We start from the raw sequence: 56,485 nt of genomic DNA on the forward strand, positions 1-56,485 counted from the left end.
GTCCACCGTCAGGTCATCGGCGAAATGCCGGTCACCGGTGGCGTCGGGCACGTACTTCACACAGACAACGATCCTCAAGCTCACGCCGGCTCTCCTACTGCATCGTCATTTCCGGGCTGCCTTGTTGCACGCAGCATAGGCGCCTGATGGGGCGGTTTCCGGTCGGGGCGACCGACGCCTCGACCGGAAATATTACTAGCCAGTACACCCAGCGGCTCACCCATGAGCAAGCGCTTGGAACTGTGATATGCCCAACGTACGACACCCCATGTGCCGCCCGGGCCGGATCAGTCCCTCAGCGCGTTGAAACGGCCCTGGTGATAGAGGAGCGGACGGCCGGCTCCGGCCGGATCGCCGGCCACGGCCTGCGCGATCACGATCCGGTGGTCCCCCGCCGGGACGCGGGCGACCACGCGGCAGACCAGCCACGCCAGTACGCCGCCGAGCACCGGCACTCCTTCGGGCCCACTGCGCCAATAGGTGGACGGGCCGAACCGGTCGGCGCCGCTGCGGGCGAAGGTGGCGGCCAGCTCCTGCTGGTGCTCGCCGAGTATGTGGACGCCGACGTGCTCGGCCTCGGCCAGGACCGGCCAGCTGGAGGACGATGTGCCGACCCCGAAGGAGATCAGCGGCGGTTCGGCGGCGACGGAGTTGAGGGAGGTGGCGGTGAAGCCGACCGGCCGGTCACCGGCGGCGGTGATCACCGCCACACCGGCGGCGTGCTGCCGGAAGACCGAGCGGAGCAGCTCGGGGGAAGCCTGGCGGGGGGCGTCGAGCTCGGGCGATGCCGTCATGGACATGTCCTTCTGCGGAAGTGGCGTACGGGGCCGTGGTTGCTCAGGCACCCGGACAGCGCGCACTCGCGTTGCGGGCGAGATCGACGTGGACCCGGCCGTAGAGAAGGACTTCCGGCGGCATAGCGTCAGACTGACGATGCATGGTGGGTGCAGTCAAGAGCGTTCCGCGATGTGGGAGATGCGTCACGGTCCGTCACATCGCCTGTCCCAGCGCGGCGACCACGTCGACGGTGCGCGGCTGGCCGACGGCCCGGCGGACGATCCGGCCGGCCGCGTCCAGGACCAGCACGGTGGGCGTCCGGCTGATCTCCAGCTCCCGCACCAGGGTGAGATGCGCCTCGGCGTCGATCTCGACATGGGCCACACCGTCCACCATGCGGGCCACCTCCGCGAGGGTGCGGCGGGTGGCCCGGCAGGGCTGACAGAACGCGCTGGAGAACTGCACCAGAGTGGCCCGCTCGCCCAGTTCGGCGCCGATCCGGGCCGCGTCCAGCGGCCCTCCACGCGTCTGCCCGTCCACCTTCGGCCTCCCGTCAGAGCTCATCGCAAGAGGTCAGCACCGTCGGCCCGCGAGACATTCCCGGAGGTTCCACGTGACGAGAATCTCGCGCCCCGAGCCCTCGGAGACTGGCCACCGCGTCGCGCATGGGGCACGATCGGCGCAATGCCGCAAACCTACGGCTGCGTAACTTCCGCCGGGAGAACCCTCCTCAGGCGCTGAAGAAGGGTCTTCCCCAGATGGCAGAACTCGTCTATCGGCCGGTCATCGGCGCCGCTCGCACGTTTTTCAAGGCGCTTGACCTGAAGATCGACACTCAGGGTTCCGAGCACATCCCGAAGACCGGTGGCGCGGTACTGGTGAGCAATCACATCAGCTATCTGGACTTCATCTTCACCGGGCTCGCGGCCCTGCCGCAGAAGCGGCTGGTCCGCTTCATGGCGAAGGAGTCGGTTTTCCGGCACAAGGTCTCGGGGCCGCTGATGCGCGGGATGAAGCACATCCCCGTCGACCGCAAGCAGGGCGAGGACGCGTATGCGCACGCGCTCGCCTCGCTGCGCTCCGGCGAGATCGTCGGCGTGTTCCCCGAGGCCACCATCTCGGAGTCGTTCACGCTGAAGAGCTTCAAGTCGGGCGCCGCCCGGCTGGCCCAGGAGGCCGGAGTACCGCTGATCCCGATGGCGCTGTGGGGCACGCAGCGGCTGTGGACCAAGGGACGGCCGCGCAATTTCAAGCGCAATCACATCCCGGTGACGATCCGGGTCGGCGAGCCGGTGGAGGCTCCCACCGACCAGTACGCGGGTGCGATCACCCGGCGGCTGCGGGAGCGGGTCCAGGAGCTTCTGGAGGCGGCTCAGCGCGCCTATCCCGTGCGCCCGAAGGACGCGAGCGACACCTGGTGGGTGCCCGCCCACCTCGGCGGTACGGCGCCGACCCCCGCCGAGGTGCGGGAGAAGAGCTGACGGCCGAAACGTCACTCCGGGGGGCGGGCGGTGCTCCGCGCCCCGGAGAGAGGCCGTTGCGGCGATCGGGTGAATCCGGCGGGCCGCTGGCTCGGGGCTGCCCACCCGCGTGGCCTCAGAGCGCCGTGGGCAGCGTGCGCCACAGCTGCCGGCGGTCCTCGGCGGACCTCAGCGCGCGCAGCACCGCCGGATGCGCAGTCGCGTACAGGAGCGGGTAGTCCACGTCGCCGGCTTCGGGGTGGACGGGCCAGGCCAGCTGCTCCTCGTCGAGCGAGAACCGCGCGTCGACGCCCGGCTTGTTGCCCCGGGGGTCCTGGCGGTCCCAGCGGCCCCGGCCGGGCAGCCGGACCGCGATCAGCCCGTGCACCGGGCCGGGCTGCCCGTCGTCGTCGCGGAGCCCCTGGTAGCAGAGGGCGGCCGGGATGCCCGCCGCGCGCAGAAGGGCGGCCAGGGCGTGGGACTTGGAATGGCAGATGCCGTTGCGCGTCGCAAGGACGTCGGAGGCGCGCCAGGTGACGCGCGGGTCGCCCGAATCGGCGGAGTGCACGACGGTGTCGCGGACGAAGGCATAAGCGGCGGCTGCGTATGCATATGCGTCGGTGCTGTCGCCGCGGAGTTCGGCGGCCGTCTCCCTCACCAGCGGATGCTCGTGGTCGATGGCCTCGTCGGCAGCGAGATAGGCGGAAAGTTCCGGGACCTGCTGGATCAGCTCCATGGCCGCCGAGCGTAGATGTGCGGCCGGCCGCAGGTCAATGACTTTCCGGCCGGCCGCATATCTATTCAACCCTGACTACTTCGCCATCTCTTCCTTCAGGGCGAGGACGAACGCGTCCACGTCGTCCTCCCGGGTGTCGAAGGCGCACATCCAGCGGACATCGCCGGCCGCCTCGTCCCAGAAGTAGAAGCGGAAGCGCTTCTGCAGCCGCTCGCTGACCTCGTGCGGCAGCCGGGCGAAGACGGCGTTGGCCTGGACGGGGTGGAGGATCTCCACGCCGTCCACCGTGCGCACGCCCTCGGCGAGGCGCTGGGCCATCGCGTTGGCGTGCCGGGCGTTGCGCAGCCAGAGATCCCCGGCGAGCAGCGCCTCCAGCTGTACGGAGACGAAGCGCATCTTCGACGCGAGCTGCATCGACAGCTTGCGCAGGTGCTTCATGGCACGGACGGCGTCCGGGTTCAGGACGACCACGGCCTCGCCGAAGATCGCCCCGTTCTTCGTACCGCCGAAGGACAGCACGTCGACGCCGACGGTGTTGGTGAACGTACGCATCGGCACGTCCAGCGACGCCGCGGCGTTGGCTATCCGGGCCCCGTCCAGATGGACCTTCATGCCGTGCCCGTGGGCGTGGTCGCAGATGGCACGGATCTCGTCGGGTGTGTAGACCGTGCCCAGCTCGGTGTTCTGGGTGATCGAGACGACCTGTGGCATGGCGCGGTGCTCGTCGTCCCACCCGTATGCCTGCCGGTCGATGAGCTCGGGGGTGAGCTTGCCGTCCGGGGTGGGCACGGTGAGCAGCTTGAGGCCGCCCACCCGCTCCGGGGCGCCGCCCTCGTCCACGTTGATGTGGGCGGACTCGGCGCAGATCACCGCGCCCCAGCGGTCGGTCATCGCCTGGAGGGAGACGACGTTGGCACCGGTGCCGTTGAAGACCGGGAAGGCTTCGGCGGTGGGGCCGAAGTGGCTGTGCATGACGCGCTGGAGGTGCTCGGTGTACTCGTCCTCCCCGTAGGCGATCTGGTGACCGCCGTTGGCGAGGGCGAGGGCAGCGAGGATCTCCGGGTGGGTGCCCGCGTAGTTGTCGCTGGCGAAGCCGCGGACCTGCGGGTCGTGGTGGCGCCGCGCGTCGGTCCTTACGGTTGTGGGGTCAGCCACAGGCGCTTTCCGTTCACTTCCGGGGCGGGCCGGTCCCAGACGCCGGCGATGGCATCGGCCAGCTCCTTGACGTCGGTGAAGCCCGCGAATTTCGCATTGGGGCGCTCGGCGCGCATCGCGTCGTGCACCAGTGCCTTGATGATCAGGATCGCAGCCGCGGTCCTGGGCCCTTCGTCGCCCCCCGCCTTGCGGAACGCGTCCGCGAGCGCGAGCGTCCAGGCCTCGGCCGCCGCCTTCGACGCGGCGTAGGCCGCGTTTCCCGCGGTCGGCTTGCTCGCCCCTGCCGCGCTGATCAGCACATAGCGACCCCGGTCGCTGCGCTGGAGACCCTCCTGGAAGGCCAGCGAGGTGTGCTGGACCGTACGGATCAGCAGCTTCTCCAGCAGGTTCCAGTCGGCGAGGTCGGTCTCGGCGAAGCTCGGGCTGCCGCGCCAGCCGCCGACGAGGTGGACCAGGCCGTCGATCCGGCCGAATTCCTTCTCGGTCTTGTCCGCCCATTCGCGGGCGGCGCCGAGGTCCAGCAGATCGACCGTGTCGCCGGTGACGGTGGCGCCGCCGTGGGCGTAGCGCGCGGCGTCGACCGCCTCGGCCAGCCGGGTGGCGTCCGCGTCGGAGGCGACGACGGTCGCGCCGGCCTCGGCGAGCCGCAGCAGGGCGGCCCGTCCGGCCGGGCCGGCGGCCCCGGCGACCGCTACGACGGCACCTTCGAGAGCGCCGCTCCCGTTGCCCTTGCCGTTTCCGTTCATGGCCACCGCCTCCTCAGACCCGGCGCTCACGCGGCTGCCCGCTCGGCATCCGCGGCGGTGATCCCCTTGGTCGAGGCGATCACGTTCTTCAGCTTCTTGGAGAGCGCCTCATAGAACATGCTCAGGGGAAACTCGTCCGGAAGCACATCGTCGACGAGCTTACGCGGCGGCTGCGACAGGTCCAGCGCGTCCGGTCCCTTGGCCCAGCGGGAACCCGGGTGCGGGGCGAGGTAGGTCGAGACCAGGTCGTACGCGGCGAACCAGTGGACCAGCTTGGGGCGGTCGATGCCGTCGCGGTAGAGCTTCTCGATCTCGGCGCAGAGCTGGTTGGTGATCTGCGGGGCGCGGTCCCAGTCGATCTTCAGCGTGTTGTCGGTCCAGCGGACCACGTCGTGCTTGTGCAGGTACGCGAAGAGCAGCTGGCCGCCGAGGCCGTCGTAGTTGCGGACGCGCTCGCCGGTGACGGGGAAGCGGAACATCCGGTCGAAGAGGACGGCGTACTGGACGTCGCGGCCGTGCGCGTTGCCCTCGGCCTCCAGTTTCACGGCCTCCTTGAAGGCGGTGAGGTCGCAGCGCAGCTCCTCCAGGCCGTACATCCAGAACGGCTGGCGCTGCTTGATCATGAAGGGGTCGAAGGGCAGGTCGCCGTGGCTGTGGGTGCGGTCGTGGACCATGTCCCAGAGCACGAAGGCCTGCTCGCAGCGCTGCTGGTCGGCGACCATCTCCCGGATGTCCTCGGGCAGTTCGACGCCGAGCAGCTCGACGGAGGCCTCGGTGACCCGGCGGAAGCGGGCGGCCTCGCGGTCGCAGAAGATGCCGCCCCAGCTGAAGCGCTCGGGAGCCTCGCGCACGGCGATGGTCTCCGGGAAGAGCACCGCGGAGTTGGTGTCGTAACCCGAGGTGAAGTCCTCGAAGGTGATGCCGCAGAACAGCGGGTTGTCGTAGCGGGTGGCTTCGAGATCGGCCAGCCACTCGGGCCAGACCATCCGCAGCACGACCGCTTCGAGGTTTCGGTCCGGGTTGCCGTTCTGCGTGTACATCGCGAAGACGACCAGGTGCTGCAGCCCGTCGGCGCGGTCCTTGGCCGGCTGGAAGGCGAGCAGCGAGTCCAGGAAGTCCGGCACGCCGAAGCCGTCCGCGGCCCAGCGGCGCAGGTCTGCGACGAGGGCGCGGTGGTACGCGGCGTCGTGCGGCAGCAGCGGGGAGAGCTCCTCGACCGCGCCGATCACACGGTCCAGCGTCGACCGTGCGGCCTCCGGGGACGGCGCTCCCTCGGCCTCGAAGTCGATGGCACCGTCCTTCGACTGCCAGGGCCGGATCTCCTCCACGGCATTCTTGAGCACGGGCCAGGCGGGATGATCGACCACCCGCCGGTCCGTAGCTATGCCGCCTTCGGCGGCGTCGTGCACAAGAATTTCCGTCATAACACTTCCTCCACGGGAGAACCTCGCGTTAAGCAACCGTATCCATGTGCGGTTCCTTGAGACAAGTGGGGTCCAGAAAATTATCCTGCCCACCCCCATGGTCACCGCGATTCTTCCTGTGCGGAACGTTTGAGGCGGCCACTTCCGTCGGCCGGACACGCGCCACGGGCGTCCGTCCTTCCCATCCGCCGCGAGGCCGTCAGGCTGCCGAATCGCCGTAATGCCGTAGTGCTTCTTGGGTAGGAGCCGCACGCGGGAGAAGCCGTCGACGGAAGCGGGTTGCCTTGTCTTTTCTCACCATCGGACATCGCGGAGTGATGGGTGTCGAGCCGGAGAACACCCTGCGCTCGTTCGTCCACGCGGAACGGGCCGGAATGGACGCGATCGAGCTGGACCTTCATCTGAGCAAGGACGGCGCACTCGCCGTGATGCACGACGCCGATGTGGACCGCACGACGGACGGCAAGGGGCCGATCAATGGGAAGACCCTGTCCGAGCTGCGGGAACTCGATGCCGGGCTGGGCGAGCGGGTGCCGGTCTTCGAGGAGGTGCTCGACGCCGTACGGTCCCCCGTGCAGGCCGAGATCAAGGACGCGGCCGCGGCCCGCGCGCTGGCCGAGGTGATGCTGCGGCGCGATCTCGTCGACCGGGTCGAGGTGTCCTCGTTCCATGACGAGGCGGTGGCCGAGATCGCCCGGCTGGTGCCGGGCGTACGGACCGTGCTCATCGCGAGCCGCTGGCAGGGCGACGTGGTGGACCGGGGGAAGGCGGTGGGGGCGGCGACGCTGGCGCTGAACATCCGCCGGCTCACCCTGGAGGTGGCCGAGCAGGCGCACGCCGAGGGGCTGAAGGTCATCGGCTGGGTGGTGAACACCCAGGACCATCTGCGGCTGGCACGCGCCCTGCGGCTGGACGGCGCGACCACCGACTACCCGGAGATCCGCCGCGCAGGCCGCTTCACCGCCTGATCGCGGGCCCGGTCAGACGAGGTCCTTGACCAGCAGCTCGAAGACGAGGTCGTCACGCTGCGGAATGCCGAAGCGCTCGTCGCCGTACGGGAACGGGCTGAGCTCTCCCGTACGGCGGTAGCCGCGCCGCTCGTACCAGGCGATCAGTTCCTCGCGCACCGAGATCACGGTCATGTGCATCTCGCGCACGCCCCAGCTCTCCCGGACGGTGCGCTCGGCCTCGGCGATGATCACCTTGCCGAGTCCGGCGCCCTGGAGTCCGGGGCGGACCGCGAACATTCCGAAGTAGGCGGCCTCGCCGCGGTGTTCGAGCTGGCAGCAGGCGACGAGCTCGCCGTCGCGCTCCACCACGAGCAGTCGGCTGCCGGGCCCTTCGAGGACCTTTCGCACACCGTCCGGGTCCGTCCGCCGGCCCTGGAGGATGTCCGCCTCGGTGGTCCAGCCGGTCCGGCTGGAGTCCCCGCGGTACGCCGACTCGATGAGCGCCACCAGGGCCGGTACATCGGCGTCGGCCGCGTCGCGGAAGGTCAGCTGTCCCGGGTCCTGGGCGGGGGCGATGTCCATTGCGGTGGCTCTCCGTTTCTGTGCTGTGGCCGTGCCGGAGCAGCGTAACGCGCGTGCCGCGGATCTAGAGTCGGCGCATGATTCATGTGCTGAGCAGCCGGATCCTGTTGCGTCCGGTGGATCCCGAGCGGTCACGGATCTTCTACGGGCAATCCCTCGGGCTGCCCGTCTACCGGGAGTTCGGTACCGGCCCCGAGCGGGGCACGGTCTACTTCCTGGGCGGGGGCTTCCTGGAGGTGTCGGGGCGCGCCGCCGAGCCGCCGGTGCCCGGTCTCGAACTGTGGATGCAGGTCGCGGACGTACGGGCGGCGTACGAGGAGTTGTCGGCCGCCGGCGTCGAGGTGCTGCGGGAGCCGGTGCGCGAGCCGTGGGGGCTGGTCGAGATGTGGATCCGCGATCCGGACGGGCACCGGATCGTCATGGTGGAGGTCCCCGCGGACCATCCGCTGCGCTACCGCCCCTGACGGCCCTGGATGCCGTCAGTGTGCGGTGCGGCTTCGTTCCGCGCAGTCGACGAGCACGGGCAGGGCCTTCGCCAGGCTGCCGTCGTCATCGGCGAACGGGAGCCGCACATGGTGGCGGAAGCCGTCCACGGCGGAGAAGGCCGGGCCCGGGACGATCAGTACGCCCGCGCGGCGGGCCAGCTGGGCGGTGGCCTCGGCGTCGGCGCCCGGGATCTCCACCCAGAGGGCGGAGCCGCCGTCGGGGCGCTCCCACCGCCAGCCGGTCCGCTGCTCGCGCAGGAGCCGTTCGGTCTCCGTCAGACGTTCGCGCAGCCGGGAGCGGCGGCGGGCCCGCGCTTCGGGCAGTTGCCGCAGCAGCTTCACGGCCAGCATCTGGTCCACCACCGGGCAGGAAAGGTCGACGGACTTCTTGATGTCGGCCAGCCGCCGGATCACGGTGGTGGAGGCCCGGATCCAGCCCAGCCTGAGTCCGCCCCAGAAGAGCTTGGACAGGGTGCCCACGGTGGCCGTGGCGGCGGGCGGCAGCAGGCCGGCGAGGGAGCGGGGCGCGGCGTCGTCGAGCAGGGACAGTTCGGCGTAGGCGTTGTCCTCGACCACGTACAGGCCCTGTTCGGCCAGGGCGGCGGCCCAGGCGAGGCGGGTGGGCTCGTCCATGCCGCGTCCGGTGGGGTTGTGGACGGACGGCTGGAGGTAGACGAGGCGGGGCCGGACGTGACCGGCCAGCCGCGCCAGCGCGCGGGCGCCGTGGGCCCCGTCCGCGGGCAGTGGTACGAGCCGGGCGCCGCGGCCGCGCAGCGCTTCGAGCGCGCCCCGGTAGGTCGGGTCCTCCACGATCACCGTGTCACCGGGTTCGACCAGGCCCTGGGTGATGAGCCAGACGGCCTGCTGGGATCCGGCGGTCACCAGGATCTGGTCCGGGGAGGTCGGCAGGCCCGCCGACCGGTGGTACTCGGCGATCCCCTCGCGGAGCTCGGGCAGCCCGTACGGGAGGTATCCGTCGCCGGCCAGCGCGGAGGTGAGGTCGTCGGCGGACAGCTCACCGACCGCCGCCGCGACCGCGGGCAGGCCGTCCAGCGCGCCGCTGGACAGGTCGATGCCGCCGTCCCTGGTCCCGAAGCTGGCCAGCCGGCCCTCGGTCGCCGGCTCGCCCACCGCGCCGGAGCCCCGCAGCCGGGAGCCGCTGCCCTGCCGGCTCTCCAGCCACCCCTCGGCCTCCAGCAGTCCGTACGCGGCCGTCACCGTGGAACGGCTGACGCCCAGCGCTGTCGCCAGGGCGCGCTGGGAGGGCAGCACAGTGCCCGGTGCCACGTCTCCGCGCTGCGCCAGCTCGCGCAGCGCCTCGGCCAGCAGCTGCGGCATCGCGCCCGTGCCGTCCTTGGACCACCCGGTCAGCAGCCGGGACAGCCGGGTGGGAGGAATCCGGTCCATGCACTCATCATCGCCCGCCGCAGGCCAATTGCCCTCAAGTGGTCTTTGCCACCCTCCGGTGGCTCGCACATGATCGGGTGAACGCCGTTGCAAAGGAGCAGAAACATGGCGACCGTGGTGCTCGTCGGAACACTGGACACCAAAGGGCCGGAGTACGAGTGGCTCTCGGCACGGCTTCGCGAATCGGGCTGCGACGTGGTTCTCGTCGATGCCGGGGTGATGCCGTCGCCCGTGGGCACGGTCACGGGCGACATCGACGCGGCGGCCGTCGCTCGGCGCGCCGGGCACGGTCTGGAGGCGCTGCGCGCCAACGGGGACCGCGGCGCGGCGGTGTCCGCCATGGCCGACGGGGTCGAGCAGATCGTCGGTGATCTCTACCGCGAGGGGCAGCTGCACGCGGTGCTGGCGGTGGCCGGGAGCGGAGGGTCGTTCATCGCCGCGCGTGCCATGCAGGCGCTGCCCATCGGCGTCCCGAAGGTACTGGTGTCCACCATGGCCAGCGGCGACGTGTCGCCGTACGTGGGCAGCAGCGACATCACCATGATGTACAGCGTGGTCGACGTGGCGGGCATCAATTCCGTGTCGACGCAGATCATGGGCAACGCGGTGGCCGCGGCGGCGGGCATGGCCATCCACCACGAGCGACGGCTGAACGAGCCTGCGCCCCAGGGGCGTCCGCTGATCGGCGCCAGCATGTTCGGCGTCACCACCCAGGCGGTGGACGCCGCCCGGCAGCGGCTGGACGAGCTGGGCTACGAGGTGCTGGTCTTCCACGCCACCGGCGCGGGCGGCCGGGCGCTGGAGAAGCTGGCCGCGGGCGGGTTCCTGGCCGGCGTCCTCGACCTGACCACCACCGAACTCGCGGACGATCTGGTCGGCGGCGTGCTGAGCGCCGGCCCGGACCGGCTCACCGCTGCTGGCCGGGCGGGGCTGCCGCAGGTGGTGGCGCCCGGCGCACTGGACATGGTCAACTTCGGCGCCGCCGGGACCGTCCCGGAGCGCTTCGCCGGACGCCAGTTCCTGGAGCACAACCCGACCGTCACCCTGATGCGCACCACGCCCGAGGAGATGGCCGAACTCGGCGCCTCCATGGGGCGGAAGCTGGCCTCGGCGCACGGCCCGACAGCGGTCCTCTGGCCGCTGGGCGGCGTCTCCGCGGTGGACGCCCCGGGCGGGCCGTTCCACGATCCGGAGGCCGACGCGGCCGGGCTGGCGTCCCTGCGCACCGCGCTGCGGGGCAGCGCCGTCGATCTGCGCGAGATCGGCGCCCATCTCAACGACGCGTCGTTCGCCGTCGCCGCCGCCGACCACCTGCACCAGCTGATCAGCACCCAGGAACGTTCCCACCCGAACGTCTGAGCCTCGCGTCCGCGCGCCCGAGCGGCGAGAAACCCACCAATGGAAACAGGAGTCCCATCCGTGAACCGCAATCAAGCCCTGTCGCGCCTCACCGAGCAGGTCGCAGCAGGCAAGGCCGTCATAGGCGCGGGCGCAGGCACGGGCCTGTCCGCCAAGTGCGCGGAGGCCGGCGGCGTCGATCTGCTGATCATCTACAACTCCGGCCGGTACCGGATGGCCGGCCGGGGCTCGCTGGCGGGTCTGCTGCCGTACGGCGACGCCAACGCCATCGTGCTCGACATGGCGGGCGAGGTGCTGCCCGTGGTGCGGGACGTCCCCGTGCTCGCCGGGGTGTGCGGCACCGACCCGTTCCGGATCATGGGCAACTTCCTCGACCAGCTGAAGGCCATCGGCTTCACCGGCGTACAGAACTTCCCCACCGTCGGGCTGTACGACGGCAGGTTCCGCGAGAACCTCGAAGAGACCGGCATGGGCTTCGGTCTGGAGATCGACATGATCCGCCAGGCCCATGAGCGCGATCTGCTCACCGCGCCCTATGTGTTCGACCCCGAGCAGGCCGCCGAAATGGCGCGGGCGGGTGCCGATGTCCTCGTACCGCACGTCGGGCTGACCACCAAGGGCTCCATCGGTGCCTCGACCGCGCTCACCCTCGATCAGGCCGCCACCGCCGTGCAGGAGATGCACGACGCCGCGAAGCGCGTCAATCCCGACATCATCGTGCTCTGTCACGGCGGCCCGATCGCCGAGCCGGAGGACGCCCGCTACGTCCTGGAGCACACCTCCGGGATCGCCGGCTTCTTCGGCGCCTCGTCCATGGAACGGCTGCCCACGGAGCGTGCCATCACCGAGCAGGCACGCGCGTTCAAGTCCCTGACGCTCGGCTGACAGGGACGCGGAAGCACAGCGCGCGGCGGGAACACTCCCTCCGCGCGCTCCCCTTGTACTTCAGTGCGCCGCGTACGACGGTCCTCCCCCGGGCATCCACCAAGGGGACTGCGTGGTGCGGCGAGGGGGAGGTGCGCTGTGCACGGATCGGCGATGTCGGGCTGGCTGCTGATGGCGTTGTGCGCGATGACGGGTGCGTACTGTCTGCTGCGCACCCGCAGCGAGACCGGGGAGGGGCGCAGGACGGCACGTGCGGAGGCGCTGATGGGCTTCGGCATGGCCGCCATGGCGGTGCCGGCGGCCGTGGTGACACCCCCCGCCTGGGGATGGGCGGTGTACGCGGCTCTGTTCGGGGTGGCCTCGTTGCGCGCGCTGTGGTTCTCCCGGCGCGGCAGTCACCATCTGCACCATCTGGTCGGGTCCTCGGCGATGGTCTACATGGCCCTGACGATGGCACCGGGTGGCGGGGCGGGGCACGGCGGGCACCTGGGTCACGGGGTCGCGGCGACGGCCGGGGGCGTCCCCCTGCTGACCGGACTGCTCCTGGCCTACTACGCGGTGTACGTGCTGCGGTCGGGGGCCCGGTTGATACCGGTGGCCGCCGCTCCCGCCCCGGCGGGCGGTGGTGACGGCCTTGCCGGCCCCACCTGGGGTACGCGCCCCGAGCTGGCGCTCGCCTGTCGGCTGACGATGGGGATGGCCATGTTCGCGATGCTGCTCGCCCTGTGAGCCGGCCGGTCAAACCGTGGTCTGCGTCACTTGCCGTGCACAGCCATACCCGTGGGTGCCGCGCCCCTCATAGGCTGATGTCATGTTGGTCTCCCTCGCACTGCTGCTGCTCGGTGCACTGGCCGCCGTCCTGACCCCGCGGCTGATGGCCAGGGCCCGGTGGCCGGAGCGCGAGCCCGTCGTGGCGCTGTGGGTGTGGCAGTGCGTGGTGGCCGGGGTGCTGCTCTCCTTCGCGCTCTCCATGACGTTCAGCGCGGCCGCCGCCTGGCAGGCGGTGCGCGGGCATGTGTTCGCCCCGGCGCCGCATGCGGTGGTGGAGGCGTACGCGCTGGGCGGGCACGGCCGGTGGTCCGCCGCCATGGCCGTGCTGCTGGCGTTCGGCGGGGTGTGGTCGGCGGTGATGCTGACCCGGGAGGTCCACCGGGCCCAGATGCGTCGCAGGCAGCGGCGCGCCGAACTGCTGGTACGGGCCCCGCTGCTGCCCGGCGAGAAGCCCGGCAGCGGCCGTCTCGTCGTGCTGGAGGGAGAGCGCCCGGATGCCTGGTGGCTGCCGGGCGCCGCGCCTCAACTGGTCATCACCACCACGGCGCTCAGGCGCCTGAAAGGCCGTCAGCTCGATGCGGTCCTGGCCCATGAGCAGGGGCACGCGAACGCGCGGCACGACTGGCTGTTGCACTGTTCCGACGCCCTGGCGACCGGCTTTCCGCAGGTGCCGGTGTTCGCGGCGTTCCGCGACGAGATGCACCGGCTGGTCGAACTGGCCGCGGACGATGTGGCGTCGAAGCGTTTCGGACGGCTGACGATCGCCCTGGCCCTGGTGGAACTCAACGAGGACCGGGGCGTGTTCGGACCCTGCCCGGCGCCGGACGCGCAGCTGCCGCTTCGGGTGAACCGGCTGCTGACCCCGGCGGACCGGCTCACCGCGGGCCGTCGGCTCCGGCTGACCGCGGCGGCCGCGATGGTGCCGGTGGTGCCGCTTCTGGTGGCCTTCATTCCGGGGCTCAGCGCGCTGCGATAGCCAGGGCCACCGGACTTCCGCGAAGATCGCCCCATGCCGTCCACGCAGCTCCCCCCGCCGGTCCGTACGCGTCCCCGTGTCACCCCCTTCGGAGCGGGTGCCCTCTGCGCGCTCCTCGCGCTGGTCGTGCTGATCCTCGTCGCCGTGCGCTGGTCACCGCTGATGACGCTGGACCGCACCGTCGCGGATGCCCTGCACCGCAGGGCGGTGACCGAACCCGGTCCGGTCCACGCCAACCGGATCCTGACCGACTGGGCCTGGGATCCCTGGACCATGCGCGCCCTGATCATGGTGGCGGTGGTGGCGCTGTGGTGGCGCGGGGAGCGGCTGCTGGCGGTGTGGGTGGCGGCGACGAGCGCGCTGGGCACCGTGGTGCAGCAGGGGCTGAAGTCCGCGGTGGGCCGGGAACGGCCGCAGTGGCCCGACCCGGTGGACTCCGCCCATTACGCGGCGTTCCCGTCCGGTCACGCGATGACGGCGACGGTGACCTGCGGCCTGCTGCTCTGGCTGCTGCGCCGGCACGGGGCCGGGCCCCGGTCGTGGCGGGCTGCGCTGGTGGTGGCGTGCGTCTCGGTCGTCGGGGTGGGTGTGACCCGCCTCTACCTGGGTGTGCACTGGCTGAGCGACGTACTGGGCGGCTGGCTGCTGGGGGCGGCCCTGGTCGGCTTCGCGATCGCCGGATTCACCCGGTACGAGCGGCGCGGCGGGCTGCGCGCGCCCGGTCCTTCCTGAGCCGGCCGCGTCCGGCCGTCCCCCGGCCAGGGGCGGCCGGCCTTGTCGCACCGCCCCGGGCCGGGGAGGATCGCAGCCATGCAGATCAAGGGTGTGCTCTTCGACTTCTCCGGGACTCTCTTCCGCATCGAGTCCGTCCGGTCCTGGCTGCGCGCGGTCCTCGCCGAGCGGGGGGTGACGGTGGGCGGGGCCGACTTCGAGCGGTACGCGGACGAGCTGGAGGCCGCCGGGGCTCTGCCGGGCGGCCCGCTCCCCCGGCATGTCCCCGCCCGGCTCTCCGCCGCGTGGGCCACCCGTGACGAGAGCGCGGAACTGCACCGGGAGGCGTACACGGGGCTGGCCCGGCAGGTGGCGCTGCCGGATCCCGGGCTGTACGACGCGCTGTACGAGCGGCATCGCACACCGGCCGCCTGGCAGCCGTACCCGGACGCGGCGGAGGTGCTCGGCGCGCTGCGTGACAGCGGCCTCCGGATCGGTGTGGTCAGCAACATCGGCTGGGATCTGCGGCCGGTCTTCCGGGCGCACGGCCTGGACCCCCTGATCGATGACTATGTGCTGTCCTACGAGCACGGCGTCCAGAAGCCGGATGCACGGATATTTCACACGGCCTGCACAGGTCTGGGGCTGGATCCGACGGATGTGGTGATGGTCGGCGACGACCGGGACGCGGACGGCGGGGCCGCCGCACTGGGCTGTGACGTGCGGTTCGTCCGCCATCTGCCGGTGTCGGAGCGGCCGGACGGACTGCGGACGCTCGGACTGGTGCCGGGCGTTGCCTGACAGACATGTGAGAGATGTCCCTGACGCCCAATGGGTCTGATTGTCACATCGGGGCCTTAGCCTGTATGTATGTCCCGTTCACCGTGCTCCTCCGATTCCACGCGCACCGCCGCCGTGGTGAACAAAGAGATCCGTGACCTGTGGCAGCGCTCGGGCGGCTGCCTGTCCCCGGAGGACGAGGAGCAGTACCAGCGTCTGCTGGTGGAGTGGGCCGCGGCGACGAGCGGCGGCGCCAGGTCCGCCGCCTGACGCGCAAAACCCTGCCCTGCCGGGCTCGCGTACGTCCCGCAGGGCTGGGGATCCGCCCTGCGGGACGCCTTGCGTTCATGGTGGATCCGGCCGGGCGGAGGTTCCGGCCGGCCGGAGGTTCCGCCGGTCAGCGGCCGAAGTAATCCGGCTGGGTCTGGACATTGAGCTCGTCCAGCCGTACCCGCTCGGCCGGGTCGGTGCGCCGGTCGTCGAGCTTCAGGACGTCGAAGCCCTTGGCGATGTCGTTGGAGTAGATGTAGCCGTTGTAGTAGTACGCCGACCAGGGGCCGGCCGTGGTGACGGTGTCGGTGGTGACCGGGCCGCGCTCGAAGTAGCCGATCTCCTTCGGCTTCGACGAGTCGGTGAAGTCCCACACCGACACTCCGCCCTGGTACCAGGCCTGGACCATCAGGTCGCGGCCCTTGACCGGGATGATCGAGCCGTTGTGGGCGACACAGACCTCGGTGTCGGCCTGCGGGCGGTCGATCTTGAAGTAGCTGCGGAAGACCAGCTTGCGGTGGTCGCCCCTGCCGACGATGTCGTAGATGCCGTTGGCGCCGCGCTTCGGACCGATCTCCTCGTTGCAGGTGGCCGCGCCACCGCCGCCGAGCTCATCGGTGAAGACGACCTTGTCCGTGGTCTGGTTGAACGTCGCCGAGTGCCAGAACGCGAAGTTCACGTTGTCCTGCACCCGGTCGATGATCTTCGGGTTCTCCGGGTCCTTGATGGAGAACAGCAGACCGTCGCCCATGCAGGCACCGGCGGCCAGGTCCTTCGAGGGCAGCACGGTGATGTCGTGGCAGCCGGTGGTCCTGGAGACGCCCGGGTTGTCCGGAGCACCGGGATTGCCGCCGTCCGGGAAGAGCACCGGGAAGTTCACGACCGCGGCCTTCTCGGGCGCGTTGCGCGGCACCTTGATGACGGAGATCCCGTCGTGCGGCGGCTGACAGTCGGGGAACGTCGCGCTCGGCGAGTACGAGGAGACGTACACGTACACGTTCTTGCGCTCGGGGACCAGTGTGTGGGTGTGCGATCCGCACGCGGTCTCGACGGCGGCGACGTACTTCGGGTTGCGCTTGTCGCTGATGTCGAAGACCTTCATGCCCTCCCAGGAGGACTTCTCCGTGGCGGGCTGGGTGGTGCTGGTGCAGGAGTTGTCGCTGCGCGAGGAGTCGGTGGACAGGAAGAGCAGATCTCCCGAGACCGAGATGTCGTTCTGCGAGCCGGGGCACAGGACCTGCGAGACCGTTCTCGGGGACCTGGGGTTGCTGATGTCGAAGATCCGGAAGCCGTCGTAGTTTCCGGCGAAGGCGTACTTGCCCTGGAAGGCCAGGTCCGTGTTGAGGCCCTTGAGCGCGTCCTTCGGAACGTTGGCCAGATGAGTGATGTTGGAGCTGTGGACGATCTCGTCCACGCCGGGTATCTCGCCGCTCCTGATGGCGGCCGCGGCTTCGGCCTCCTGCGCGGCGGAGACTCCCGTCCGGGCCGCTCCCCGGTCACCGGGGTCGGGCGTCGCGGCCGCGGGTCCGGCCATCAGCAACGTGGCCAGCAGGCCGGCGGCTGCCGTCGCCACGCCCAGGCGTCTGCGCCGCACCGGGCTCGTGTGCAACGAAATCACTGCGTCCTCCCATGCATCCGAACGTAGTTGAACGGTTCACGGACCTCGGCAGTATCGTCCCTGTCATGGTGATCCCAACAGATGGCAACAGAGACGTAACGAAAGTTTCTGATCGCTGCCGTGCAAAAGCGTGTTAGGACGGTCGGCAGCCAACCCATATGGCCATGGAGGTCCACTTGTTGATCCGCCGTCAGACCATGTGTGTACGCAGATCCCTTCTCGTCGCGATGGCCGTCTCGGCCGTTCTCGCCCTCGCCTCGTGCGATGCGGGGGACGGTGGAAGCCGTACGAAGGCCCAGCCGGGCGGGGGGCCTTCGGTGGTGGCTCCCGGAAAGCCGGGCGAGCCCGCACGGACCCTCTCCGCCGAGGAGGCCGCGAAGGCCGCCGGGGACGACACCCCCAACTCCGCCGACTACCGCTATGCGCAGATGATGATCCAACACCACGCCCAGGCACTGGAGTTGACCGGGCTCGTGCCGTCGCGTTCCGGCTCCTCCCCGGTCAAACGGCTCGCCGAGCGCATCACCGCAAGCCAGAAGCCGGAGATCGGCGCCATGGAGGGGTGGCTCACACACAACGGCGGAGCGAAGCGCCGAACCGCACACGACCACTCGGCGATGCCCGGGATGGCGACCGAGGCACAGCTGAAGCAGTTGCGCGAGGCGGACGACGCGGCCTTCGACAAGCTCTTCCTGAAATTGATGATCACCCACCACCAGGGGGCGATCACCATGGCGACGGAGGTGCTCGCGGAGGGGAACAACGTGCAGATCGAGGAGATGGCCGGGGACGTCGTCGCGCAGCAGACGGTGGAGATCAACCGGATGCGCACCATGTCGTCCTGACGGCGGCGCACGGCGCGCCTCTCCCCCGCTCCGCCCGCCGGTGCCATGCTGGAGGCATCCTCCGGGAAGGGGTGCGCCGTGCTCCGTGTCGCCGTCATCGGCTCCGGTCCCAGCGGTGTCTACACCGCCCAGGCCCTGGTCGCGCAGGACCGGGTGCCCGATGTCCGGGTCCATGTGCTGGACCGGCTCCCCTGCCCGTACGGCCTGGTTCGTTACGGCGTCGCCCCGGACCACGAGAAGATCAAGTCCCTGCAGAACAGTCTGCGGACCGTGCTGGAACACGAACGGATCACCTTCCTCGGGAACGTCGAGGTGGGTGGCGACGGGATTCCGCCCGCACGGCTCGGCGAGCTCTACGACGCGGTGGTCTACTGCGTCGGAGCCGCGACCGACCGGCCGCTCGCCATCCCCGGCGAGGAGCTGCCCGGCAGCTTCTCCGCCACCGAGTTCGTCTCCTGGTACAGCGCGCATCCCGACGCGGCGGCCGGCGGCTTCGCGCTGCGGGCCCGTTCGGTCGTGGTGATCGGGGTCGGCAACGTGGCGGTGGACGTGGCGCGGATCCTCGCACGGAGCGCCCAGGAGCTGCGCCCCACCGATGTGCCGCACGGTGCGCTCGGCACACTGAGCGGCAGCCTGGTGCGCGAGATCCACATGACGGGCAGACGCGGACCGTCACAGGCCAGGTTCACCACCAAGGAACTGCGCGAGCTGGGCGGTCTGCCGCGGGCCCGGGTCATGGTGGACGAGGCGGAGCTCGCCCTCGACCCGGCGTACGCCGATCCGTCCGCCCAGCGGGGCCCCGCGCTGTCCTCACCGCCGAACGCGCCGCTCCCGACGGCGGCGGCGCGGCGCAATGTCGAGGTCCTGCGCGGATGGGCCGCGGCCGGCAGCGGGGGCGCGGACCCCGGCGGGCATCCGGTGCGCACCATCCACCTGCGGTTCTTCCTGCGCCCCGTGGAACTGCTGGAACGGGACGGCCGGGTGGCCGGGGTGCGGTTCGCCCGGACCGTGCCGGACGGCAGCGGGGGTGTGCGGGACGCCGGCAGGTACGAGGACATCGGCGCCCAGCTCGTGCTGCGGGCGGTCGGCTACCGGGGGATCCCGCTGCCCGGTCTGCCCTTCGACCCGGTGCGCGGGACGGTGCCGCACTCGGCGGGGCGGGTGCTGCGGGACGGGGTGCCGTCGCCCGGGGAGTACGTGGCCGGGTGGATCAAGCGGGGGCCGACCGGGGTGATCGGCTCGAACCGGTCGTGCGCGAAGGAGACAGTGGCTTCGCTGCTCGACGACGCCCCGCTGCTCGCCGGGCACCGGTCGGCATCCGACCCGGTGGCCGCGCTGCGGGCGTACGGGCTGCGTCCGGTGGAATGGGACGGCTGGCTGTCCATCGAGCGGGCGGAGGCGGCGCTCGGCCGGTCGCTGGGCCGGGAGCGGGTGAAGATCCCGGACTGGGCGGGGCTGCTGAGCGCCGCCCGGGGTGGCGGCCACGACGAGGGGTGAGGCTACCGGTCCTCGCCGACGCGCCGGACCTGCCGGTTCGCCGCGCCGAGGACGCTGTCGAGGAGCCCGGGGAACAGCGCCTCCAGGTCGTCCCGCCGCAGCCCGTTCATCTTGGCCGTGCCCCGGTAGATCTGCTGGATGATCCCGCTCTCGCGCAGCACCCGGAAGTGGTGCGTGGAGGTGGATTTGGAGACCGGCAGTTCGAAGCGGGAGCAGGTGAGTTCGCCTTCGGCGGCGGCCAGCTCACGGACGATGCGCAGCCGCATCGGGTCGGAGAGTGCGTGAAGCACCCCTTCGATGCGGATCTCGTCCAGCGCGGGGTGGTCGAGGACGCGGCCGCCCGCCTCGGCGGTGCTCGCGGCAGGGGCGCTGGCGGGGGTCACGTCGGCTCCAGTTCCTGGGGTTGCTCGGATCCTCCATAATACGAGACTCATCGAAGTTCCACACGCACCGGACAGGACCGGCCGCAGTCGCGGCCGCCGCCCGTCACCCCTTGAGCAGCTCCGGATTGTCGGCGAGCGCCGCGAGATGTCCGGCCGGGTCGGCGATCAGCCTGCGGGCCGACAGGTCGAGCATGCCCGCCACGCCCGTGACCTCCGCCGCGACGGTGCCGTCCTCCCTGAGGATCTGCTGCGCGATCGTGAACGTCTTCCCCTCGCCGTACACGAACCGGCAGGTCACCCGCACCCGGTCGCCGCCCCGGAGCTCCCGCAGGAACTTCACCGTCACCTCCAGCGCGACCGGCCCGACGCCACTGGCCAGCAGTTTGTCCTGCGGCAGACCGGCGGCGCGCAGGAGTTCCCAGCGGGCGTGCTCGGCGTACTGGAGATAGACGGCCTGGTTCAGGTGTCCCTGGGTGTCGAGCTCATAGCCCCGGACGGTCACGTCGACGGAAAAGGTCATGAACGTCCCAACCCCGGGGCGGATTCCGCCATTCCCGCGCATCCGCACCACCACCCACACGCGTAACGCCGCCCGCGCCGCACCCCTTTACGTGCCTGTGCCGCACCCCTTTACGTGCCTGTCATGCCCAGGTAACTTCCTCATTGCAAAAGATTGCAGCAAAATTCCGGCAGATATTGCTTTCCGGAGCGGTCGGAATGAACTGCTCGCCCGAACCCCGAGGCGCGTCCGGGTTCTCCGGCGGGACCTCGCAGGTGGTCGTCGATCGCCTGCGCTGTCGGCTGCCGCGGTCTGTCGGCCGTGGCCCTCCCCTGGAGACACGAATGAGACGCACCGCACGCTCCGTGCTGAGACGCCCGTCGGTGGCAGCCCTGGCGGCCGCCGGGCTTCTGGGACTCCTCACCGCCGTACCGGAGACCACCGCTCCGTCCCCCTCCCCCGCCGCGGCTGCGGAGAACACCGCGACGGTCTTCTACTACACGAAGACCAGGAACTGGTCGGCGTACGACCTGCATTACGCGCCCGACGGCGGTTCATGGACGACCGTGCCCGGAGTACGGATGGAGGCCGCCTGCACCGACTGGGTGAAGAAGACCGTGAGCCTGGGCAGTGCGTCCGGGCTGGCCGCGACCTTCAACAACGGCTCGGGGACCTGGGACAGCAACGCCGGGAAGAACTACGCGCTGGGCACCGGCGACATCACCGTCAAGGACGGGGTCGTGGCCCACAGCGACCCGTGCGCCGGCAGCGGCCCCGGCCCTTCGCCCTCCCCCACCGACACCAGAACCAACACCGCTTCGGTCTACTACTCGACGACCACCGTCGGCTGGTCCACCGTCAACATCCACTACCAGCCGGCCGGCGGATCGTGGACCGCCGTGCCGGGCGTGGGCATGATGGCGGCGTGCACGGGTTGGATGAAGTGGTCCGTCGACCTCGGCGGCGCCACCTCCCTGCGGGCCGCGTTCAACAACGGAAACGGGGTCTGGGACAACAACAACGGCAGCGACTACACGATCCGGGCCGGTGTTTCCACGGTCGACGACAAGGTCGTCACCTCCGGCGCCGATGACCCCTGCGCCGCCGAACCGGCCGACACCCGGGCGCCGACCGCACCGGCGAAGGTGAAGGCCGACGCCGACGGGGTGTCGATCGTGCTGGCCTGGGAGCAGTCCACCGACGACCGCGGGGTCACCGGGTACCAGGTGACCCGGACCGGCGGCACCAAGGGCACGGTGGTCACCGACGTCTCCTCCACGGTCCTCTCCGACGCGAACCTGGAGGAGCGGACCGCCTACAGCTACACGGTGAAGGCCGTGGACGCGGCAGGCAACGTGTCCACGGCGTCGGCCGCCGCCACCGCCACCACCGGGGAGATGCCCGCCACCCCGGCCGCCGGGAAACCACTGGGCACCGACCCGCGCAAGGATCCGATCTACTTCGTGCTCACCGCCCGGTTCGAGGACGGCGACAGCTCCAACAACCGGGGCGGCAGCCAGCACGTCAAGTCCGGCAACGCGGCCAATGACGACCCCATGTTCCGCGGCGACTTCAAGGGCCTGGTGAACAAGCTCGACTACATCAAGGGCCTGGGCTTCTCCGCCATCTGGATCACTCCGGTCGTGCTGAACCGGTCCGATTACGACTACCACGGCTATCACGGCTACGACTTCTACAAGGTCGACGGCCGGCTGGAGTCCACGGGTGCCTCGTACCAGGACCTGATCAACGCGGCCCACGCCAAGGGCATGAAGATCTACCAGGACGTCGTCTACAACCACTCCTCGCGCTGGGGCGCCAAGGGCCTGTTCACACCGACGGTGTACGGGGTCCGGGACGACCAGTGGAGCTGGTACTACGACGAGAAGAACGAGGGCTTCGAGTACGACGGTGTCAGCATCGAGCCCAAGTCCGGGAAGTCGTACTACAACGGCGATCTCTGGTCCACCGCCGAGCCGTCCGGCAACACCTGTCTGGACTGGGGCAAGCCCACCGGGAAGACCTCGCCCGAGGGCTACAGGCTGTACAACTGCCAGTGGCCCAGCCCGACTTCGGGTATGTTCCCCAAGGCGTACTACCACAACTGCTGGCTCGGGAACTGGGAGGGCGAGGACTCCCGCAGCTGCTGGCTGCACGAGGACCTGGCCGACTTCAACACCGAGAGCGCGCCCGTGCAGAACTACCTGATCGGCGCCTACGACAAGTACATCGACATGGGCGTCGACGGCTTCCGGATCGACACCGCCGTCCACATTCCGCGCACCACCTGGAACCGCCGCTTCCTGCCGGCCATCCAGGAACGTGTCACCTCGCGGTTCGGCGCCGCGGCGGCGAAGAACTTCTTCGTCTTCGGTGAGGTCGGAGCCTTCGTGAACGACAAGTGGAACCGCGGCTCGGTCAATCACTCCGCGCAGTTCTTCACCTGGAAGGAACGCAAGGAGTACGCCGCCGACGACGCCGCGGCCGCGCTGGAGATGTACGACTACGAGGAGCAGCTGGGCACCGGTTCCCAGCCGGTCTCCACCAACGCCTTCCTGGACGGGAACACGTACCACACACCGGACCACAGCCGGTTCTCCGGCATGAACGTCATCGACATGCGGATGCACATGAACTTCGGTGACGCCGGCAACGCCTTCCACAACGGCAAGGACTCCGACGACAGTTACAACGACGCCACCTACAACGTGGTGTACGTCGACAGTCACGACTACGGGCCCAACAAGAGCGGTGAGCGCTACGCGGGCGGGACCGACGCGTGGGCCGAGAACATGTCGCTGATGTGGACCTTCCGCGGCATCCCGACGCTGTACTACGGCTCCGAGATCGAGTTCCGGGCGGGCAGGAAGATCGACTGCGGGCCCGGCTGCCCGCTGGCGACCACCGGCCGCGCCTACTACGGCGACCATCTCGCCGGCACGGTCGAGGCGTCCGACTTCGGCAAGGTCTCCTCGGCCACCGGTGAGGTCGCCCGCACGCTCGCCGAGCCACTGGTGAAGCATCTGCAACGGCTCAACGAGATCCGGCGGGCCGTGCCGGCGCTCCAGATGGGCCAGTACTCCACCGAGGGCGTCACCGGCTCGATGGCGTACAAGCGCCGCTACACCGACGCCGCGAGCGGGACCGACAGCTTCGCGCTGGTGACCGTCACCGGCGCCGCCGACTACACCGGGATCCCCAACGGCACCTACAAGGACGCAGTCTCCGGGGACACCCGGGTCGTGTCGGACGGCAAGCTCTCGGTCGGCGCCCCCGGCAAGGGCAATCTGCGCGTCTACGTCCTCGACCTGGGCGGGAGGAACGCGGCACCCGGCAGGATCGGCGCGCCGGGTCCGTACCTCAACTAGGCGGGTCCGTACCTCGGTCGGGGCCGGTGGATTCGCGGACGACGAGCCGGTAGCCGGGCCGGGGCCGTCGGGGTTCGGGCACCGGGCTGCCGGAAAGCCGTTCGACGAGGCTGTCGACGGCGAGCCGTGCGATGGCCTCCTTGTCCGGGGCGACCGTGGTGAGCGTGGTCGCCCCGTACACGCTCTCCTCGATGTTGTCGAAGCCGACCACGGCGACGTCCTCGGGGATGCGGAGCCCGCGCGAGGTGAGGGTGCGCATGGCGCCGATGGCGATGAGGTCGTTGTACGCGAACACCGCGTCGGGCCGCTCTCCCCGGTCCAGGAGAGCGGCCATGGCCCTCGCTCCGTCCTCGCGTCCGTAGCCGTCGGTGACCACGATCAGCGACTCGTCGGGCTCGATGCCGGACGTGGCGATTTCCTCGCGCCAGCCGCGCAGCCGCAGATGGGCGGGCTGGCGTTCGCGTCCGGTGCGGGAGCCGAGGAAGGCGATCCGCCGGTGACCGCGGTCGATGAGATGGCGTACGGCGTCACGGGAGGCGGCCACGTTGTCGATGGCGATGTGGTCGTAGGGGGCTTCGTACTCCCGCTCGCCGAGCAGGACGAGCGGCGCGGTCTCGGTGCGCGCCATCAGGTCCTCGGTCTCCAGATGGATCGGGCTGAGGATGAGTCCGTCGATCACATGGGACCGGAAGCCCTGGCTGACCAGGAGTTCCTTCTCGCGGAGGCCGCCGGTGTGGTCGACCAGGACGGTGTAGTCGTGCCGGGCGGCCGCGTCGACGACCGCGCCCGCGAGCTCCGCGAAGTACGGGTTGCCGAACTCGGGCACGGCGAGGGCGATGATGCCGGTGCGGCCCTTGCGCAGATGGCGTGCGGTGAGGTTCGGCCGGTAGCCGAGTTCGTCGATGGCCTGCTGCACCTTGGCGCGCATCTGCGGTGTGACGTGCTGATAGTTGTTCACCACGTTCGACACGGTCTTGATGGACACGCCCGCCCGTTGCGCAACGTCCTTGAGGCTGACGCCCACGGCACTCCCTGACTCTGCTCGATGCGCACTCGGGCGCGGTGGGTCGGCTCGGCTCAGCCGGCTCTGCGGCCGCGCGCCAGATAGCGCTGGGCCACGACGACAACGATAAGGAACCCGCCGCTGACCACTGACTGGTAGGAGGAGTTCAGCGAGCCGATCTGGTTGATGAGGTTCTGGATGACGGCCAGCAGCAGGACGCCCCAGAGGGTGCCGCTGACCGATCCGGCGCCCCCGACGAGGAGGGTGCCGCCGATGACGACGGCGGAGATCGCGTCGAGTTCCATGCCCACGCCGACGATGGTGACGCCGGAGGAGAGCCTGGCCGCGTTCAGTGCACCGGCGAGTCCGGCGAGCAGCCCGCTGAGCGTGTATACGAGGAGTTTCGTACGGGCGACGGGCAGGCCCATCAGGGTGGCCGCGTCGCCGCTGCCGCCGACGGCGAAGAGGGTCTGCCCGAACGAGGTGCGCTGCAGCAGCAGTCCGCCGGCGCCGAACAGCACCAGCGCGATCAGGACCGGATGGCCGAACCCCCATACGCTGCCCTGTCCGAGCTCGGCGAAGGCGGAACCCTTGGGGACCAGGTAGGTGGTGGCGCCCTCGTCGGTAACGGCGAGCAGCAGACCGCGTGCCGCGAGCAGGGTCGCGAGGGTGACGATGAAGGGGGCCATTGCGGCACGGGCGATCAGGAACCCGTTGAGCAGACCGATCGCACCACCGACCAGCAGCGGTACGAGCAGCGCCGGCAGGATGCCCCATTGCGAGGCCCAGGCGGCGAGCACACCGCCGAGGGCGAAAACGGAGCCTACTGACAGGTCGATCCCGCCGCTGATGATGACCAGGGTCATGCCGAGGGCGACCACGGCGAGGAACGACGCCTGCACGGTCACACCGCGGGCGTTGTCCAGGGTGGCGAACGTCGGGTAGACGAACGACGCGGTGATCACGACGGCCAGCAGGACGGCCAGGACGCCCTGGCTCCGGAGGAGTTCGACGAGCCGCCGTGCGGGCGCCGGCCGGGCTCCGCCTCCTCGCCGGGGTGCGCCGTCTCCGTCCGCTGCGGGGCGTTTGCGGGGCGGCGGGACCTGGGCCACCGCCACGGGTGTGGTTTCGTTCATCGGGACCGACGCTCCCGGGCGACGTAGACGGCGGCGATGATGATGGCCGCCTGGGCGATCTGTGCGGTGGAGTCGGGCAGGTCGTGCTTGACGAGCGTCGCGCGCAGCAGTTGCATCAGCAGGGCGCCCGCGACGGTGCCGAGCACTCGGACGGAACCGCCGTCGAGGGGTGTGCCGCCGACCACGACCGCCGTGATGGCGGAGAGTTCCATGAGGGTGCCGAGCGAGGAGGGGTCGCTGGCGGTGAGTCTGGCGGTGGCGAGGATGCCGGCCAGGGCGGCCAGTACGCCGCAGAGCACGTACACGCCGATGAGCACGCGCCGTACCGGCAGTCCGGCGAGGGCGGCGGCGGAACGGTTGCCGCCGACGGCGACGATCCGGCGGCCGAAGGTGGTGCGCCGGACGAGGAGGGCGACGGCCGCGGCGAGGATCGCGGCGATCAGTACGACCGTCGGGATGCCGAGGTAGGAGCCGGTGCCGAGGGCGAGCAGGTCCGGGTTGACGATCTGCTTGAGCTGTCCGTCGGCCATGACGAGGGCGAGGCCGCGTCCGCCGACGAACAGGGCGAGGGTCGCGACGATCGGCTGGAGCCCGACGATCGAGACCAGGGTTCCGTTGACCGCCCCCACGACCGCGCCGGCGAGCAGCGCGACGAGGAGTGCGGGCACCAGCCCGTATCCGAGGTAGAGCGGGAGAAGTGCGGTGGCGAGCGCCATCGTCGAGCCCACGGACAGATCGATGCCCTCGGTGCCGATGACCAGAGCCATGCCCAGGGCGACGATGACGACGGGGGCGACCTGGACGAGCTGGGTGCGCAGATTGTCGGCGGTCATGAAGTGCTCGGTGAACAGGGCGTTGAAGGCCAGCACCGCTGCCACGGCGACGTACACCCCGTACTCCTGGTACCAGGCGGGGTCGCGCAGCCGGGCCAGGGGGCCGGTGGGTGCGGGGAGGGCGGCCTGGGCGGTCATCGGGGGTCCTCCTGGGCGGCCGGGGCCCGTCCGGTGGGGGCCGGTGAGTGGTCGGCGAGCACTTCGAGCAGATGGCTCTCGGTCACCGCGTCGCCCTCCAGTTCGCCCGCCACCGAGCCGCCGCGCAGGACGACGATGCGGTCGGCGCCCTCGATGAGTTCCTCGATGTCGGAGGAGATGAGCAGGATGGCGATGCCCTCTCGGGCGAGGTCGTCGATGAGGCTCTGGACCTCGGCCTTGGCGCCGACGTCGATGCCCCGGGTCGGCTCGTCCAGCAGCAGCACTCTGGGTTCCAGGCAGAGCCAGCGGGCGAGGAGGACCTTCTGCTGGTTGCCCCCGGAGAGTTCGCCGACCGGCTGCTCGGGGCTCGATGCCTTGATCCGCAGCCGCCGCATGAAGATGTCGACGACGCGGTCCTGCTTGCGGCGGGAGACCACACCGAAGCGGGAGAGCCGGTCCATGGCGGCCAGCACGATGTTCTCGCGCACGGAGAGGCCGGGCACGATGCCTTCGGCCTTGCGGTCCTCGGGCAGCAGACTGATCCCGGCGCGGATGGCACCGGCCGAGCTCAGTCTGCGCAATGTCCGTCCCCCGACGGCGAGTTCACCGGAGTCCAGGCTCAGCGCACCGGCAAGGGCCTTCGCCGTCTCGCTGCGGCCGGAGCCCAGGAGGCCGCCGAGGCCGAGCACCTCTCCGCCGTACAACGACAGGGATATGCCGTGGAGCTGGTGACGCCGGTCGAGACCGGTCGCGGTGAGTGCCGGGGCGCGTTCCTGCGCGTGTGCCGCGTCGTGTCCTTCGCCGTCGAAGCGGGTGAGACCGGTACGGCGGACCTCGGACAGGTCGCGGCCGAGCATCATCGAGACGAGCCGCATGCGGTCGAGGCCGGCAAGGTCACCGGTGTGGATGTGGCGGCCGTCGCGGAGCACGGTGACGCGGTCGCAGATCCGGTAGAGCTCGTCCATGCGGTGGCTCACGTAGAGGACCGCGATGCCCTGGCCGCGCAGGCTGCCGATGACCCGGAAGAGGGTCTCGACCTCGCGCGGCTCCAGCGAGGAGGTGGGTTCGTCCATGATGACGACCTGGGCGTCGACCGAGACGGCGCGGGCCAGGGCGACCATCTGCTGGGTGCCGATGCCGAGTGTGTGCAGGGGCTTTCGGGGGTCCACGCGGATGCCGAAGCCGTCGAGGAGTTCGGTGGTCTCGCGGTGCATCCGGGCGAAGTCGATGAGGCCGATGCGGTTCTTGGGCTCACGGCCGAGGAAGATGTTGCGCGCCACGCTCATCAGCGGGACGAGGTTCACCTCCTGGTAGATCGTGGAGATTCCGGCCTGCTGCGCCTCGAACGGCCGGGCGAACCGGACGGGTTGTCCGCCCAGCCGTAGTTCGCCCCCGTCCGGCCGGTGCACTCCGGTGAGGACCTTGATCAAGGTGGATTTCCCGGCGCCGTTCTCCCCCACCAGCGCGTGGGCCTCCCCGGCGCGCAGGGAGAACGAGACGTCGTCGAGCGCGATGACGCCCGGGAACCGCTTGCTCACCGAGCGGGCTTCGAGAACGGCGGCCGGCGCCGATTCCCGCTCCTGCTCCTGCTCTTGTTCCTGCTCCTGCACTTGCTCCTGTTCTTCTTGTTCTTGCTCCTGCGGGACTGCTTCCGGTGGCGCCATGAGTGGTCTCGGCCTTCCGCTGTTCCGGGGGTGCGGCGGGAGTGCGGTCAGTACGCCCCGCCGAGCGAGGCCTTGGCGTTGGACTCGTCGTACGCCCGGTCGGAGATGATGACGTTCTCAGGGATCTCCTCGCCGCCGTAGAACTTCTGGGCGGTCGCGAAGGCGAGCGGCCCGAAGCGCGGGTTCGACTCGATGACTGCGTTGTACTCGCCGTCGACCAGGGCCTGCACGGCATTCCGGGTGCCGTCCACGGAGACGATCTTGACGTCCTTGCCGGGCTTCCTGCCCGCGGCCTTCAGCGCGGTGACGGCACCGAGACCCATCTCGTCGTTCTCCGCGTAGACGGCGGTGATGTCGGGCTTGGACTGGATGAGCTGCTCCATGACCTGCTGGCCCTTGTCGCGGGCGAACTCGCCGGTCTGCTGGGCGACGATCCGCAGGCCGGGCGCCTGGGCCTTGACCTGGTCGACGAAGCCCTTGGTGCGGTCGGTGGTGACGTTGTTGCCGGACGCGCCGAGAAGAACGGCGACCTTGCCCTTCCCGCCGGTCGCCTTGATCATCGCGTCCGCCGCGCGCTTGCCCTGTTCCACGAAGTCGGAGCCGAGGAAGGCCACATAGTCCTTGCAGGCGGTGGAGTTGACCTTGCGGTCGATGGTGAGCACCGGGACCTTCTTGGCCGCGGCCGCCTTGAACGCGGGCTCCAGACCGTCGGAGTTCAGCGGGGCGACGATCAGGAACCGGGCCCCCTGGGACAGCATGTCCTGGATGTCGCTGATCTGCTTGGAGAGCTGGGACTGCGCGTTGGTGGTGAGCAGCTTCTTCACGCCGATCTTCGTGGCCTCGTCCTTGATGGACCGGGTCTCGGCGATGCGGAACGGGTTGGCTTCCTTCTCCGACTGCGAGAAGCCGACGACCGCGTCCTTCAGATCCAGCTTCGGCGCACCGTACGTCCGGAGCGAGCAGCCGGAACCCGAGCTGCTCCCGGGGGACTTGGCGGCCTGCGCGGCCTGGCTGCTGTCGTCGCCCGCATTGTCCGGGGTCTCCGACTTGGCACAGCCGGCGGCGGTCAGCATGGCGGTGGCGGCGAGGAGACAGGCCGCGGCGAGGGTACGGGATCGACGCTGGATCATCATGCGCGGACGCTCCTTGACGGGAGGACGACACGCTCGTCGGCGGGCCGTCGGGGCATGGCTTGACGATGCATCAGCCGCCGGGCGGCTCGGTTTACAACGTTATATAGGCGGTGTGACGCGAGCGGCAAGACGTCGTCGAGCGGTTTCTGCGAAGGGCCGCAATCGCGTCACGACAGGCCGAACTCCCTTACGGGGAAGGGAAGACGGGCACCGGCCCGAACCACCCCGTCGGCACCTCGGCATCCGGCCCCCGGGACGATCGGAGGCATGCAGGGATGGACCGGCCGCGTGAGGGGATGCACCGGCCGCCCGCCATGGTGGGTGGTCGCTCTCGTGATGCTGTACGTCGCGGTCCTGGCCCTCGTGGGTACCGCCTCGCACCTCGCCGGCCTTCTCCACGACGGTCTGCGCCCCCAACGACCGGGCCCCCGACCGGCTGAACCTGTACTGGTCCTCGTTCGCGGTCCCCGCCCCGGCGGCGGCCCTGCTCCCGCTGCGCGGGCGGCGGGCCGGTGTGGACCTCATGTGCACGGTGATGGTGACCGATCCGGCGGCCAACTGGTACGCGGCGCACGGCATCCAGCACGTCAGCGCGTCCGAGCGTCCGGGGCTGTGACGCCTCGACACCTTCGCCTTCTTCGTTCTCGCGACGGGCCCCTTCGCCGGCTCCACCTCCTCCCCCGGCACGGGGTGGGGCGCGGCTCCGGCAAGAGACCCCGGCCCGGGGCCCCGTGACGCTTCACGTCGTGCGGAGCCGGCCGGGCCGGGGCGGTGCGGGTCCTCAGACCGCGCGGTGGTACTGCTCGGGCGTGCGGAGTTCACCGCCCAGTTCGCGGGCCGCGTCCTGGGCCCACGACGGGCTGCGCAGCAGTTCGCGCCCGAGTAGGACGGCGTCGGCCCGCCCCTCGTTGAGGATCTTCTCGGCCTGCTGCGGCTCGGTGATCAGGCCCACTGCCGCGACCGGCAGCGTGGTCTCGGCCCTGACCCGCTCGGCGAAGGGAACCTGGTAGCCCGGCCCGGTCTCGATTCGGGCGCGCGGGGCGTTTCCGCCGCTGGAGACATCCAGCAGGTCGACCCCGTGGGCCTGGAGGAGTGCGGCCAGCCGTACGGTCTCGTCGGCGGTCCAGCCCTCGCGGTCGTCCTCGTCGTTCTCCGTGAGCCAGTCCGTCGCGGAGATCCGGAAGAAGACGGGCAGCTCCTCCGGCCAGACCTCGCGTACCGCGTCCACGACCTCCAGGGCGAGGCGGGTGCGGTTCTCGAAGCTGCCGCCGTACTCGTCGGTGCGGTGGTTGCTGTGCGGGGAGAGGAACTGCCCGATGAGGTATCCATGGGCACCATGCACCTCGGCGACCTGGAACCCGGCGTCGACGGCGCGGCGCGCGGCCTCGCGGAACCGGTCGACGATTTCCCGGATCCCGTCCACGGTCAGCTCGTGCGGCACGGGGTGGCCGTCATCGAACGGCAGCGGGCTGGGGGCGACGGGCGTCCAGCCGTGCGCCTCCGGCCCGACCGGGTCGCCGCCCAGCCAGGGGGCCGCCGTGGAACCCTTGCGACCGGCGTGCGCGAGCTGGATGCCGGCGACGGACCCCTGCCCCTTGATGAACGCCGTGATCCGGCGGAGGGCGGCGGCCTGGGTGTCGTTCCAGATGCCGAGGTCGCCGGGGCTGATCCGGCCCTCGGGGCTGACGGCCGTCGCCTCGGTGAGGATGAGCCCGGTGCCGCCGATGGCGCGCGCCGCGAGATGGGCGAAGTGCCAGTCGGTCGCGACGCCCTGGTCCGGCCCGTCCGGTGCGGCGCTGTACTGGCACATGGGCGCCATCCAGACCCGGTTGGGGATGACGAGCGACCGCAGGGTGTAGGGCTCGAAGAGGGCACTCACGTCGGACTCCGTTTCGACGGGTACGGAAGGATCGCTAGTACGATACATCCCGTAGTACGACACCCGTCAAATTACGATGGGTCTCGTACAACCCGGAGCGTGATGTCGGCGTCCGCGTCATAGCCCTGGGTCCAGCTGCGCCCGGCACCCGACTTCCAGGTGACATGGACGGTGGCGCCGTCGACCCTGACGTCGTCCACCGTCATGGCCCGGTCACCGTCCCGTACGTCCCCTCGGCGCAGCTCACGCGCCTTGACGGTGACGGGCTCCGCCGTCCGCGCACTGTCGGCCTCGTCCGCCGCGAGGGCGAGCGCTGCCGCCAGCTCCCGGGCCCGGGCGGGGGTGCAGACCAGCGACAGCTCACCCGAGGGCGCCTCGGCCCTGATCCCGACCCGCACTCCGACAGGGTTCACCGCCAGGGTTGCCGCATGCCCGTCGGTGTCCTCGATCCCGCTCGTCATCGCTCCACGCTTCCTTTCGCCCGGCCGGCAGTTTCCTTCCCCCCCGCAGATTGTCCCCTCCGTCCCACCGGTGCGGCCCTGCCGCCCGCCCGGTACGGCTCGAAGCTCTCCGGGCGGGCGGCACCGCCGGCGTCAGGCGCCCTGCGGCTCGGCCACGACGACGTAGAACGTCACGGCGGCCAGGAAGGGGCCGTCGGTGAGGTGGTCCAGCCAGCGTCGCGCCGCTTCCCCGGTGAAGTATCCGGCGTCCACGGCGCGGCGCGTGGTCCGCTCCAGGCCGAGAATCCGGTCGGCGGCCCGGGCATCCCGGAAGACGGGGGTGAACGGGACGACCTCCGGCACCGCGAATCCCGCATCCGCCGCCAACCGGGCGAGCCGGCTGCCGACCCGGGCGTTGCGCACGGCTTCGTCCGTGACGTACCGGGTGTAGGCGCGCGACAGACCGCCGTCGGGATGGTCGACCGTGAGGGTCTCCCAGTCCGGCTCGGCCATCACGAGCCGCCCGCCCGGCCGCAGCACACGCCGGGCCTCGCCGAGCGCTCGGACAGGATCGGCGACGTGCTGGAGAACCCGGTCCGTGCGGGCCCGGTCGACGCTGTGGTCCGGCAGCGGCAGCTCGTGGATGTCACCGACCCGAACGGTCACATTGCTCCGCCCGGCGGTGCGGTCCCCGGCGACATCGACCGCGGCCGGGTCGTGGTCGACGCCGATCACCGTGCCGGTCGCGGTGACGGCCTCGGCGAGCGTGCCGAGGTCGGTGCCCGGGCCGCAGCCGAGGTCGACCACCGTCTCGCCCGGACGGATCGCGAGCTCGTCGAGCATGCGCTTCTTGTACGAACGGCCCAGCTCGGTCGCGGCGACCCGGTCGAGATAGACGAACGCGTCGGGCGTGGCGGTCTCGAACACTGATGAGGTCATGGCCGCCAGTCAAACAAATCCGCCGGACCGGGGGTTCCTTCGGGCGGTTCTCGAATCCCGCCGGTGTCGTCGCTCACCGCGTCACGCGATACGGCTATTGCGTTGCGGGCCGCCCGGGGGCCTGCGTACCGTCACCGGCCATGACCACCCCTGCCCTGCACACCGCACGCCTGCGCCTGGTGCCGTACACGCCGGACGACGAGGAGGACTTCGTCGCGCTCTTCCAGGACACCCTGGTCTCCCGCTGGTTGGGGGAAGGACCGCAGGCCGAGGCGGAGGACCGCGCCCTGTTCGGACGGATCTTCAGCAAGGTGTACGCACAGGACCTGTTCGATGTCTGGGCGGTCCGGCACGAGGACCGGTTCGTCGGCCACGCGGAGATCAAGCCCTCCACCGGCGTGGGCGGCCACGAGATCGTCTACGCCCTGGCCGCCACGGCGTGGGGGCAGGGATTCGGCACGGAGATCGCGCAGGCGCTGACCGGTTACGGGTTCGACACGCTCGGGCTCAACGAGGTGCACGCCACGGTGGCCGCCGACAACACCGCCTCGCTGGCGCTGCTGGGCCGGATCGGTTTCCGGCATGTACGGGACACGGTGGAGGACGACGGCAGCACGACCCGGGTGCTGACCCGATCCGCAGAGTCCGACGCCGCCGGGGCCGGTCAGCCGCGGTAGACGTCCAGACGGCCGCACATGCCGAACTTTCCGTGCGCGGAGGGCTGTTCGGCGTGCACGCAGGCGTCGGCCAGGTAGCCGCCGTCGCCGCGCGCCACGGCGTCGAGCTGGGCGCCGGTCACCTCGGAGGCGGCGGCGGCCCCCCGCTCCCAGCGCCCACGCCAGTCCTCGGCTTTCGGGCGTACGAGCGCGGCGGCGGCCCGGTGGAACGCGGCGAGCGGCTCGGGGTCGCCCGCCTCGGTGGCCCGGCGCAGGGCGAGGAAGCCCTCTATGGCGAGATCACGGCGGGCGCGGGCCGCCCGTTCCTGATCCGCCTCCGAGCCGTCGACCGGCAGGGCGACCGACGCCCGGTAGACCTCGGGGTCCACCAGCCGGTCCGGCGGCAGGGTGAGTACGGCGTCGCCCGCCTCCGGCAGCCCGCTGTTCTCCATGAGGACGACGATGCGCAGCCCGTCCTCGTTGACGAGCCGGTGGATCGTGCCCGGTGTGAACCACACCAGCGCGCCCGGCGCCAACGGCGTCTGCCGGAACCCCGAGGCGGTGAGGGTCTGCACCGAACCCGTGCCGCCGACCACCACGTACCCCTCGGAGCAGGTGAGGTGGAGATGGGGCGTCCCGCCGCGCAGCCCGTCCGCGGTGGGCCAGTCGTACACCCGCAGGTGGGACACGGCTACGGCGCCGGGCAGCCCTTCGAAGGTCGGCACAGCTGCTCCTCGGTCTCTCCGCGATGAGGCGGCATGGGGATTCGCACGGAATTCGCATACGGCTCGGCAAGCGCTTTCCACGTCTGCTGAACCGTACCCGCGCCGGCCGGGACGCAACAGTGCAAGGTGTCAGGGCTGCCCTGCGGGCCACTGTCAGTGGTCGGGTGCACACTGGCCGATATCCGACACAACGGCGTTTCGGGAGGTTCGGCCATGACCGATGTACTGCTCACCGTGGGCACCCGCAAGGGACTCTTCATCGGCCGCAGGCGCGGCGGCACGTGGGAGTTCGACGGCCCGCATTTCAATTCCCAGGCGATCTATTCGGTCGCCATCGACACCCGCGGGCAGCTCCCACGGCTGCTGGTCGGCGGCGACAGCGCGCACTGGGGCCCCTCGGTCCTCCACTCGGACGATCTGGGCAGCACCTGGGCCGAACCACGACAACCGGCGGTGAAGTTCCCCCGGTTCACCGGGGCATCGCTGGAGCGGGTCTGGCAGCTGCATCCGGCGGGCTCCGAGGCGCCCGACGTCGTGTACGCGGGCACCGAGCCCGCCGCGCTGTTCCGTTCCGAGGACCGCGGGGAGTCGTTCCAGCTGGTCCGCCCGCTGTGGGAGCATCCGACGCGTTCGAAATGGGAGCCCGGCGGGGGCGGTGAGGGGCTGCACACCATCCTGACGGACCCGAGGGACGCCCGTGCCGTGACCGTCGCGGTCTCCACGGCCGGGGTGTTCCGCACCAAGGACGGCGGCGCGAGCTGGACCCCGTCGAACAAGGGCGTGTCCGCGGTCTTCCTCCCCGAACCGGATCCGGAGTTCGGCCAGTGCGTCCACAAGGTGGCGAGGGACGCGGTCGATCCCGACCGGCTCTATCTCCAGAACCACTGGGGAGTGTTCCGGAGTGACGACTCCGGGGACAACTGGACCGACATCGGCCGGGGCCTGCCTTCGGACTTCGGTTTCGCCGCCGCCGCGCACCCCCACCGCGCGAACACGGCGTACATCTTCCCGATCAACGCCGACGCCGACCGGGTGCCCGCCGAGCACCGCTGCCGGGTGTTCCGCACCGGCGACGCGGGCCGCACCTGGGAGCCGCTGTCGACCGGCCTGCCCGCGGAGACGCACTACGGCACGGTGCTGCGCGACGCGCTCTGTACGGACGACGCCGACCCGGCGGGGGTCTATTTCGGCAACCGCAACGGCGAGCTGTACGCGAGCGCGGACGACGGGGACAGCTGGCAGCAGCTCGCCTCCCATCTGCCGGACGTCCTGTGCGTGCGGGCGGCGGTGCTCGACGGCTGACCACCGGCAGCGGGTGCGCCCGGCCGTGCGCGCCCCGGTCTGCGGCGCGCCGACACGTGACCGCCCGGTGCCCCGGTCGGCCATGTGCCGCCACCTGGCCGGTTCCCGCCGGTCATCGGTCCAACTCGATTCCCCGAGGCAGCAGTTCCGCGCCATGTGACGCGGCCTGAGGCAACCCCCGGGCTTCGCTCTCCGTCCTCCGGGAGCGGGGGCCCCAGGAATCTCTGGGGAGTTCGAGAAGGCCGATGACCAGGAGGACCACCTTGATCCGTGTCTCGCGCACGGTTACCGCCGCGCTGGCGGTACTCACCCTGACCGTGGGATGGTCGGAGTCGGCACGCGCTTCGCCGCAGCCGGCACACACTCAGCATTCCGCCGAATCCATATCCTTCGCCTCCATATCCGCCGCCTCCCTTTCGCGGGGAGAGCCGGACGGCCGGCTTCCCGCGGGGTGGCGGGTCACCGGGACGGGAGCCGGGCAGCAGCTCGTCTGGACCTCGCCCGACCCGGTGCCCATGGGCGATGCCCGGGTCGAGTTCCATTCCGGGGACCGGCTCCTGGGCCGGCCGGTCGCCGCGCAGGACCGGCGTACGTTCCGCCTGAAGCTCGACGGCATACGCCTCGGACCGGTGGCCGGTCTCAAGGCGCTGGCGGGCGGCCGGCGGCTCGACGGGGCCGGAGCCCGTCGGTCCCCGGACGCCCGGCGAGCCGCCGGGGCGGCGAAGCCGACGGCTCCCCTTCCCGCGAACCCGGTCGACCCCGGCGTACCGGGCAAGTACCGGACCGTCAGCGGTGAGTACGCCCTGAAGTCGGTGCGGTTGCCCGGGTTCGGCGCCCCGGTGGAGATGCGCGCCGAGGTGGTGTCACCGGTCGGCGCACCGGGACGGCGGCCGCTCGCGCTGTTCCTGCACGGCCGTCATTACACGTGTTTCAACGCCAAGGGTGACCAGGGCATGTCCTGGCCCTGTGAGGCCGGCACCCGGCCGGTGCCGAGCCATCGGGGCTATCTGCGTGACCAGAAGCTCCTGGCCTCCCAGGGGTACGTCACGGTGTCCATCTCGGCCAACGGGATCAACGGGCAGGACGATGCCGCCGACGACGGCGGCGCCCAGGCGCGCTCGTCCCTGGTGCGACTGCACCTCGCCCGCTGGGCGGACTGGGCCACCCACCGGTCCTCGGCGCCCGCGGCCGTGCGTGCCGCACCGCCGGCGGACATGTCCAGGGTGCTGCTCGTCGGCCACTCCCGGGGCGGCGAGGGCGTCAACCGGGCCGCGCTCGACAGCCTCTCCCGGCCGCCCGCGGACCAGGACGGCTACCGGGGCCCGGTGCGCTGGCGCATTCGCGGCACCGTCCTGATCGGCCCGACCGTCTTCGGTCAGAACCCGGTTCCCGACGTGCCGTCCATGACCATCCTGCCGGGCTGTGACGGCGATGTGTCCGACCTCCAGGGCCAGATCTACGTCGACGGCACCCGAGGCATCAGCCGTGGCGCCGCACTGCACAGCGCGGTCTACATGGTCGGCGCCAACCACAACTTCTTCAACAGCGAATGGACGCCGGGGCAGGCGGAGGCGCCCGCCGACGACGACTTCTGGGACGGCGACACCCCGGACCCGGTGTGCACGCCGGGCAAGAAGGCCCGTCTCACCGCCACTTCGCAGCAGGCCGCCGGGGCCACGTACATCGCCGCCGCGGCCCGGCTGTTCGTCGCGGGTGACGACCGCGTACGCCCGCTGCTGGACGGTTCGGACCGGCGTGCGCCCTCGGCCGGTGCGGCCCGTGTGCTGACCCACGCGGTAGGCGGGAAGCGCACGCCCGCGTTCCTGCCGGACACCTCGATGGCCGTGACGGGCGGCCGGGTGTGCGCGCAGGTGGACCCCGATCCGGGCCGTGCCTGTCTGCCGCCCGAAGGGTCTGCCGTCTCCCCGCACTTCGCCATGTGGGAGACCGCGCGGGAGCCCGGCCGTCACGCGGTCGCGATGCGCTGGTCGAAGCCGGGCGGAGCGGTCAGGATCCGTCCCGCACGTCCGGTGTCCGTGGCGGGTGCCGATGCGCTGGCGCTCCGGTTGATCGTGCCGCCCAACACCACCGGCACCCGGCTGGACATCGCTCTCACCGACACCTCGGGCCGGCGGGCGACGCTGGGCGGCGCCCGGATCGACGGCCTGCCGGGCAGTGACCGGACCGCCTCCTACTGGGGGCGCGAGATCCGCGTACCGCTCTCCGCCGCCGTGCGGAGCAAGGTGGACCTGAAGCACGTGAAGAGCCTGGAGCTGACTCCGAGAAGCGGCTCGGGGCAGGCATGGCTGGTCGACGCCTGGGGCTGGCGCCCCGGTACGCCCGAGGTCCGGGCGGCCTCGCTGCCGCGCGTGGACATCGGCCATCTGAAGGTCGCGGAAGGTGATTCGGGGGTCCGGACCTACCGCGTTCCGGTGCGGGTCTCCGGGCACGGCAGCGGCCGGGTCAGGCTGTTCGTCACCGATCCGGGCAAGGACAAGCCCGGATACCGGACGGTGACGGTGCGTCCGGGCAGCCATGACTTCGATGTGCCGGTCGAGGTGCGGGGCAACACCCGCTTCGGTTACGACATCACGCACAGTGTGTTCGTCAAGGCGGTCCGGGGCGCGGTCGTCGGCTCCCATCTGGGCGGTCTGACCGTACAGAACGACGATGCGATGCCCACGGTCGAGGTGAAGCCGGTCGCGGACCATGTCACCGAGGGGCAGAGTCTGCGCTGGAAGATCTCGCTCTCGGCGGCCGCCGATGTCGACATGGACTCCGCCGGTTTCGAGATCCAGCCGGTCGACGCCGGGGCGGAGCTGTCCACCCTGGACGTCGACGGAACATGGCTGGGGGACACGTTCGGTGAGTCGCCCGCCCCTGCCCGGCCGCTGTCCAAGGTGTCCGAGCCGTCGTTCCTGCTCGCCGTCGTGCCCGCCGGGAAACTGAGTGCCGAGGTGGCCGTGCCCACGGTCCGTGACGGGCTGAAGGAGCCCGAGGAATCACTGCGGATGCAGCTGATGACCTTCGACGATTCCTGGGAACCGCAGAAGGGACCGGTGTTCACCGGCACGGTGCGCGACGCACCGTGAACCGGGACACCCGGCGCATGACGTAGTGGAAGTGGCACCGGCTCCGTGGAAGGGGCCGGTGCCGCTCCGCGTCATGCCTTCTAGGGCAGTTGCCAGTCGACCGGCTGGGCCCCCTGGCGCAGCAGGAGTTCATTGGTGCGGCTGAACGGGCGCGAGCCGAAGAATCCGCGGTCCGCCGACATGGGCGAGGGGTGCGCGGACTCGATCGCCGGGTAGTCGCCGAGGAACGGCCGCAGGTTACGGGCGTCGCGCCCCCACAGCACGGACACCAGCGGCTTGCCGCGTGCGGCCAGGGCCCGAATGGCCTGTTCGGTCACTTCCTCCCAGCCCTTGCCGCGGTGCGCGGCCGGCTTGCGGGGCGCCGTGGTGAGTGCCCTGTTCAGCAGCAGTACACCCTGCCGCGTCCAGGGCGTCAGGTCGCCGTTCGACGGACGCGGGAGCCCCAGATCCGTGTGGAGTTCCCGGAAGATGTTCTCCAGGCTGCCGGGCACCTGGGGAACCTCGGGGGCCACGGAGAAGCTCAGCCCCATCGCCATTCCGGGTGTCGGGTAGGGGTCCTGACCGACGATCAGGACGCGTACGTCGTCGAAGGGCTGCTGGAACGCGCGCAGAACATTCGCTCCGGCCGGCAGATAGGTGCGCCCTGCCGCCACCTCCGCACGCAGGAAATCGCCCATCGCGGCGATGCGTCCGGCCACGGGTGCGAGTGCCTCGGCCCAGCCGGGCTCGACTACTTCATTCAACGGTCGTGGTGCCACAGAACGTCACTCTACCGGCGTAAACGGTCCGCCCCCGGCCCGCACCCGGTCCGAGCTGCCGAACTCCCACCTCCCCCGGCCCGTTCTCGCACGACGGGGGGATAGGCTGCCGCCGTCATTCGTCTTCCTCCCTGGAGTCGGCCCATGAGTTCACCGCGGCGATCGCCGGTAAGCACCGGCGCCGACGCGCGTCCGGGCGGGACGCCGGCCGCATCGGGGCCGTACGTGCTCGGGGTGGACTCGGGCGGTTCGGGGCTGCGTGTGGCACTGGGCGCTGTCGGCCGGTCCGCTCCCCTGGCGACGGCGGCCTGCGACGCCCCGGTGCGGACCGGACCGGCCGGAATCGACGCGGGCCATCTGCTGGAGCAACTGCTGCCCGCCGCCCGCCGGCTGCTGGAGCGGTGCGGAGGCAAGGACAGTGCCGGAATCGATGCCGTGGCGATCGGCGCCGCCGGCATGGCGACGCTCGGCGGGCAGCTGCGCGCGGAGCTGCCGTCGGCCCTGGAGGACGCGCTCGGAGTACGGCAACTGGCTCTGGCCGCCGACGCGGTCACCGCGTACGCGGGGGCGGTCGGTCAGCGCCCGGGGGCAGTCGTCGCGGCCGGCACGGGCATGATCGCGCTGGGCACGGACCTGACGGACTGGCGCCGGGCCGACGGCTGGGGGCATCTGCTGGGCGACAGCGGCGGCGGAGCCTGGATCGGCCGGGCCGGACTCGACGCGGCCATGCGCGCCCATGACGGACGTCGCGGCGGATCCGCGGCTCTGCTGTCCCGGCTGGAGGCGGTGTTCGGGCCGGCGCCGGAGCTGCCCGGGCTGCTCTACCCGCGTACCGACCGGCCTGCCGTACTGGCCTCGTTCGCGCCGGAGGTCGCCGCGTGCGCCGGGCACGATCCGGTCGCCGCGGGCATTCTGCGCGAGGCCGCGGCACATGTCGCGGAGGCCGCCGCGGCGGTGTGCCCGGCGGCGGGGGCCGACGGCGAGCCGTGCGAAGTGGCGCTGACGGGCGGCTTGTTCCGGATGGGCGATCCGCTGCTGGTACCGCTGCGCGAGGAGCTTGCCCGGCAGCTCCCGCAGGCACGAGCGGTCCCCGGTTCGGGTGATCCATTGACCGGTGCGCTGTCCATCGCGCAAGCGCTGGCGACCGGAAATCTGCGGCTGCCCCGCCACCCGACGCTGCTCCGGGTGCCTGGTGAAGGACCTGAGCAGCAGCCAGAATAGGTGGCGACAGAGCGGGACAGTCGACCAGTAAGCCGCTCATCGGATAAAAGTGGACAGATAACGCCTGTCCGGGCCCTCCCCGAACAGAGCCCCACCCAAAACCAGTAGCATGCGGCGCCATGAGCACCCCCACTGGGCCCGCTTCCGGCCTGCCTGTACGAATGCCGCGACCTCGCCAGTCCGGACGGCACCGCCGCCCGGAGCCCGTGGTCGCACCCGAGGGCGCTGCCGCGCTCGTTCTCGCCGTTCCCGGTACCCCCTCCTCGGCCACGCGCAGTCTGGCCGAAGAGGTGATCAGCATCGCCCGTTCCGAGCTGCCCGGCCTCAACGCCCGGATCGGCTACCTCGACGGCGACGATGCCGAGTACCCGGCGCTCTCCGCCGTACTCACCCACTGCGCCGCCGAGCGTGTCGCGCGCTACGAGCAGGCGCAGGCCGCGGGCCGTGAGGTCGCCGCGCCCGAGGGGCCGTCCGCCGTCGTCGTGCCGCTGCTCGCGGGGCCGGACAGCGCCCTGATCCGGCGGATACGACAGGCCGTGATGGACAGCGGTACACAGGTCGAGCTGACCGATGTGCTCGGCCCGCACCCGCTGCTCGCCGAGGCGCTGCACGTACGGCTCTCCGAGGCCGGTCTGGCCCGCGCCGACCGTGCAAGGCTCTTCACGGTGGCCACGGCCGCCGACGGCATCGTGCTGGCCACGGTGGGCGGCGACGAGGCCGTGCAGGCCGCCGGGATCACCGGCATGCTGCTGGCCGCCCGGCTCGCGGTTCCGGTGATGGCCGCGGCGCTCGATGTCGAGGGTTCGGTCGCGTCGATCGCTGAGCAACTCACGAGCTCCGGCTCGGTGCAGCTCGCGGTGGCCCCGTACCTGGTTGGCCCGGAGGTGGCCGAGGGGCTGCTGGACGCCGCCGCGAAGGAGGCCGGTTGCTCGACGGCCGAGCCGCTCGGCGCCTACCCGGCGATCGGCAAGCTCGTGCTGTCGATGTACATGACGACGCTCGGCATCACGCCCGTGGCGCCGCAGGGCGCCCAGGCGCACTGACCCCGGCACAACGCTCCACGAATCGCCGTACGGGCCCGGTTCTCCGGGCCCGTACGGCGATCGTGCTGTGTACGGCGCGGAATCAGCCGAAGATCACACAGGACGCGGCGGGGGCGGCCAGCGAGCCCGCGCGACGCGGAATGCCGGTCTCCGGGTCGACGTCGAACCAGCTGACGTCGCCGGACCGCTCATTGGCCGCGTACAGCCGGCCGCCGGTGGGGTCGAGTGCGAGGTCGCGGGGCCAGTGCCCGCCGCAGTCCACGGTCGTGACCAGGGTCGCCTTCTCGCCTGCCTCGTCGAGCGCCAGGACCGAGATGCTGTCCTGCCCCCGATTGGCGGTCCAGAGGAACCGTCCGTCGTGCGAGACGACCACCTCGGAGGGGTACGTCGCCGGGTCGTCGCCGTCCGCCGGCCGCTCGGGCAGTACGGGAGTCTCCCCCACGGGTTCCAGGACGCCCGCGGCGGCGTTCCACCGGCACGTGGTGACGGTCGGTTCGAGTTCGTTCAGGACGTAGGCGTGGCCGCCCGCGGGGTGGAAGGCCAGGTGGCGCGGGCCGGTGCCCGGCCGCAGGGCCGTCTCGCCGTGCTGCCGCAGCGCCCCGGTCGTCGTGTCGAGCGCGCAGATCCGTACGGAGTCGGTCCCGAGGTCCACGCTGAGCACCCAGTTCCCCGACGGGTCCGGCAGCACCTGGTGGGCGTGCGGGCCCCGCTGCCGGTCGGCGTCGGGGCCGCTGCCTTCGTGCTGGGACACGGAGGCGACCTGGCCGAGGGAACCGTCCGCGAGGACGGGCAGGACGCTCACGCTGCCGGAGTTGTAGTTGGCGGTGAGCAGATGGCCGCCCGCGAGCGCGAGATGGGTCGGGCCGTCGCCGTCCACCGGCCGGACAGCGCCGAGCGGCCGCGGCACATCGCCGGTGATGTCCAGTGCGGCTGCCGCACCGGGCTCGGTCTCGCTGACCGCGTAGAGCGCGCCACCGCCCGGCCCCGGCCCGTGGCCCAGGGCGAGGAATGAAGGATCGGGGACCGCGTCCGTGGCGCCGAGGACGGTCAGCGCCCCGGTCTCCCGGTCCACGGCGGCGACGGTGATTCCCCGCCCTCCCGCCGAGGTGAACGACCCGATGAATGCCCGTACCGTGCCGTCGTCGCTGCCCACCGCACTGTCCATCACCGCAATGCCCCTCTCCGCCGACCGATCATGACGGCCCGTGCCGTCGTGATCTTCCGGGGCGACGGTAGCAGTCAGCCACCAGGTCCAGACCAGCGCCTCGGCCATCGGCCATGCCGTCGGGGCGGTTTCACCTGGTGTGATGCGCCAGAAAAGGCGGTCCTAAGACCGACCGGCAATAGGCGCCCGTGAGGTGGCAGGGTCATCAGAACGGCCACGAGTCCACGTGATCACGGAGTTCTCTACGCTCAGCCAAGGGATGGCCTGGCCGCGCTGCCATCTTGCTTGCTTGAACTCTCCCAGCTAGCCACTCACTCAACACGGCGCGGCGCGTGGTACGCCGTCCGCTCACGCGTGACTCGCGCATTCCGGTACCCCGACCGGCGCTACTCGCGGTGTTCACCGGGAGATACAAGTCCGGTCTCGTAGGCGAGGACGACAGCCTGTGCACGGTCGCGCAGGGCGAGCTTGGCGAAGATGCGGGCGACGTGGGTTTTGACGGTGGCTTCGCTGAGGGTCAGTTCCTGGGCGAGTTCGGCGTTGGAGAGGCCCCGGCCCATCAGGGTAAGAACCTCCAGCTCACGGGGGGTGAGCTGGGCGAGGTCGCGGTGGATCGCTGGCGCTGCGGCATCACCGCCCACGCTGTGCCTGGGTTCGCCGGGGGCGAAGCGCTCTACCAGGCGGCGCGTGATCGTGGGGGCGAGGAGGGCATCGCCGGTGTCGACGAGACGGACGGCGGCGGCGAGGTGTGCGGGGGTGACGTCCTTGAGAAGGAAACCGCTCGCTCCAAGGGCCAGCGCGGAGTAGACGTAGTGGTCGAGGTCGAAGGTGGTCAGCATGATCACCCGGCAGTCCGGGTTCTCCGCCAGGATGAGCCGGGCCGCCTGCAGGCCGTCCAGGTTCGGCATCCTGATGTCCATCAGCACGACGTCGGGCCGCAGGCTGCGGGCCAACGCCACGGCTTCGGCCCCGTCGGCCGCATCGCCCACCACATCGATCCCTCGTGAGGTGAGGATCAGGCGGAACCCGGTACGGATCAGCTCCTGGTCGTCGGCGATGAGCACGCGCGGGGGTGGGTCCACCGTGGGGGCCGTCACGCCCGGTCCAGCGGGATACGTGCTCGGACCCGGTACCCGCCGCCGAGTCGTCGTCGGGCGTCCAGATCGCCGCCGTACACGGCGACCCGTTCCCTGAGCCCCAGCAGCCCGCGCCCGGTTCCGTCCCTGCGGTCCGTGCCCGACGGCCTGGTCGCGGATCCTCCGCCGGACAGCACGCTGGGCCCGCTGTTCAGCACCTCTACCCGCAGATAGTTGTCCGCGTACCGCACGGTCACCTCGGCCTTTCCCCCGTCGCCGTACTTGAGCGCATTGGTCAGTGCCTCCTGCACGATCCGGTACGCGGTCGTGTCGATCCCGGCCGGGAGCGAGTGAGGCTTCCCGGAGATCCGGACCTCCACGGGCAATCCGGCGAACGCGATCCGGTCGATCAGTGGACTGAGCCGGCCGAGGCCGGGCTGCGGGGTCAGGTCGGCCTCGTCCTCGCCGCTCTGCGACGGAGCGAGCAGGCCGAGCAGATGCCGCAGCTCGGTCATCGCGTCCCGGCCGGCGCCCTCGACCGCCACCAGGGCCTCGGCGGCCGCGTCGGGCATGGTGGTCAGCACCTCGCGCGCGGCACCCGCCTGGACCACCATCAGACTCACGTTGTGGCTGACGATGTCGTGCAGTTCCTGGGCGATCCGGGCGCGCTCGGCGTCGACGGCGGTCCGGGCCGCGTTCTCCCGTTCCCGCTCCAGAAGCCGGCCCCGGTCGTCGATCGCCTTCCTGTGCAGGCGCCGGGCCCGGACGAGCGCGGCGCCGAGCCATCCAGCGGCAGCGCACGCCACCGCCAGAGCGGCGGTCAGCCGGTCCGTTCCCGAATCCCACATGGTGATCACCATGCAGCACCACGCCGCCCGCCGCATCATCCCCGGGATCCAACGCCCTACATCTCTGGGATGACGAGGCCGACGGGATACCTCAGCAGGCTGATGTTTCGACCCGAGACGCTGCGCTTAGCTTCCTGCCATGAGCGGCAGCAGCGAGGAACAAGAACAAGTGGTCGTGCACCTCGACGGCGTGCGCAAGGAGTACGGCGACTCGGTCGCTCTGGACGATGTCTCCCTGCAGATCCGGGCCGGGGAAGCGGTAGCGGTGATGGGTCCTTCGGGCTGCGGCAAGTCCACCTTGCTCAACATGGTCGCCGGTCTCGACCGTCCGACCTCCGGGTCGGTCGTCGTACACGGCGAGGATCTGGGGAAGTTGAACGAGACCGGGCTGGCGCTGTTCCGGCGGCGGCAGGTCGGCATGATCTTCCAGTTCTTCAATCTCATCGACGACTTGCCGGCGTTGGACAACGTGGCGCTGGCCGCACAGCTGACTGGGACGTCGGCCCGGCAGGCGCGCCGCCGTGCACTGGAACTCCTCGACGAACTCGGCGTGGCTGACCGCAAGGATGTCTATCCGGCTGCGCTGAGCGGTGGCGAGCGCCAGCGGGTTGCGGTGGCACGGGCGCTGATGAACCGTCCGGCCCTGCTGCTGGCCGACGAGCCGACCGGCGCGCTGGACAGCCGCTCCGGCGAGCAGGTGATGGACCTGCTGATCGACCTCAACCAGATCGGCCAGACCCTGCTCATCGTCACCCATGACCCGCATCTGGCCACCCGGTGCGCCAGCCGCCTGATCGAGGTCACCGACGGCCGGGTGGCCCGCGAGAGCGCATTGGAGCGGGCCGTATGAGCGCCGTGTGGCGGGCCTCGCGCGCGGCCGTCAAGCGCCGCAGGGTCCAGACGTTCGTCATCGGACTCGTCGTCCTGTGCTCCACAACGACGATCCTGCTCGCGCTGTCGGTGCTCAATGCCGCCTCGTCTCCTTTCGACAGCGCCTTCGCCCGCCAACGCGGCGCCCATGTGGTGGCGACCTTCGATGCCTCGAAGACCAAGGACACGCACCTGGAACAGACGGTCCGGCAGCCGGGTGTCCAGGCTGCCGCCGGACCCTTCGGCCAGGCCGTCATCGAGATCCCCAAGGGATGGCTGTGGATGTCGGCCGGTCCCCTGACCGTGGTGGGCCGGGCCGGTCCGGCAGGCCCGGTGGACCGCGTCGACCTCCTGGCCGGCCGCTGGGCCACTGCCCCGGGTGAGATCGTCGTCAACTCGCCTGTCGGCGGCAATCCCTCGCGTCTGCTGGGAACGAGGCTCGACATCCCCGGTGTCCCGCCGCTCACCGTCGTCGGCTTCGCCACCAGCATGAGCAAGTCCGCCGGAGCCTGGGTATCACCCGAGCAGATGACCGCCCTGCGCCCGACCGGTTTCCAGATGCTCTACCGCTTCACGTCGGCCTCGACGGACGGGCAGATTCGCGCCGGCCTGGCAACGGTCACCGCCGGACAGCCGGCGGACTCGCTGACCGCTGCCCAGTCCTACCTCACCCTCAAGCAGGCCTTCTCCGCATCGGCCGATTCCTATATCCCATTCATGACGATGTTCGGCGTGCTCGGCCTCCTGGTCTCGGCATTGATCGTCGGCAACGTGGTCAGCGGAGCGGTCGTCTCCGGTTACCGGCACATCGGCGTGCTCAAGGCCCTTGGCTTCACACCGAACCAGGTGGTCGCGGTCTACCTCGCGATGGTCTCCGCTCCCGCGGTCGTGGGCTGCGTCCTGGGCACGGTGCTCGGCACCCTGCTGGAGCAACCCATCCTCAGCGTCGCGTTCTCCGGAATCGAAACCGGCACCGCCACCATCGCCACCAGCCCCTGGGTGCCCGTCGCCTGCCTGCTGGCCATGCCCACCCTCGTCGTCGCCGCCGCGCTGATCCCCGCGCTGCGCGCACACCGGCTTTCCGCGGCAGAGGCGATCAGCGCGGGCAGCGTGCCGCGGACCGGGCGCGGACTGCGCGTTCAACGCAGGCTCAGCGGAACCCGGCTGCCGCGCTCCGTGAGCCTGGGCCTGGGCCAGCCGTTCACCCGCCCGGGTCGCGCCATGATGACGATGTCGGCCGTCGTCCTCGGGGTCACCACCGTGACTCTGACGACCGGCCTGGCCGGCAGCATGGTGGCGGCCGGGAAAGCGGGCAAGCACAGCGGGGTCGCGCTGGTCGACGTACAGGTGGGCACGCCCGCACCTGGCCGACACGTGCCGAAGCTGGATGACAGCCGGATCGAAGCACGGCTGCGATCCCTTCCCGGAGCGGACCGCGTGACCGCTCGCGCGCTCACCAAGGTGCACCTCGCGGGCACCACGAACACCGTATTCGTCAACTTCTACCGCGGGGACGCTCCGGCCGAGGCTGAGCAGATCGTCAAGGGACACTGGCCGAGCGGACCGGGTGAGGTCGCCGGTGGGCCGTCGTTCCTGAAACAGCACGGGCTCAAGGTCGGTGACCGGACGACCATGCATCTGAACGGCAGGCAGACCGATGTCACCGTCGTCGGCGAAGTCATGCTGGGCAACGCCCAGGCCATGGACTCCAACTGGCAGACCGCGGCCGAGCTCGCCCCGGACACGAGCGCCGTTGAATACACGGTCCGGCTCGCCCCCCATGCCGATGCCCAGTCCTACGTCCGGGGGGTCGAGGAGGCCGGCCCAGGCCTCTACCCGTCGCTGAGGAGCGAGTCGCCGGATGCCGCCACCACTACCGTCGTCGGCTTCTCATCGGCGTTCACGCTGCTGCTGACCATCGTCGCGGCGCTCGGCGTCTTCAACACCGTCCTGCTGAACACCAGGGAGCGGCGCCGCGACCTGGCCATGCTCAAATCGATCGGGATGACGCCGCGCCAGGTCGTGGCGATGACAGTGACGTCCGTGGCGGGACTGGGCGCGGTCGGCGGCCTGATCGGCATCCCCCTCGGGATGGCCGGACACCGGCTGCTCGTGGACCATGCCGGAGTGCTCACCTTCCCGGAGTCCATGAAGGACGTCTGGCACGCGCCGCAACTGGCCGCCCTGACCCTGGTGGGCGTCGCGATCGCCGTCCTCGGCGCACTGGTCCCGGCTCGCTCGGCGGCACGCCTCACCATCGCCGAGGTGCTGCGCAACGAGTGAACCCCGCCCCGACCCAAAGCAAGGCCTGATCAAGTCTCCCGGAAGGCCAACGACGCGCCAGCCGCCAGGCCGCTAACAGAGCCGCCCCTCGACGGCCACTGAACCAGTCAGGTTTCGGACGTAGATGCTCTATCTCTGATGTCCTCAAGAGGATCTGGAAATGATCAACATTGAGAAAGCCTCAGTGATCACGAAGGACAGCCGTGCCCGTACTGCCGTCTTGCCTGCTCGAACCCCTCTGGAACGAGTTCGTAGCGCTCTTGCCCGCTCTGGGAGAGTCTGCCGCGGTGGGATCAGCGTCCCACCACACGCCGCCTCAAGTGATCCATTTGCCGGTCGGTCTAAGTCTGCAGGCCGTTTCCATGTCGCATCGAGGCCCTCGTGCTGTCGAAGTCCCGCTGTCCGCTGAGGAGCGTGCGGAGTTGCTGCGCTGACGGGTGGCGGGGCGCCGGCCCATGTGGCGGAGCGGCCACGGCTCACGCCGGCTTGTGCGGACGGGGCGTCAAGTACCGCTGTGAAGGCGGACTTTGGGGTGTCCGTGGAGACGGTGCGCAAGTGGCGTTCGCGGTTCGTGGCCCGGCGGATGGCGGGTTTGGCGGATGAGCCGCGGCCGGGCCGGCGCATGCCGGACCTGGTGCTCAGCGAAGCCGAGCGGGCAGAGCTGACGCGCTGGGCGCGGCGGGCGAAGACCGCGCAGTTCCTGGCCCTGCGCGCGAAGATCGTGCTGCGGTGCGCGGAGGGCGGGACGAACAAGGAGGTCGTGGCCGAACTCGGCGTCGCCGACGCGACGGTGAACCGCTGGCACTCCAGGTTGGCGAAGCGCAGCGGGCTGTCGAAATCGACCGTCGGGCGGATCTGGAAGAGGTTCGACCTCAAGCCCCACCTGCAGGACTCCTTCAAACTGTCCACCGGCCCGCAGTTCGTCGCCAAGGTCGTCGACGTCGTCGGCCTCTACCACCATCCGCCGGAGAAGGCAGTGGTTCTCTGCGTCGACGAGAAGACCCGGATCCGGGCACTGGACCGCTCGCAGCCGGTACTGCCGATGATGCCGGGCATGCCCGAACGCCGCACCCACTACTACTGCCGGCGCGGGATCACCAGCCCGTTCGCCGCCTTCAACACCGCCGACGGCACTGTCATATCGGTACTGCAACCTCGCCATCGCACCATCGAGTTCAAGAAGTTCCTGATCCGGATCGACAAGGCCGTGCCCACCGGACTCGACGTCCACCTGGTCTGTGACAATTACGTCACCCACAACACCGCCGAGATCAAGACGTGGCTGGGTGAACACCCCCGCTTCCACGTCCACTTCACCCCGACCGGCTCGTCCTGGACGAACCAGGTCGAGCGCTGGTTCGGCCTGCTGACCGGCAAACTCATCCGCCGCGCCGTCCACACCTCCGTGACAGCCCTGGAGAAGGACATCACCGCCTGGATCGAAACCTGGAACGAGAACCCGAAGCCGTTCACCTGGACCAAGACCGCCGACGAGATCCTGAACTCCCTCGCCGACTGCCTCACAAAGATCGCACCGCCTGGCACCAGGACTAACCAGCCGCTTCCACCTCGAAATTTCCGGCGCATCGCACTAGTAGGGCTTTGTTAGGTGGTGTCGTAGGTCTGCCATGGGGTGGGTTGTCGGCAGGTGGGGCAGGTCCCGGTCCAGGTGGCTAACAGGTGTTGGAGGAGGGCGAGGGCCTGGTAGAGGGTCAGGCCCTGGCAGGGACTTTTGGGCAGGACCTCTGTTCGGTCAGGAAGAGGTGGGCGGCGGTGACGAGGGTGACGTGGCGGTGCCAGCCGGTGAACGAGCGGCCCTCGAAGTGGTCGAGTCCGAGAGTGGTCTTCAGCTCGCGGTAGTCGTGCTCGATGCGCCACCGCAGCTTCGCGAGCCGGACCAGGTCCCGGGCCGGGATGTCGGCCGGCAGGTTGGAGATCCAGTACTTGACCGGCTCGTTCTCTCCTTCGGGCCACTGGGCGATCAGCCATCGAGGACCGATGACTCCGTCTGGGGCGGGTTTCGGGCGGCGGCCGGCGAGGCGGACACGCAGAAAGACGAAGCGGGCGGACATGGCAGCCTTCGATCCCTTGCGCCAGGTAATCGCGACCGCGCTGCTGCGTCCTGCGGCCACGACATGTTCGCGCAGGCTGACCGGACGGGTGCGGTAGCGGGGCAGCGGGCGCGGCCCGAGCCCGCCGTAAGGCGGCTGATACGGCACGGCCGACTCGGTGTGGGCGGTCATCTCGCCCTTGACCTGCAGTGTGTAGGCCAGACCGCGGTCTTCCAGGCCGTGGCGGAAGTCGGCGTTCGCCCCGTATCCGGTGTCCGCGACCAGCACCGCGGGCCGCAGGCCGACCGTGGCCAGTTCGTCGAGCATGTCCAGCGCGAGCTGCCACTTCGGCCGGTGATGCTCGCCCTCGGGGATCCGGCAGCGGGCCCGCCGGTCCGCAGCCTCCGGCTGGTCCCAGCTGCCGGGCAGGAACAGCCGCCAGGACAGGGGGCAGGACGCGGTGTCGGACGCCGCATGGACACTGACCCCTATCTGGCAGTTCCCGACCTTGCCCAGGGTGCCGGAGTACTGCCTGGCCACCCCGGGCGAGGACGTTCCGTCTTTCGGAAAACCGGTGTCGTCCACCACCCACACCTGCGGCCGCACCACCGCCACCGCCCGACGGGCCAACCTGATGCGAACCGTGTCCACCGGCCAGGTCGACGACGTCATGAACTGCTGCAACTGCTGATGGTCCACACCCAGACGCCCGGCCATCGGCTGCATCGACTTCCGACGCCCGTCCAGCAGCAGACCCCGCAGGTAAAGGCCGCCCTTCACTCGCTGGTCAGCACGCGCCAAAGGCGCGAACACCTCCCCAGCAAACTCCTCCAACCGGCCCCGACACACGGCGAGTTCATCCACCCTCATACCATCAGGAAACCACCAGAAAGGCCCCTTGCCCAGAGACGTAACAAAGCCCTACTAGGTTCTGTCTCTCCGATCATGATCGGAGCCAGATGATCGGTGCAGCGGCGGTTACGGTGCCGAGGTAGATGTATCCGCGCTTGTCGTAGCGGGTGGCTACGGCCCGGAACTGTTTCAGCTTGTTGATCGCCCGCTCGACGGCGTTGCGCTTCTTGTACCGCTCCTTGTCGAAACCCGGTGGCCGCCCGCCGTGTGAACCCCGCCGCAGGCGGGCCGCCTTGTGGTCCTTCTTCTCAGGGATCACGTGCCGGATGCCGCGCCGACGCAGGTAGGCGCGCGCCCTTCGGTTGCTGTATGCCTTGTCGGCTGCGACGCTGCCCGGGGTGCAGCGTGGGCGCCCCGGACCGGTGCGTGGGACGCGGATCTTCTCAACGACGGGTTCGAACTGCGTGCAGTCCGCCCGCTGTCCGGGTGTGATCAGCACCGACAGCGGGCGGCATCGGCCCTCCGCGCTCAGGTGGACCTTGGTGGTGAATCCGCCACGCGAGCGCCCCGGCTGCTCCCCCGCCGCACCCCCCAAATCCAGTAGGGGCTCCGGGTTCTGCACCGCCGGGATCCGAAGCGATCTCCGCGGAGCCCTCCCCTGAGGGCCTGGTCGGGGCGGGCGGAGCCGCCTTCGGCGCTCCTGCGGCGTGCTGGTGGGCGCGCATCACGCTGGAGTGAGACGTCCCGGTCGATGCCGCCCTCGGCGTCGACCTGGGCTTGGACATGCTGCAGCAGCCTGTTCCAGGTGCCGTCGGCCGACCGCAGCGCGTGCCGTTTGTGGACGGTCTGCCACGGTCCGAAGCGTTCTGGCAGCTCACGCCACTGCACCCCGGTGCCCAGCCTGTGGATGATGCCGTTGATCACCTGACGGTGATCCCTCCACCGGCCGCACCGGTTGTTGCTCACCGGCAGCAGTGGCTGCAGCGGAGCCCACTCATCGTCTGTCAGGTCCCCTCTGCTGATCACATCTGGAGTGAAGTGTCACTTGATCGAGAGGGTGTGCTTCGGCGATGCGGTGACGATCCAGACATGCCCGGGGATGCGGACACCGTCGGTGGTCTCGAATGCCGTGAGTGCGTCGCGCACTTCGGAGTGGATACGGGCGGTGGTCTCCGGGTCGACATCGCGCAGGTTGTGGCGCACCGGGCCCATGGCGAGGATGAAGTCGGTGGCGTCGCCCGCGTCGGCGCCAAAGGTCATGGGAGCCTCGGCGGGGGCTACGTCGATGTCGGTGAACCCGGCGGCGGTGAGCACCTGGCGGATTCGCGCGGGGTCGAGGAGTGACCCCATGCCCCTTGCGGCGGGGGATGACTCGCGCAGGAACGGGGAGAGCGCGGCGGTTGCACGGGCGTAGGCGCTGTCCGGGCCCGCGGGCTGCGGGCCGAGGAACGCGAGTCGGCCCGCTGGTGCGAGCGAGTGCCTGAGATGGGTGAAGGCCGCGATGTGGTCGGCGAAGAACATGACACCGCCGCGGCTGAGGAGGACGTCGAAGCCTCGGCCGGGCAACGGATGCACTTGGGCGTCGCCCTGTTCGAAGGTGACGTTGCCGATGCCTTCCGCGGCGGCGTCACGGCGGGCGCGTTCCAGCATGGGCGCGGACAGGTCAATTCCGACGACGTCTCCGTCGTACGCCTGCCGCGCGGCGGTGCGCGTCGTCTGGCCGGTGCCGCAGCCGACGTCTAGGACCCGGTCGCCGGCCGCGATGCCCGCGGCGGCGAACAGAGGCGCGTTGAACGCGCCCATCATCGCGTCGTAGCGCTCGGAGTGTTCAGCCCAGTGGATGCCCTCCCAGTCGTTCCATGCCTCTGCCTGCTCACGGTTGGCGATGGCGTGCATGATTCACCCCTCCAGTGACTAGAGTTGACCTCTAGAGTTCAACTCTAGATATAGGCTCCAGTCATGACTGAGGTCAAGGGAAAGCGGGGCGACAAGGCCCTGGAGACACGGCGGCGGATCATCGACGCGGCCGCCGGCCTCTTCGTCGAGCAGGGCTACGGGGCGACCAAGCTGCAGGAGATCGCCGACCGGGCGGGCGTGGCGGTGCAGACGATCTACTTCGTCTTCCGGAACAAGCCCTCGCTGCTCAAGGAACTGGTCGATGTCGCGATCGCGGGAGACGACGACCCCGTGCCCACGATGGACCGGCCATGGTTCACGAAGGTCACGACCGCGCCTACCGCCGAGTCCGCCCTGGCCGCGCTGGTCGCCGGCACCCGCAGGACACTCGAACGTGTCGCGGCCATCGACGAGATGGTCCGCGCCGCGACAGCGACCAACCCGGAGATCCGGGAGCTGTGGCCGGACCGGACCGACCCGCGATACACGGTCATCTCGACAGCCGCGAAGGCTCTGACGGAGAAATCCGGCGCCCACCCCGCCCTCTCCGCAGGAGAGGCGGCGGACATCATCTACGCATTGCTCAGTCCGGAGCTCTTCCTGGTCCTGACCCGCGACCGCGCGTGGCCGGCCGACAAATGGGAGCGATGGGCGTACGACACCCTCTGCTCTCAGCTGTTGGTCAGGATGCAGAACCTAGCTCCCTGATCGTGATCGGGGAGACAGAACCTGGTCCCTCTCGTTTGGATCATGCCGGGCTCGCGTGCCCCAATCCCTGATCCGGCCCGATCCGAACGCAAGACCCTGTCGTTCACCCTCGAAGTTGCCTCACACACCGATCAGCGGTGCGCGCGGGTCGCCGTGCAGTGGTGCGGCGCGGTCGGCGAGCGCCCGCTCCAGACCGTGCAGATGGGCGAGCGCGGGCCCGGCCGCGGCGGCGTGCGGCGGGACGCCCGGTGCGCCTGCCCGGAGTTGTGGATCGGGGGGCCGTCAGCGCCTCCACGGCTGCCTCGACCCGCCAGCAGACGGCGGCGAGGCGGGCGTCGTGGGACGCCTCGGGGTCCGCCGCGACGGAGGCCAGTCCGCGCACCTCGCGTGCGCAGGCGTCCAGCAGGGCGAGCATCTGGCCGGCCCCGGGCCCTGCGGGCGCGCAGCGGCCTGAGCGGGTGGACCATCGGGGCCAGGGACATCCGCACCCGGCCGAGCAGCGCCTCCAGTTCGGCGATCCAGGGTGCGGGATCGGCGGTCGGGGATCCCGAGAGCCGTGCGGCGGCCTCCTCGGTGCAGGCGTGCACACAGCGCGGGGCCCGCTGTATCCAGGCGTCGGTGATGGCGTGTGTGGTGGCCGGCAGCACGAGCAGCACCGCGACCATCGCGCCGCGCGCACCCACCCCGGTCTCCGTCAGGCGCAGCACGAGCAGGGCGGGATCCAGTACGCCGAGGAGCCCGTACAGCGCCCCGGCCGTCACCGTCACCGTCACCGTCACCGTCACCGAATACAGCCTGCGCCACTCCTTCGCTTGAAGTGGCCTCGCCATGGGAATTCCGATCACAGATGTTGCGGAGTGGATGGGACACAAGCCCATCGAGGTGACGTATCGCATCTTCCGCCACCTCATGCCGTCCTCCATCGGCAGGGCCGCGAGGCCGCTGGACGCGGGTACCTGATCTACGCGTTGCACAGCGGAGCAGGAGCCGGCCGGCGAAGAGCGTCGCGCGTGCGACAACGTCGCGCGCGGCGCGTTCGAAGTCCTCAGGCACCCGGCGATGCAGAACGGTCTCCGCCTACCGGGAGGGCGATCGCACCATCGTGCTCGTCCCGACCCGGATGTCGGAGGCCAAGGAGCAGCGCCGGGTCGGATGGTGCTCGACATCTCACCGCGCGTGACGGCTCAGGCGCCGGCCGGAATTCGGCTGGACCTCCGCAGGGGAACGGCAAGTTCGAGCAGGGCCCGCTCCAGCGCATGAAGGTGGGCGAGCACCGGTTCGACACCCGTCTGCTCCGTAGCCGCCGCGTTGTCGAGTCGGAGGTCCCGCCCGACGGTGGGCGCATCGGTGAGGGCCTCGACGGCAGCCTCCACACGCCAGCAGGCTGCGGCGAGCCGGATGTCGTGCGAAGCCTCCGGGTCGGCAGCGACGGAGGCCAGGCCGCGCACCTCGCGTGCGCAGTCGTCGAGCAGCGCGAGCACCTGCCGCGCCCGTCGCTTGCGGGCCTTCATCGGGTTGAGCGGATGCACCAGCGGCGCGAGCGACAAGCGCACCCGGCTCAGGATCGCCTCCAGTTCGACAACGCGCCGGCGTGGGTCGGCGTCCTCGCTCCCGGCGAGACTGGCGGCGGCCTCCGCCGTGCACGTGTGCACGCACCGCAGCGCCCGCTCCACCCACGCCTCAGTCACCGCGTGTGTGGTTACCGGCAGCACGAACAACACCGCCAGTACAGCACCGAGCGCCCCGACCGTCGTCTCAGCCACCCGCAGCACGAGCAGACCCGCGTCGAGCACGCCGATCAGCCCGTACAGCATGCTCGCCATCACGGTCACGGCCAGCATCATCCAGGTATAGGAGACAGCTGCGGTATAGAAAATTCCGAACACGCTCATCGCCACCACCACGGCGGCCACGACCGGCTCGTGGTGCAGCGGCACAGCCACGGCGAAACCCAACCCGATCCCGAGCACCGTCCCCAAGAATCGCCTGAACCCGCGCACGACAACCTCGCCACGCGATGTCGTGGCCACGAACACCCACCAAGTGGCGCCCACCGCCCAGTACCAACGCTGATCGGACAGCACCTGCCCTACCGCAAGCGCGAACCCCGCCCCCATCGTCGCTTGCACGGCCTGCCGCGTCGTGATCCGGCCGAGCCCCGCTGCCCCGGTGGGGAGGGTGACTGCCACGGGTACCGCGAGCCGCCGCTCGTAGCACCACACGCCGAACCGCACCACCGACGACGCGGTGAGCGACAGCAGCACGGCCGCGTACAGCTCGGGCAGCTGGCCTGGCACAGTGTGCAGGAACTGGGCAGAGAAATAGGCCATAAAGCCGAACACACCCAGCGAGTGCCCGCGAGGTCCCCACCGCCGCGCGTACACCCCCGCCCCCACGATGGCGAGGAACGCCAGGTCGCGCACGACGGGCACATCGTGCAGCACGGCGGCGAGCGTGAGCACCGGGAGGCCGACGACGGGGAGAAACGCGGTCGTGATCGCCTGCCCACGCACCGTCGGGTCGGTCACCGTGAACAGTGCGAGCAGCGCGGCCAGGCCACCAGTGATGGCCGCCACCAGCGAGTGCCCGGCCGCCCCGCACAGCGCGACGGCGAGCCCGATGCCGAGCACAGCCCGGGACGCGAATCTCAGCCGTATCTGCCCCGGATCGTGTGCGACGAACACCCTCTTCAGCAAGTTTCCCTGCCCCTTTCGCACATGGACCAGTCGCAGACATGAGAAAGGCGCCGCAGAGATCCCTGGGGGAACCCGCAGCGCCATTGACATCCCCATCTCAGCACCTGGGGGGCTAGTGGTTCAAATGAGGTCCAATCCTCTGGGCCAATGGTCCAGAATGGCTTCACCTTGCCCAGCCGCCGCAGAGCCAACGGACCAACCTCACGCGACACGGGCGCGCGAACGGCAGCCACCGCCTACGAGCAGGCCGTCGACATCGTCCGCGCCGACGGCGTGATCAGCCGGGTCGGCGTCCCGCACCGCGAGCGGGCACCAATCGGCTTCGACAGCCTTTTCGGCCGCAGCATCGGCCTGATGGTCGGTGGGTCGGCCCCGACGCGCGTCATCACCAGGC

General features: G+C 70.5%; 49 protein-coding genes and 4 pseudogenes. 23 read left to right on the plus strand and 30 right to left on the minus strand.

All coding sequences use genetic code 11. From position 1 onward, the window contains the following. From ACFVH0_RS14675 to ACFVH0_RS14685, 3 genes and pseudogenes are all read right to left on the minus strand, one after another. A pseudogene (locus tag ACFVH0_RS14675) lies at window positions 1–84 on the minus strand (electron transfer flavoprotein subunit beta); the annotation flags it as partial. A gap of 203 nt (window positions 85–287) precedes the next feature. Continuing rightward, on the minus strand, window positions 288–794 hold the full coding sequence (locus tag ACFVH0_RS14680) for a flavin reductase family protein (RefSeq protein ID WP_385820037.1): 507 nt from the start codon (window positions 792–794) through the stop codon (window positions 288–290). 196 nt (window positions 795–990) lie between these two features. Continuing rightward, window positions 991–1,341 carry a TlpA family protein disulfide reductase gene (locus tag ACFVH0_RS14685; RefSeq protein ID WP_385700511.1) on the minus strand — a complete coding sequence of 117 codons (351 nt, stop codon included), beginning with the start codon at window positions 1,339–1,341 and terminating at the stop codon, window positions 991–993. Between the two features lie 194 nt (window positions 1,342–1,535). On the opposite strand from ACFVH0_RS14685, the gene ACFVH0_RS14690 reads away from it, so the two are divergent. Beyond that, entirely contained in the window at window positions 1,536–2,258 is a 723-nt protein-coding gene (locus ACFVH0_RS14690) for a lysophospholipid acyltransferase family protein (protein ID WP_385820039.1), read from the plus strand. A 115-nt stretch (window positions 2,259–2,373) separates the two neighbouring features. On the opposite strand, the gene ACFVH0_RS14695 is transcribed toward ACFVH0_RS14690, so the two are convergent. The 4 genes from ACFVH0_RS14695 to ACFVH0_RS14710 form a co-directional block, all read right to left on the minus strand. Continuing rightward, the gene (locus ACFVH0_RS14695) at window positions 2,374–2,973 is read right to left on the minus strand and encodes a transglutaminase domain-containing protein (protein WP_385820041.1); all 600 of its coding nucleotides are present in this window, start codon (window positions 2,971–2,973) and stop codon (window positions 2,374–2,376) included. A gap of 75 nt (window positions 2,974–3,048) precedes the next feature. Further along, window positions 3,049–4,128 carry a low specificity L-threonine aldolase gene (locus ACFVH0_RS14700; RefSeq protein ID WP_266692508.1) on the minus strand — a complete coding sequence of 360 codons (1,080 nt, stop codon included), beginning with the start codon at window positions 4,126–4,128 and terminating at the stop codon, window positions 3,049–3,051. After that, window positions 4,107–4,874 carry an SDR family NAD(P)-dependent oxidoreductase gene (locus tag ACFVH0_RS14705; protein ID WP_385820043.1) on the minus strand — a complete coding sequence of 256 codons (768 nt, stop codon included), beginning with the start codon at window positions 4,872–4,874 and terminating at the stop codon, window positions 4,107–4,109. The genes ACFVH0_RS14700 and ACFVH0_RS14705 overlap by 22 nt, the downstream gene beginning before the upstream one ends. A gap of 26 nt (window positions 4,875–4,900) precedes the next feature. Then, window positions 4,901–6,298 carry a DUF6421 family protein gene (locus ACFVH0_RS14710; RefSeq protein ID WP_385820045.1) on the minus strand — a complete coding sequence of 466 codons (1,398 nt, stop codon included), beginning with the start codon at window positions 6,296–6,298 and terminating at the stop codon, window positions 4,901–4,903. 284 nt (window positions 6,299–6,582) lie between these two features. On the opposite strand from ACFVH0_RS14710, the gene ACFVH0_RS14715 reads away from it, so the two are divergent. Beyond that, window positions 6,583–7,266, plus strand: a complete 684-nt coding sequence (locus ACFVH0_RS14715; protein ID WP_385820047.1) for a glycerophosphodiester phosphodiesterase — start codon at window positions 6,583–6,585, stop codon at window positions 7,264–7,266. Between the two features lie 12 nt (window positions 7,267–7,278). On the opposite strand, the gene ACFVH0_RS14720 is transcribed toward ACFVH0_RS14715, so the two are convergent. After that, the gene (locus ACFVH0_RS14720) at window positions 7,279–7,830 is read right to left on the minus strand and encodes a GNAT family N-acetyltransferase (protein WP_385820049.1); all 552 of its coding nucleotides are present in this window, start codon (window positions 7,828–7,830) and stop codon (window positions 7,279–7,281) included. 77 nt (window positions 7,831–7,907) lie between these two features. Between ACFVH0_RS14720 and ACFVH0_RS14725 the strand changes: the two genes are divergently transcribed. Beyond that, window positions 7,908–8,294: a VOC family protein gene (locus ACFVH0_RS14725; protein ID WP_385820051.1), complete on the plus strand. Its 387-nt coding sequence runs from the start codon at window positions 7,908–7,910 to the stop codon at window positions 8,292–8,294. Between the two features lie 15 nt (window positions 8,295–8,309). Here the strand turns inward: ACFVH0_RS14725 and ACFVH0_RS14730 are convergent, their stop codons facing one another. Next, window positions 8,310–9,722: a PLP-dependent aminotransferase family protein gene (locus ACFVH0_RS14730; protein ID WP_385820053.1), complete on the minus strand. Its 1,413-nt coding sequence runs from the start codon at window positions 9,720–9,722 to the stop codon at window positions 8,310–8,312. A 105-nt stretch (window positions 9,723–9,827) separates the two neighbouring features. Here ACFVH0_RS14730 and ACFVH0_RS14735 point away from each other — a divergent pair, with 105 nt between their 5' ends. From ACFVH0_RS14735 to ACFVH0_RS14765, 7 genes are all read left to right on the plus strand, one after another. Then, window positions 9,828–11,081, plus strand: coding sequence for a Tm-1-like ATP-binding domain-containing protein (locus ACFVH0_RS14735; RefSeq protein ID WP_385820055.1), 1,254 nt, complete (start codon window positions 9,828–9,830; stop codon window positions 11,079–11,081). A gap of 60 nt (window positions 11,082–11,141) precedes the next feature. Continuing rightward, complete coding sequence (locus ACFVH0_RS14740) at window positions 11,142–11,966, plus strand: phosphoenolpyruvate hydrolase family protein (protein WP_385820057.1); 825 nt, start codon at window positions 11,142–11,144, stop codon at window positions 11,964–11,966. Window positions 11,967–12,104: 138 nt separating this feature from the next. Next, entirely contained in the window at window positions 12,105–12,695 is a 591-nt protein-coding gene (locus ACFVH0_RS14745) for a DUF5134 domain-containing protein (protein WP_385820059.1), read from the plus strand. An 82-nt stretch (window positions 12,696–12,777) separates the two neighbouring features. Next, a complete protein-coding gene (locus ACFVH0_RS14750; protein ID WP_385820061.1) occupies window positions 12,778–13,713 on the plus strand; it encodes a M56 family metallopeptidase in 936 nt (311 codons plus the stop codon). Between the two features lie 33 nt (window positions 13,714–13,746). After that, entirely contained in the window at window positions 13,747–14,445 is a 699-nt protein-coding gene (locus ACFVH0_RS14755; protein WP_385820063.1) for a phosphatase PAP2 family protein, read from the plus strand. A 78-nt stretch (window positions 14,446–14,523) separates the two neighbouring features. Continuing rightward, window positions 14,524–15,225 carry an HAD family hydrolase gene (locus ACFVH0_RS14760; protein WP_385820065.1) on the plus strand — a complete coding sequence of 234 codons (702 nt, stop codon included), beginning with the start codon at window positions 14,524–14,526 and terminating at the stop codon, window positions 15,223–15,225. A gap of 69 nt (window positions 15,226–15,294) precedes the next feature. Further along, on the plus strand, window positions 15,295–15,474 hold the full coding sequence (locus tag ACFVH0_RS14765) for a hypothetical protein (RefSeq protein ID WP_124719283.1): 180 nt from the start codon (window positions 15,295–15,297) through the stop codon (window positions 15,472–15,474). 127 nt (window positions 15,475–15,601) lie between these two features. Here ACFVH0_RS14765 and ACFVH0_RS14770 read toward each other — a convergent pair whose 3' ends face one another. Beyond that, on the minus strand, window positions 15,602–17,092 hold the full coding sequence (locus ACFVH0_RS14770) for an LVIVD repeat-containing protein (protein WP_385820067.1): 1,491 nt from the start codon (window positions 17,090–17,092) through the stop codon (window positions 15,602–15,604). A gap of 158 nt (window positions 17,093–17,250) precedes the next feature. Here ACFVH0_RS14770 and ACFVH0_RS14775 point away from each other — a divergent pair, with 158 nt between their 5' ends. After that, a complete protein-coding gene (locus ACFVH0_RS14775; protein ID WP_385820069.1) occupies window positions 17,251–17,937 on the plus strand; it encodes a DUF305 domain-containing protein in 687 nt (228 codons plus the stop codon). A gap of 78 nt (window positions 17,938–18,015) precedes the next feature. After that, window positions 18,016–19,434, plus strand: coding sequence for an FAD-dependent oxidoreductase (locus ACFVH0_RS14780; protein WP_385820071.1), 1,419 nt, complete (start codon window positions 18,016–18,018; stop codon window positions 19,432–19,434). 2 nt (window positions 19,435–19,436) lie between these two features. Here ACFVH0_RS14780 and ACFVH0_RS14785 read toward each other — a convergent pair whose 3' ends face one another. Together ACFVH0_RS14785 and ACFVH0_RS14790 are read right to left on the minus strand one after the other, a co-directional pair. Then, window positions 19,437–19,817 (minus strand): ArsR/SmtB family transcription factor, encoded by a 381-nt coding sequence (locus tag ACFVH0_RS14785; protein WP_385820073.1) that lies wholly within the window; start codon window positions 19,815–19,817, stop codon window positions 19,437–19,439. Between the two features lie 103 nt (window positions 19,818–19,920). Continuing rightward, window positions 19,921–20,337, minus strand: coding sequence for an acyl-CoA thioesterase (locus ACFVH0_RS14790; protein WP_385820075.1), 417 nt, complete (start codon window positions 20,335–20,337; stop codon window positions 19,921–19,923). Between the two features lie 323 nt (window positions 20,338–20,660). Here ACFVH0_RS14790 and ACFVH0_RS14795 point away from each other — a divergent pair, with 323 nt between their 5' ends. Further along, entirely contained in the window at window positions 20,661–23,684 is a 3,024-nt protein-coding gene (locus ACFVH0_RS14795) for a carbohydrate binding domain-containing protein (protein WP_385820077.1), read from the plus strand. Here ACFVH0_RS14795 and ACFVH0_RS14800 read toward each other — a convergent pair. The 8 genes from ACFVH0_RS14800 to ACFVH0_RS14835 all read right to left on the minus strand — a co-directional run bounded on the left by ACFVH0_RS14800 (window position 23,677) and on the right by ACFVH0_RS14835 (window position 32,849). Further along, window positions 23,677–24,708: a LacI family DNA-binding transcriptional regulator gene (locus ACFVH0_RS14800; protein ID WP_385820079.1), complete on the minus strand. Its 1,032-nt coding sequence runs from the start codon at window positions 24,706–24,708 to the stop codon at window positions 23,677–23,679. The two genes, ACFVH0_RS14795 and ACFVH0_RS14800, sit on opposite strands and share 8 nt — an antisense overlap. A gap of 53 nt (window positions 24,709–24,761) precedes the next feature. Beyond that, entirely contained in the window at window positions 24,762–25,823 is a 1,062-nt protein-coding gene (locus ACFVH0_RS14805; RefSeq protein WP_385820081.1) for an ABC transporter permease, read from the minus strand. Further along, a complete protein-coding gene (locus ACFVH0_RS14810; protein WP_385820083.1) occupies window positions 25,820–26,794 on the minus strand; it encodes an ABC transporter permease in 975 nt (324 codons plus the stop codon). Before ACFVH0_RS14810 ends, ACFVH0_RS14805 begins: the two co-directional genes overlap by 4 nt. Beyond that, on the minus strand, window positions 26,791–28,458 hold the full coding sequence (locus tag ACFVH0_RS14815; protein ID WP_385820085.1) for a sugar ABC transporter ATP-binding protein: 1,668 nt from the start codon (window positions 28,456–28,458) through the stop codon (window positions 26,791–26,793). The genes ACFVH0_RS14810 and ACFVH0_RS14815 overlap by 4 nt, the downstream gene beginning before the upstream one ends. A 47-nt stretch (window positions 28,459–28,505) precedes the next feature. Further along, window positions 28,506–29,591: an ABC transporter substrate-binding protein gene (locus ACFVH0_RS14820; RefSeq protein WP_385820087.1), complete on the minus strand. Its 1,086-nt coding sequence runs from the start codon at window positions 29,589–29,591 to the stop codon at window positions 28,506–28,508. A 781-nt stretch (window positions 29,592–30,372) separates the two neighbouring features. Then, a complete protein-coding gene (locus tag ACFVH0_RS14825; RefSeq protein ID WP_385820089.1) occupies window positions 30,373–31,470 on the minus strand; it encodes an NADH:flavin oxidoreductase/NADH oxidase in 1,098 nt (365 codons plus the stop codon). Between the two features lie 71 nt (window positions 31,471–31,541). Continuing rightward, entirely contained in the window at window positions 31,542–31,931 is a 390-nt protein-coding gene (locus ACFVH0_RS14830; protein ID WP_385820091.1) for a hypothetical protein, read from the minus strand. 132 nt (window positions 31,932–32,063) lie between these two features. After that, on the minus strand, window positions 32,064–32,849 hold the full coding sequence (locus tag ACFVH0_RS14835; RefSeq protein ID WP_385820093.1) for a methyltransferase domain-containing protein: 786 nt from the start codon (window positions 32,847–32,849) through the stop codon (window positions 32,064–32,066). Between the two features lie 140 nt (window positions 32,850–32,989). Between ACFVH0_RS14835 and ACFVH0_RS14840 the strand changes: the two genes are divergently transcribed. Then, complete coding sequence (locus ACFVH0_RS14840; protein WP_385820095.1) at window positions 32,990–33,526, plus strand: GNAT family N-acetyltransferase; 537 nt, start codon at window positions 32,990–32,992, stop codon at window positions 33,524–33,526. Here the strand turns inward: ACFVH0_RS14840 and ACFVH0_RS14845 are convergent. After that, on the minus strand, window positions 33,514–34,230 hold the full coding sequence (locus ACFVH0_RS14845; protein WP_385820097.1) for a cupin domain-containing protein: 717 nt from the start codon (window positions 34,228–34,230) through the stop codon (window positions 33,514–33,516). The two genes, ACFVH0_RS14840 and ACFVH0_RS14845, sit on opposite strands and share 13 nt — an antisense overlap. 213 nt (window positions 34,231–34,443) lie before the next feature. Between ACFVH0_RS14845 and ACFVH0_RS14850 the strand changes: the two genes are divergently transcribed. Continuing rightward, entirely contained in the window at window positions 34,444–35,532 is a 1,089-nt protein-coding gene (locus ACFVH0_RS14850; protein ID WP_385820099.1) for a WD40/YVTN/BNR-like repeat-containing protein, read from the plus strand. 245 nt (window positions 35,533–35,777) lie between these two features. After that, window positions 35,778–38,624 (plus strand): hypothetical protein, encoded by a 2,847-nt coding sequence (locus tag ACFVH0_RS14855; RefSeq protein ID WP_385820101.1) that lies wholly within the window; start codon window positions 35,778–35,780, stop codon window positions 38,622–38,624. An 80-nt stretch (window positions 38,625–38,704) separates the two neighbouring features. On the opposite strand, the gene ACFVH0_RS14860 is transcribed toward ACFVH0_RS14855, so the two are convergent. Then, window positions 38,705–39,382, minus strand: coding sequence for a uracil-DNA glycosylase (locus tag ACFVH0_RS14860; RefSeq protein ID WP_385820103.1), 678 nt, complete (start codon window positions 39,380–39,382; stop codon window positions 38,705–38,707). A gap of 144 nt (window positions 39,383–39,526) precedes the next feature. Here ACFVH0_RS14860 and ACFVH0_RS14865 point away from each other — a divergent pair, with 144 nt between their 5' ends. Next, complete coding sequence (locus ACFVH0_RS14865) at window positions 39,527–40,603, plus strand: N-acetylglucosamine kinase (protein ID WP_385820105.1); 1,077 nt, start codon at window positions 39,527–39,529, stop codon at window positions 40,601–40,603. 119 nt (window positions 40,604–40,722) lie between these two features. Next, a complete protein-coding gene (locus tag ACFVH0_RS14870; protein WP_385820107.1) occupies window positions 40,723–41,646 on the plus strand; it encodes a sirohydrochlorin chelatase in 924 nt (307 codons plus the stop codon). An 82-nt stretch (window positions 41,647–41,728) separates the two neighbouring features. Here ACFVH0_RS14870 and ACFVH0_RS14875 read toward each other — a convergent pair whose 3' ends face one another. The 3 genes from ACFVH0_RS14875 to ACFVH0_RS14885 form a co-directional block, all read right to left on the minus strand. After that, window positions 41,729–42,811, minus strand: a complete 1,083-nt coding sequence (locus ACFVH0_RS14875) for a lactonase family protein (protein WP_385820109.1) — start codon at window positions 42,809–42,811, stop codon at window positions 41,729–41,731. Between the two features lie 386 nt (window positions 42,812–43,197). Continuing rightward, window positions 43,198–43,893 (minus strand): response regulator, encoded by a 696-nt coding sequence (locus ACFVH0_RS14880; RefSeq protein ID WP_385820294.1) that lies wholly within the window; start codon window positions 43,891–43,893, stop codon window positions 43,198–43,200. Window positions 43,894–43,904: 11 nt separating this feature from the next. Then, the gene (locus tag ACFVH0_RS14885) at window positions 43,905–44,735 is read right to left on the minus strand and encodes a sensor histidine kinase (RefSeq protein ID WP_385820111.1); all 831 of its coding nucleotides are present in this window, start codon (window positions 44,733–44,735) and stop codon (window positions 43,905–43,907) included. A gap of 139 nt (window positions 44,736–44,874) precedes the next feature. Here ACFVH0_RS14885 and ACFVH0_RS14890 point away from each other — a divergent pair, with 139 nt between their 5' ends. The 3 genes from ACFVH0_RS14890 to ACFVH0_RS14900 all read left to right on the plus strand — a co-directional run bounded on the left by ACFVH0_RS14890 (window position 44,875) and on the right by ACFVH0_RS14900 (window position 49,497). Then, the gene (locus ACFVH0_RS14890; protein ID WP_385820113.1) at window positions 44,875–45,585 is read left to right on the plus strand and encodes an ABC transporter ATP-binding protein; all 711 of its coding nucleotides are present in this window, start codon (window positions 44,875–44,877) and stop codon (window positions 45,583–45,585) included. Further along, the gene (locus ACFVH0_RS14895; protein ID WP_385820115.1) at window positions 45,582–47,888 is read left to right on the plus strand and encodes an ABC transporter permease; all 2,307 of its coding nucleotides are present in this window, start codon (window positions 45,582–45,584) and stop codon (window positions 47,886–47,888) included. The genes ACFVH0_RS14890 and ACFVH0_RS14895 overlap by 4 nt, the downstream gene beginning before the upstream one ends. A 592-nt stretch (window positions 47,889–48,480) precedes the next feature. Continuing rightward, the gene (locus tag ACFVH0_RS14900) at window positions 48,481–49,497 is read left to right on the plus strand and encodes an IS630 family transposase (protein ID WP_385820117.1); all 1,017 of its coding nucleotides are present in this window, start codon (window positions 48,481–48,483) and stop codon (window positions 49,495–49,497) included. A 103-nt stretch (window positions 49,498–49,600) separates the two neighbouring features. Here ACFVH0_RS14900 and ACFVH0_RS14905 read toward each other — a convergent pair whose 3' ends face one another. The 3 genes and pseudogenes from ACFVH0_RS14905 to ACFVH0_RS14915 all read right to left on the minus strand — a co-directional run bounded on the left by ACFVH0_RS14905 (window position 49,601) and on the right by ACFVH0_RS14915 (window position 52,687). After that, window positions 49,601–50,809 (minus strand): IS701 family transposase, encoded by a 1,209-nt coding sequence (locus tag ACFVH0_RS14905; protein ID WP_385820119.1) that lies wholly within the window; start codon window positions 50,807–50,809, stop codon window positions 49,601–49,603. 73 nt (window positions 50,810–50,882) lie between these two features. After that, window positions 50,883–51,814: pseudogene (locus ACFVH0_RS14910) on the minus strand (IS5 family transposase). A gap of 18 nt (window positions 51,815–51,832) precedes the next feature. Further along, entirely contained in the window at window positions 51,833–52,687 is an 855-nt protein-coding gene (locus ACFVH0_RS14915) for a class I SAM-dependent methyltransferase (protein ID WP_385820121.1), read from the minus strand. A gap of 63 nt (window positions 52,688–52,750) precedes the next feature. On the opposite strand from ACFVH0_RS14915, the gene ACFVH0_RS14920 reads away from it, so the two are divergent. Then, a complete protein-coding gene (locus ACFVH0_RS14920) occupies window positions 52,751–53,395 on the plus strand; it encodes a TetR/AcrR family transcriptional regulator (protein WP_385820123.1) in 645 nt (214 codons plus the stop codon). Window positions 53,396–53,515: 120 nt separating this feature from the next. On the opposite strand, the pseudogene ACFVH0_RS14925 reads toward ACFVH0_RS14920, so the two are convergent. Continuing rightward, window positions 53,516–54,162: pseudogene (locus ACFVH0_RS14925) on the minus strand (FUSC family protein); the annotation flags it as partial. A 284-nt stretch (window positions 54,163–54,446) separates the two neighbouring features. On the opposite strand from ACFVH0_RS14925, the pseudogene ACFVH0_RS14930 reads away from it, so the two are divergent. After that, window positions 54,447–54,548: pseudogene (locus ACFVH0_RS14930) on the plus strand (metal-dependent hydrolase); the annotation flags it as partial. Window positions 54,549–54,579: 31 nt separating this feature from the next. Here ACFVH0_RS14930 and ACFVH0_RS14935 read toward each other — a convergent pair. Then, complete coding sequence (locus tag ACFVH0_RS14935) at window positions 54,580–56,091, minus strand: FUSC family protein (protein ID WP_385820125.1); 1,512 nt, start codon at window positions 56,089–56,091, stop codon at window positions 54,580–54,582. Between the last annotated feature and the right edge of the window lie 394 nt (window positions 56,092–56,485).

It is taken from the genome of Streptomyces sp. NPDC127117 (assembly GCF_042677325.1).
Classification (GTDB): Bacteria; Actinomycetota; Actinomycetes; order Streptomycetales; family Streptomycetaceae; genus Streptomyces.

Excerpts from the sequence above, each read along its gene's own strand:
- ACFVH0_RS14680 (WP_385820037.1), bottom strand. The coding sequence starts at position 794 with ATGACGGCATCGCCCGAGCTCGACGCCCCCCGCCAGGCTTCCCCCGAG.
- ACFVH0_RS14685 (WP_385700511.1), bottom strand. The coding sequence starts at position 1,341 with ATGAGCTCTGACGGGAGGCCGAAGGTGGACGGGCAGACGCGTGGAGGG.
- ACFVH0_RS14690 (WP_385820039.1), top strand. The coding sequence starts at position 1,536 with ATGGCAGAACTCGTCTATCGGCCGGTCATCGGCGCCGCTCGCACGTTT.
- ACFVH0_RS14695 (WP_385820041.1), bottom strand. The coding sequence starts at position 2,973 with ATGGAGCTGATCCAGCAGGTCCCGGAACTTTCCGCCTATCTCGCTGCC.
- ACFVH0_RS14705 (WP_385820043.1), bottom strand. The coding sequence starts at position 4,874 with ATGAACGGAAACGGCAAGGGCAACGGGAGCGGCGCTCTCGAAGGTGCC.
- ACFVH0_RS14710 (WP_385820045.1), bottom strand. The coding sequence starts at position 6,298 with ATGACGGAAATTCTTGTGCACGACGCCGCCGAAGGCGGCATAGCTACG.
- ACFVH0_RS14720 (WP_385820049.1), bottom strand. The coding sequence starts at position 7,830 with ATGGACATCGCCCCCGCCCAGGACCCGGGACAGCTGACCTTCCGCGAC.
- ACFVH0_RS14725 (WP_385820051.1), top strand. The coding sequence starts at position 7,908 with ATGATTCATGTGCTGAGCAGCCGGATCCTGTTGCGTCCGGTGGATCCC.
- ACFVH0_RS14730 (WP_385820053.1), bottom strand. The coding sequence starts at position 9,722 with ATGGACCGGATTCCTCCCACCCGGCTGTCCCGGCTGCTGACCGGGTGG.
- ACFVH0_RS14735 (WP_385820055.1), top strand. The coding sequence starts at position 9,828 with ATGGCGACCGTGGTGCTCGTCGGAACACTGGACACCAAAGGGCCGGAG.
- ACFVH0_RS14750 (WP_385820061.1), top strand. The coding sequence starts at position 12,778 with ATGTTGGTCTCCCTCGCACTGCTGCTGCTCGGTGCACTGGCCGCCGTC.
- ACFVH0_RS14755 (WP_385820063.1), top strand. The coding sequence starts at position 13,747 with ATGCCGTCCACGCAGCTCCCCCCGCCGGTCCGTACGCGTCCCCGTGTC.
- ACFVH0_RS14760 (WP_385820065.1), top strand. The coding sequence starts at position 14,524 with ATGCAGATCAAGGGTGTGCTCTTCGACTTCTCCGGGACTCTCTTCCGC.
- ACFVH0_RS14765 (WP_124719283.1), top strand. The coding sequence starts at position 15,295 with ATGTCCCGTTCACCGTGCTCCTCCGATTCCACGCGCACCGCCGCCGTG.
- ACFVH0_RS14775 (WP_385820069.1), top strand. The coding sequence starts at position 17,251 with ATGGCCATGGAGGTCCACTTGTTGATCCGCCGTCAGACCATGTGTGTA.
- ACFVH0_RS14790 (WP_385820075.1), bottom strand. The coding sequence starts at position 20,337 with ATGACCTTTTCCGTCGACGTGACCGTCCGGGGCTATGAGCTCGACACC.
- ACFVH0_RS14795 (WP_385820077.1), top strand. The coding sequence starts at position 20,661 with ATGAGACGCACCGCACGCTCCGTGCTGAGACGCCCGTCGGTGGCAGCC.
- ACFVH0_RS14805 (WP_385820081.1), bottom strand. The coding sequence starts at position 25,823 with ATGAACGAAACCACACCCGTGGCGGTGGCCCAGGTCCCGCCGCCCCGC.
- ACFVH0_RS14810 (WP_385820083.1), bottom strand. The coding sequence starts at position 26,794 with ATGACCGCCCAGGCCGCCCTCCCCGCACCCACCGGCCCCCTGGCCCGG.
- ACFVH0_RS14815 (WP_385820085.1), bottom strand. The coding sequence starts at position 28,458 with ATGGCGCCACCGGAAGCAGTCCCGCAGGAGCAAGAACAAGAAGAACAG.
- ACFVH0_RS14820 (WP_385820087.1), bottom strand. The coding sequence starts at position 29,591 with ATGATGATCCAGCGTCGATCCCGTACCCTCGCCGCGGCCTGTCTCCTC.
- ACFVH0_RS14830 (WP_385820091.1), bottom strand. The coding sequence starts at position 31,931 with ATGACGAGCGGGATCGAGGACACCGACGGGCATGCGGCAACCCTGGCG.
- ACFVH0_RS14835 (WP_385820093.1), bottom strand. The coding sequence starts at position 32,849 with ATGACCTCATCAGTGTTCGAGACCGCCACGCCCGACGCGTTCGTCTAT.
- ACFVH0_RS14840 (WP_385820095.1), top strand. The coding sequence starts at position 32,990 with ATGACCACCCCTGCCCTGCACACCGCACGCCTGCGCCTGGTGCCGTAC.
- ACFVH0_RS14850 (WP_385820099.1), top strand. The coding sequence starts at position 34,444 with ATGACCGATGTACTGCTCACCGTGGGCACCCGCAAGGGACTCTTCATC.
- ACFVH0_RS14855 (WP_385820101.1), top strand. The coding sequence starts at position 35,778 with ATGACCAGGAGGACCACCTTGATCCGTGTCTCGCGCACGGTTACCGCC.
- ACFVH0_RS14865 (WP_385820105.1), top strand. The coding sequence starts at position 39,527 with ATGAGTTCACCGCGGCGATCGCCGGTAAGCACCGGCGCCGACGCGCGT.
- ACFVH0_RS14870 (WP_385820107.1), top strand. The coding sequence starts at position 40,723 with ATGAGCACCCCCACTGGGCCCGCTTCCGGCCTGCCTGTACGAATGCCG.
- ACFVH0_RS14875 (WP_385820109.1), bottom strand. The coding sequence starts at position 42,811 with ATGGACAGTGCGGTGGGCAGCGACGACGGCACGGTACGGGCATTCATC.
- ACFVH0_RS14885 (WP_385820111.1), bottom strand. The coding sequence starts at position 44,735 with ATGTGGGATTCGGGAACGGACCGGCTGACCGCCGCTCTGGCGGTGGCG.
- ACFVH0_RS14890 (WP_385820113.1), top strand. The coding sequence starts at position 44,875 with ATGAGCGGCAGCAGCGAGGAACAAGAACAAGTGGTCGTGCACCTCGAC.
- ACFVH0_RS14895 (WP_385820115.1), top strand. The coding sequence starts at position 45,582 with ATGAGCGCCGTGTGGCGGGCCTCGCGCGCGGCCGTCAAGCGCCGCAGG.
- ACFVH0_RS14905 (WP_385820119.1), bottom strand. The coding sequence starts at position 50,809 with ATGAGGGTGGATGAACTCGCCGTGTGTCGGGGCCGGTTGGAGGAGTTT.
- ACFVH0_RS14915 (WP_385820121.1), bottom strand. The coding sequence starts at position 52,687 with ATGCACGCCATCGCCAACCGTGAGCAGGCAGAGGCATGGAACGACTGG.
- ACFVH0_RS14920 (WP_385820123.1), top strand. The coding sequence starts at position 52,751 with ATGACTGAGGTCAAGGGAAAGCGGGGCGACAAGGCCCTGGAGACACGG.